A 57,671-nucleotide genomic window follows, 5' to 3' on the forward strand; every position below is an offset into this window, starting at 1 on the left:
CACAAACGCCAACGTTTGCGTCTATTGCGCACATAACAATAGTGACCAGTGGGTCACCTTTTTATCACTTTCTCTCCTACACTCGGTTTTCGGCCCGCCAATTGCTCAGTGGAAGAGTGACCCAAAAAAGTCGAACTTTCAGGAAACCCGGCGGGTCATCAACATAAGCAGGCCAGACGCATCGGGCTATTCCCGATCCTGAGCCCGCACACCCCAAACAGTCCAATCGCCTTCGGCCGGAATGCCGATCGCGCTGTGCCTGCGCGCACGACCCTGGGGCATGGAACGCACTAAGCAGTTTCGAATTAGAGAGAACCAACACGTAATATCTTAACGGGTGCCAGCACCCGGCCAAGCATAGGGACGGAGAGAAGTATGATCAGTGCCGCTGTCGAGCCTCACGTAGATTCATTCAAACCGGACAACCGCGAGCCGCTCACCCCGGATTTCGCCACGACAGGCAAGGCACCCGGCGCCCAGCGCCAGCACAACCCGAACATGCGCAAGATTCTTTTCGTCACTTCGGAGATTGCAGACCTGGTAAAGACCGGCGGCCTGGGCGACGTGTCCGCCGCCCTGCCCCGTGCCTTGGCACACCTGCATGATGTACGGGTGCTGATCCCTGGTTACCGCCAGGTAATGGAAAGTGACAACCCGATCCACATCGTGGGCGAACTGGGCGGCCACGCGGCCCTGCCGCCCTGCAAGATCGGGCGCATGGACATGGCCGACGGCCTGGTCATCTATGTACTGATCTGCCCCGAGCTGTACCAGCGCGACGGCACCCCCTATGGTGCCAACAACGGCCGTGACTGGCCCGACAACCACATCCGCTTCGCCCGCCTGGGCCTGGCGGCTGCCGAAATCGCGGCTGGCGAAGGCAAGATCCACTGGAAACCGGAAGTGGTTCACGCACATGACTGGCCCGCTGGCCTGGCGCCTGCCTACATGCATTGGCGCGGGCTGAACACGCCTACCCTGTTCACCATCCACAACCTGGCGTACCAGGGCGTTTACAGCCGTGGTTGCAGCCCGGAGCTGGCGATTCCCGACCACGCCATGCAGCAGGAAGGCATGGAGTTCTACGGCAAGCTGTCGTTCCTCAAGGCTGGCCTGGCTTACTCCAGCCATATCACCACGGTCAGCGCCACCTATGCCCGGGAAATCACCACCCCGGAATTCGGCTGCGGCCTGGACGGTTTTCTCGCCAGCAAAGCCCAGCAAGGCCTGCTCGGCGGCATCCCCAACGGCATCGACGAAAGCTGGGACTCGGCCACCGACAAGCACCTGCAGCACAACTTCAGCATCAACGACTGGGAAGGCAAGGCGCGCAACACCCATGAAGTGCGCGAGTTGTTCGGCCTGGAAGCCAGCGAAGGCCCGTTGTTTGCCGTGGTGTCACGGCTGGTCTACCAGAAGGGCCTGGACCTGACCTTGGGCGTGGCCGACTACATCGTCGAACAAGGCGGGCAGATTGCGATCATCGGCCGTGGCGAGCCGGAAGAAGAACAGGCCATGCGCGAGCTTGCGCTGCGCCACCCCGGCCGCATTGGCGTGCGCATCGGCTTCAACGAAACCGACGCCCGGCGCATGTTCGCCGGCAGCGACTTCTTGCTGATGCCGTCGCGCTACGAGCCCTGCGGCCTCAGCCAGATGTACGCGCAACGCTTCGGCTCGCTGCCGGTAGCGCGCAACACCGGCGGCCTGGCCGACACCATCGAGTGCGGCGTCACGGGCTTCCTGTTCAACGAGTCGACGGTCGAGAGCTACCGCGAGGCGCTCAGCCGTGCCTTCTATGTGTACGGCAAGAAGGACTTGCTGAACGCCATGCGCTGCCTGTCGATGACCCAGCCGTTCAACTGGTGCCAGGCGGTTGAACCCTACGCCCGCCTGTACGAGGACCTGGTCAAGCAGGCACAACTGAGCCACTACTGAGCGAGGGTCAGAAGATGCACAGGCATGGCGCACACTTGATGGACGCCACGTCGGCGCGCTTCGCCCTCTGGGCGCCGGATGCGCGCAGCGTGAGCGTGGAACTGGAGCAGCAGCCGCCCGTTGCGCTGCTGCCCGATGAGGATGGCTGGTTCACTGGCGTTGCCCCGTGCAAGGCTGGGGACCTTTATCATTACCGTATCGACGGTGAACTCCAGGTGGCGGACCCGGCTTCCCGCTATCAGCCCCAAGGCGTAAAGGGGCCAAGCCAGGTGGTGGATGTGGCCGGTTACCAGTGGCAACACCCTTGGCAAGGCCGGCCTTGGCACGAAGCGGTGATCCAGGAGCTGCATGTCGGTTTGCTCGATGGCTACGCCGGGGTTGCCCGGCAGCTGCCGCGCCTGGCCGAGCTGGGCGTCAGTGCCGTCGAGCTGATGCCGCTGGGGCAGTTCCCAGGCGAGCGCAACTGGGGCTACGACGGCGTGCTGCCCTACGCACCACAAAACACCTACGGCAGCCCAGAGCAGTTGTGCGCGCTGGTCGACCAGGCCCACGGCGAAGGGCTGATGGTGCTGGTGGATGTGGTCTACAACCACTTCGGCCCCGACGGCAATTACCTGCACCAGTATGCCGGCCCGTTCTTCCGCGAAGACCGGCAGACGCCATGGGGCGCGGCCATCGATTTCCGCCGCCCGCAAGTGCGCGAGTACTTCATCCAGAACGCCCTGATGTGGCTGTGCGACTACCGCTGCGACGGCTTGCGCCTGGATGCCGTGCATGCCATTGATCAGCCCGATTTCCTGATCGAGCTGGCCCAGCGGGTGCGTGCCGCCGTAGAGCCGGGCCGGCATGTGTGGCTGGTGTTGGAGAACGAGCACAACCAGGCTGGCCTGCTGGAACAGGGCTTTGACGCCCAATGGAACGACGACGGCCACAATGCCCTGCATGTGCTGCTGACCGGCGAAACCGAAGGCTACTACGCCGACTACCAAAAACGCCCCATCGACCAGCTGGCACGCTGCCTTTCCGAAGGCTTTGTGTTTCAGGGCCAGGCAAACCGCCACGGCACGCCCCGCGGTGAACCCAGCGGGCACCTGGAACCCAGCGCCTTTGTGTTGTTCTTGCAGAACCACGACCAGGTCGGCAACCGCGCGCTTGGCGAGCGCCTGACCCGCCTGTGCCCGCCGCCAGCCCTGCGTGCGGCCACCGGCCTACTGCTGTTGGCCCCCATGATTCCGCTGCTGTTCATGGGCGACGACGACGGCAGTTGTCGGCCGTTCCTGTTCTTTACCGACTTCCATGACGAATTGGCCGACGCGGTGCGCGAAGGCCGCCGTGGTGAGTTCGCCCACTTCACCGCGTTCGCCGACCCCGAACAGCGCGAGCACATTCCCGACCCCAACGCCCAGCAGACCTTCGAGTCTTCACGCCCGCAAAACAAGGAGGTGATCGCCGGCTGGCACGGCCTTTATCAACAACTGCTGGCGCTGCGCCGCCGCCACGTCATCCCGCACCTGCCCGGTAGCCGCTCACTGGGCGCCGAGGTGCACGGCGACAAAGCGCTGACCGCACGCTGGCGGCTGGGCAATGGCAATACCCTGCGCATCGACCTGAACCTGGCGCCCACTGCGCAGGCGGTCGAACTGCCCGCTGCCGCCACTCGGCTGTTCGACACCAGCGACACCCAACACCCTGATAGCCAACTGGCCGCGTACAGCTGCGTGGTCAGCCTGCTTCCCCCTGACCAGGAGCGCCCATGAGCGAAACCGCCCTGCATCGCTTGGCAAACCGCGTCGGGCTAAGCCGCGACTGGATCGACGCCAATGCCCGGCCACAGCGCGTCAGCGACGAGGTGCTGCGCAACCTGCTCGCAGGCCTTGGCCACCCGGCCAGCGATGACACTGCCATTGCCGCCAGCCTGCGCGCGGTGGAAGCCGCCGAAGACAGCGAACACCTGCCGCCATTGCTGACCGCCGACCAAGGCCAGCCACTGGCCCTGGCACGCTACTTCAGCGCCGCCAGCGTCGCCCGCTGCACACTGGAAGACCAAACTTCGCTTGCCCTCACCCTGGACGAGCAGGCACGCCTGCCCGGTGACCTGCCCATTGGTTATCACCAGGTGGAAATAGACAGCCGCCGCTTCACCGTGGCCGTGGCCCCGCCACGCTGCCACAGCCTTGCAGACAACGTGCAGCCTCCACCACGCTGCTGGGGCCTGGCGGTGCAGCTGTACAGCCTGCGCCGCCCAGGCGACGGCGGCTACGGCGACTGCCTGGCGCTGGAGCAGTTGGCCCGCTCGGCCGCCGAGCGCGGAGCCGATGCCTTGGCCATCAGCCCGATTCACGCACTGTCGGCCATCGACCAGGAGCACTACAGCCCCTACTCACCTTCCAGCCGCCTGCTGCTCAACACCCTGTACGCCAGCCCCGCCGCCCTGCTAGGCGAACGGGAGGTGCGCATGGCCATCGAAGCCTGCGGGCTGGAGCAACAACTGGAAGAGCTGGAGCAACGGCCACTGGTCGACTGGCCACGTGCCGCCAGCGCCCGCCTGCGCCTGCTTGAAGCGCTGTACCAGGGGTTCAGCCATGGCGACCACCCGCTGCGCAAGGATTTCGACAGCTTCCGCGCAGCCGGCGGCCAGGCACTGGACCACCACTGCCGCTTCGAGGTGTTGCAAGCACAGGCTGTGGAACGCGGGCTGGGTGCCGACTGGCGCAACTGGCCCAAGGCCTGGCACGACCCCTACCACCCGGAAGTGGAGGCGTTCGCCACTGCCTACCCGGCCAAGGTCGAGTTCCACGCCTTTTGCCAATGGCTGACCGAACGCGGCCTGCAACGTGCCCAGGAGGCGGCCCGCGGCAACGGCATGGCAGTGGGCCTGATCGCCGACCTGGCGGTGGGTGCCGACGGTGCCGGTAGCCAGGCGTGGAGCCGCCAGGATGAACTGCTGGCCGGCCTGAACGTGGGTGCGCCGCCCGACATCCTCAACCGCGCCGGGCAGGATTGGGGCATTTGCGCCTTCTCGCCCGAGGGCCTCAAGCGTAATGGCTACCGCGCCTTCATCGAGATGCTGCGAGCCAACCTGGCCCATGCCGGCGGCCTGCGCATCGACCATGTGATGGGCCTGCGCCGGCTGTGGTTGATCCCGCAGGGGGCCAAGCCCAGCGAAGGCGCTTACCTCAATTACCCGGTGGACGACCTGTTGCGCCTGCTGGCGCTGGAGTCGGTGCGCCACCAGGCGGTCATCCTTGGCGAAGACCTGGGCACGGTGCCCGACGGGCTGCGCGAAACACTGGCCGAGAAGGCCGTGCTGGGCATGCGCGTGCTGCCGTTCGAGCAAACCCAGCCAGGCCAGTTCAAGCCGATTCTGGACTGGCCGGACAACGCTCTGGCCACCACCGGCACCCACGACCTGGCGCCGCTGGCCGGCTGGCTGGAAAACCGCGACATCGACTGGAGCCACCGCTTGCAACTGATCGACGCTGCCACCGAACTGCACTGGCGCCAGGGCCGCCAGATAGAACGCGACGGCCTGCGCCGTACCCTGGAGACCAACTACGGTGAACTGAAGGACAACGACGCAGTGATCGATGCGGCCATCCGCTTCGTTGGCCACACCCGTGCGCCCTTGGTGCTGATACCGCTCGAAGACCTGCTGGGCTGCGACGAGCAGCCCAACCTGCCGGGCACCACCAGCGGGCACCCCAACTGGCGGCGGCGCTTCACCCGGCCGGTGACAGAACTGCTCGATGACGAAGATGCCGCACGGCGCCTGGAGCTACTGGCTCAAGCCCGCGAACAGGCGTGGGAGCGTGACCGATGAAGCCGCTGACTGCCACCCTGCGCCTGCAGTTTCACAGTGATTTCACCCTCGACCACGCCGTGCCGCTGGTGCCGTACTTCGCCCAGCTGGGCATCAGCCACCTGTATGCCTCGCCCATCCTCAAGGCCCGCGCCGGCTCCCGCCACGGCTACGATGTGGTCGACCCCACCTGCGTCAACCCCGAACTGGGCGGCGAGGCGGCACTGGAGCGGCTGGTCGCCGCCCTGCGCCAGCACGGCATGGGGCTGATTCTCGACACCGTGTCCAACCACATGGCCGTGGGCGGGGCCGATAACCCCTGGTGGCAAAGCCTGCTGGCCTGGGGCCGGCGCAGCCCGTATGCCGAGTTCTTCGACATCCAGTGGCACTCCAGCGACCCGCTGCTGGCCGGGCAACTGTTGTTGCCGTTCCTTGGCAGCGACTATGGCGTGGCGCTGAAGAATGGCGAGATACCGCTTGAATTCGACAAGCAGCACGGCACGCTGCAAATCGCCCATTACGATCACCGCTTCCCGGTTTGCCCGGTCGACTATGGCTGGATTCTCGCCCTCAGCCCGGAGCCGGCGCTCAAGACGCTGGCCGAGCACTTCACGGCATTGGCCGAATCGACCACCCCGCTGGTCGATGCCCTGCCGCTGCACACCGAACTGGCACGCCTGGTGCGCGAAGGTGCCGACCTGGAATCGGCGCTGGTGGCATTCGACAGCCGCGCCGAAAATGGCCTCAAGCGCCTGCACCTGCTGCTGGAGCGCCAGACCTACCGCCTGGCCAGTTGGCGAACCGCTGCCGACGACATCAACTGGCGGCGCTTCTTCGACATCAACGAGCTGGGTGGCCTGAGGGTAGAGCGCGCCGTGGTGTTCGAGGCCACCCACGCCAAGCTGTTCGAGCTGATCGAACGCGGCCTGGTGGACGGCCTGCGCATCGACCATATCGACGGCCTGGCCGACCCGCGTGGTTACTGCCGCAAGCTGCGCCGTCGGGTCGATGGCCTGTTGGCGCAGCGGCCTTTGCAGGCGGCCGTGGAGCACTTCCCGATCTACGTGGAAAAAATCCTCGGCGCAGGCGAGCACCTGCACCGCGACTGGCTCACCGACGGCACCACCGGCTACGAGTTCATGAACCAAGTCTCGCTGCTGCAGCACGACCCAGCCGGCGAAACACCGCTGACTGAACTGTGGGCGAACGTCACCGAACGGCCGGGCTTCCCTGAAGAAGTGCGCCTGGCGCGGCATCTTGTGCTCAATGCCAGCCTGGCCGGTGACTGCGAATCGGTAGCCCAGGCCCTGCTGCAGGTTGCGCGCAACGACCTGATGACCCGCGACCTTACCCTGGGCGCGATACGCCGGGCGTTGCAGGCACTGGTGGCGCATTACCCGGTGTACCGCACCTACTTCAACGCCTGCGGGCGCCCGGCTGAGGACGAAGGGTTTTTCCAGCAGGCGCTGACCGGTGCCCGACACGACCTCGGCGAAGCCGATTGGCCGTTACTGGACCACCTTGAACAATGGCTGGGTGGGCAAGCCTGGCGGCAGTTGCCACCGGGCCGCCCCCGCAAGCAACTGCGCCACGCCTGCGTGCGCTTCCAGCAACTGACCGCGCCCAGCGCCGCCAAAGCCGTGGAAGACACCGCCTTCTACCGCAGTGCCCGGCTGCTGTCGCGCAACGACGTGGGCTTCGAGGCCGAGCACTTCAGCGCCCCGCCCATGCACTTCCATAACGAAGCCCAGCGGCGCCTGCGCGACTTCCCCGACAACCTGCTGGCCACCGCCACCCATGATCACAAGCGCGGCGAGGATACCCGTGCACGCCTGGCCGTGCTCAGTGAACGCGGCCCGTGGCTGGCCAGCCGAGTGGAACATTGGCGTGAGCTGGCAGAGCCGCTGCGCGCACAGCTGGACGACGGCCTGGCACCTAGCCCCGGCGACGAGTTGATGCTGCTGCAAACCCTGCTTGGCAGTTGGCCGCTAGCGCTCGACCTGCACGACGAGAACGCCCTGCGCCAGTACGCAGAGCGTATCCGCCAGTGGCAGCAGAAGGCGCTGCGCGAAGCCAAGTTGCGCAGCAGCTGGAGCGCGCCGAACGAGGCCTACGAAGGTGCCTGTGCCCGCTACATCGATGGCCTGCTGCTGGACAGCGAAAACCAGCAGCTGCGCAAATCCGTGGCAGATGCCGCGCAATTGCTGGCCTGCCCCGGCGCCCTCAACAGCCTGGTCCAGACCCTGCTGCGCATGACCACACCCGGTGTGCCCGACCTGTACCAGGGCAACGAGTACTGGGACTTCAGCCTGGTCGACCCGGACAACCGCCGCCCCGTGGACTACGCTTTGAGGCGTCGCACCCTGGACGACGCCACGCCGGTAGCCGAGCTGCTGGCGCACTGGCGCGATGGCCGCGTCAAGCAGGCCTTGATCGCCCGGGTGCTGGACTGCCGCCAGGCCCACGCCGAGCTGTTCCGCCGTGGCGCCTACCTGCCACTGACCGTGCAGGGCCGGCATGCAGACAAGGTGATTGCCTTTGCCCGCCTGGGTGAAGGCGAGCATGCCGTCGTCGTCGCCCCGCGCCTGGCCAGCGGCCTGCTCGGTGGTGCTGTTACACCGTTGATCCCGGCACAGAACTGGGACGACACCCGGCTGGTTCTGCCGTTTGCCTTGTCGCCTGCCAACTCGACGGGACTTTTCGCCTGCACGGCGGTCAGCTCTTCCAAGGAGTTGATGTTGAGCACCGTGCTGGCGGAGTTTCCGGTCAACGTGTTGATACAACAATCTTGAGCATCAGGAGCGTCATGATGAGTGTCGATGAAAAGCGTATTCGCGAATTTGCCTACCAGATCTGGGAATCTGAAGGTAAGCCCGTAGGGGAGGAAGAACGCCACTGGGATATGGCCCGCAAGCTGGCCGAGGCTGAGGCCTTGGCCCCCAAGGCAGAGCCACGCAAGCGGGCGCCGGCCAAGCCCAAGGCAGCCGCTGAGCCCAAGGCGCCTGCCGAGCCGAAGGTAGCTGCCCTGCCCGGGGTTAAACCCGCTGCGGCGAAAAAGCCTCGGGCGGTGAAAAAGCCTACTGCCGGGTAAGCCTGTACCGGCCATTCGCGGGCTTGCCCGCTCCCACAGGATCTCCACAGGGCTGACGTGTGGTGTTCTAACTGTGGGAGCGGGCAAGCCCGCGAAGGGGCCAATGCAGGACAGCACAATTCCCCTTACGTCACGGCCATTTGAGGATCGTCATGAGTCCCCGCACCCCAAAGAAAACCCGCTCAGTCGCACCATCGCGCATCCGCGAAGGCATGCCCTTCCCCCTCGGCGCCACCTGGGATGGCCTTGGGGTCAACTTCGCCTTGTTCTCGGCCAACGCCACCAAGGTCGAGCTGTGCCTGTTCGACTCCACCGGCGAGCAGGAACTCGAGCGCATAGAACTGCCCGAATACACCGACGAGATCTACCACGGCTACCTGCCCGACGCTCACCCCGGCCTGGTCTATGGCTACCGGGTGTACGGCCCCTACGAGCCGGAAAACGGTCACCGCTTCAACCCTAACAAACTGCTGATCGACCCCTATGCCAAGCAACTGGTCGGCAGCCTGGAGTGGTCAGAGGCACTGTTCGGCTACACCATCGGCCACCCCGATGGCGACCTGTCATTCGATGAGCGCGACAGCGCGCCCTTCGTGCCCAAATGCAAGGTGATCGACCCGGCCTTCACCTGGGGCCGCGACCAGCGCGTGTCGGTCCCCTGGGAACGCACCATCATCTATGAAGCACACACCCGCGGCATCAGCATGCGCCACCCGGCAGTGCCGGAAAAACTGCGCGGCACCTTTGCCGGCCTGGCCAACGACGAGCTGCTCAAGCACATCAAGGAGCTGGGCGTCTCCAGCATCGAGCTGCTGCCGATTCACGCCTTCGTCAACGACCAGCACCTGCTGGACAAAGGCCTGAACAACTACTGGGGTTACAACAGCATCGCCTTTTTCGCCCCGCACCCGCGCTACCTGGCCAGCGGCAAGATTGCCGAGTTCAAGGAAATGGTCGCCCACCTGCACGACGCCGGGCTGGAGGTCATCCTCGACGTGGTCTATAACCACACCGCCGAAGGCAACGAGCGTGGCCCGACCCTGTCGATGCGCGGCATCGACAACGCCTCGTACTACCGCTTGATGCCGGACGACAAGCGTTACTACATCAACGATTCCGGCACCGGCAACACCTTGGACCTGAGCCACCCCTGCGTGCTGCAGCTGGTCACCGACTCACTGCGCTACTGGGCCGGCGAAATGCACGTGGACGGCTTTCGCTTCGACCTGGCGACCATTCTTGGCCGCTACCACGAAGGGTACAACGAGCGCCACGGCTTCCTCGTCGCTTGCCGCCAAGACCCCATGCTGAGCCAGGTCAAGCTGATTGCCGAACCTTGGGACTGCGGGCCCGGTGGCTACCAAGTGGGCAACTTCGCCCCCGGCTGGGCCGAATGGAACGACCGCTTCCGCGATACCGCACGGGCCTTCTGGAAAGGCGACGAAGGCCAGTTGGCCGACTTCGCCGCACGCTTGACCGCATCGGGCGACATGTTCAACAACCGCGGGCGCCGGCCGTATTCCTCGGTCAACTTCATCACCGCCCACGATGGTTTCACCCTGCGCGACCTGGTGTCGTACAACCACAAGCACAACGAAGACAACGACGAGAACAACCAGGACGGCACCGACAACAACCTGTCGTGGAACTGCGGTGCCGAGGGGCCGACCGACGACCCGGACATCAACGCCCTGCGCATGCGCCAGATGCGCAACTACTTCGCCACCCTGCTGCTGGCCCAGGGCACGCCGATGATCGTCGCCGGCGACGAGTTCAGCCGCACCCAGCATGGCAACAACAACGCCTACTGCCAGGACAGCGAAATCGGCTGGGTGAACTGGGACCTCGACCAGGAGGGCAAAGAGCTGCTGGCCTTCGTCAAACGCCTGACCCGCCTGCGCCTGGCCTACCCGGTGCTGCGCCGCTCGCGCTTTCTGGTGGGCGATTACAATGAGGCGATCGGGGTCAAGGACGTGACCTGGCTGGCACCGGATGGTAACGAAATGAGCGTGGCGCAGTGGGAAGACCCGCATGGGCGCTGCCTGGGCATGCTGATCGATGGCCGCGCGCAGGTCAGCGGCATCGCCCGGCCGGGTGCCGAGGCCACGGTCCTGTTGATCGTCAATGCCCATCATGATGTTGTGCCATTCAAGTTGCCGGCGGTACCTGAAGGTGATTACTGGAGCTGCCTGATCGATACCGACCGGCCAGAGTTGCGCAAGGGGCAACACCTGCAGTTCGACAGCACGTTCGAGGTCAAAGGCCGGTCGGTGCTGCTGATGGTGTTGCAGCACGAGGAGGAGTGAACCCGGGGTGGCCGCGCCTGTCCGACTGTGTATTGGTTGGCTGCACCGGCCCTATCGCCGGCAAGCCAGCTCCCACAGGTAAGGCGCAGGCCATCAGGCGGTGCAGAACCTGTGGGAGCTGGCTTGCCGGCGATAGGGCCGGTAGATGCAACACACATGCACCTGCGATCGAGGAGGAATTGTGAACCCCGAAGCCGGCGGTAAAGGTTTCGCCAGCGTCAACCAGGGCCCGGCCGTGAAGCGGCTGCGGGTACTGACGGTGAACACCCACAAGGGCTTCACCGCCTTCAACCGGCGCTTCATTCTGCCGGAACTGCGCGAGGCGGTGCGCAGCACCCAGGCCGATATCGTCTTCCTCCAGGAAGTGCTCGGCAGCCACGACCGTCACGCCGCGCGTTACCCCGGCTGGCCGCAGACCTCGCAGTACGAATTCCTCGCCGACAGCATGTGGAGCGATTTTGCCTACGGCCGCAACGCGGTGTATCCCGACGGCCACCACGGCAATGCGCTGCTGTCCAAATACCCGATCATCGAGCACCGCAACCTTGACGTTTCGATCACTGGCCCCGAACGCCGTGGTCTGTTGCACTGCATCCTGGATGTGCCGGGGCAAGGCCCGGTTCATGCAGTCTGCGTGCACCTGTCGTTGCTGGAGAGCCACCGGCAACAGCAGCTGCAGCTGCTTCGTAAATTGCTCGACTCCCTGCCTGCCGATGCCCCGGTGATCATCGCTGGGGATTTCAATGACTGGAAAAGCCGCGGTAACCGTACCCTTAGCCTGCAACTCGACCTGCACGAGGCTTTCGAGCGCCACCATGGCCACCTCGCCCGCACCTACCCTGCCCGCCTGCCACTGCTGCGCCTGGACCGCATCTACCTGCGTAATGCCGAAAGCCACGGGCCGCGGATTCTGGGGCACAAACCTTGGTCGCACCTGTCAGATCACCTGCCGTTGGCGGTGGAAGTGCGGCTTTAGCAATCATTCTTCATAGCCGTGGCACGGCAAATAGCGAACCCCGCTATACCCCACTGTTTTGCTCTTCAAAACAATGGCTTAAGCATCACCATGCAACGTGAACACTTCCTTCACGCTTTCTTGACGCAAGCGGTGTCCTCTCCTTAGCTGAACATTATCAAGCAGTAAAGATCTCGCGCCGAGCCTCTAGCTCGCGCCTTCGTGCGCGCTTGCGAAGGGTGGCGTGCTGGTTTGGGTCGCCCACTGTTTTTGCCGTACAGCTCGTGACAACAGGCCAGGTCCTCGGCTGTACCCCACAAAAACAAAGGAGATCCGCCATGAAAAGCACCTCGAAACCCTTGCGCTTCGACAGCATTTTCTACGCGGTTTCCACGTCGCTGCTTCTGGCAACCCCGGTGGAAACTTTCGCGTACGAACTGCAAGGTGACCCCACCTCGCCTGGCTTTCTGCAACAGCCCGCGATGCCGCAGATGTCGCTTGACCCGGTGAGCGCCAGTGGCTTGAGCATCGGCACCCTCACTGCGTTTTCGCAAACGATGAGCGCCCGCCACGGGCAGGCGGCGCCGGACATGATCGCCAGCCAGTGGGCACAGTTTTTCCCGACCACCGCGCGCAATGGTGCACAACCCCCAGACCAGCTGGAGGCACCCAGCCAACAACTGGTGATCGGCCCGGACCTGTTCGTGCGTGAAACTGCAGCGGGCAATGTGCACCGCGCTGGGGTTTTCGTGGGGCACAACAACCTGCAAAGCACCTTCAACGGCATGCGCCCGCTGCTGGGCGACAAGCAGCGCAATGCGGTGAACCTGAGCGGGGAAAGCCTGGGCGTGTACTGGAGCATGACCCATGAGCAGGGCTGGCACCTGGATGCCGTGGCCATGGGTTCGCGGATCGATGTACTGGGCCGTGGCGAAAACGGCCAGCGCCTGGACGACAGCGGCCATGCGATGACCTTCTCGGTGGAAGGCGGCTACCCGATCCGCCTGGGCGGCAACTGGGTGATCGAACCCCAGGCCCAGTTGATCAACCAGCAGTTCTTCCCCGGCAACCAGGTGCAAGAAGAAACCCTGCAAGCCTTCGACAGCCAGCCGAGCTGGAGCGGCCGGGTCGGTGCCAGATTGTCCGGGCGCTACGAAGTGCACGGCATGCCCATCGAACCCTATGTGCGGACCAACGTGTGGTACGACTTCAGCAATGCCGACGAAGTGAAGCTGGACCAGGTCGACAAGATCTCCAGCTCGCGTTACTCCACCACGGTGGAATTGGGCTTGGGGCTGGTGGCGCGGGTGACGCCTTCTGTGGCCTTGTTTGTCAGCGCCGATTACAGCAGTGATGTGGATGACAATGACCTGAACGGGTTGATTGGCAGCCTTGGTGTGCGGATGCGGTGGTAAAACGCCTGCTTAAGTTGTCAGGCGCGCTCATGCGCCTGACAACCTGGTTTGCCCGCCCATCAATCGAAGTTTGAACATGTTTAGCAATGTTAAGCGACAGGCCGTGTCCACAGATGTCTAGACATTACCCAGCGCTGCGTCCTGCCTGATAGATCCAACGTAGGCATAGATGTCGGGATCGTTGAACATTGTCCAATTTGCATATTGGAAGCCCGAATTCAAAAGATCCCGATGAGACTCGGGGGCTGACGACAGAGTCGCTAGCTCAGACTGAGTTATCTGGGATGGAGGTGCGACTGCGGGCAATGTGGATGACGCAGGTGACCCAGCAGAGGGACTTGACCGCCTTGGAGGCGTGCCAGTTTTACCCACATAGAAGTACGTATTGCTCTCAGGATGACGATAGCCTGTCAAGTCAGTGGGCAGACCGACTTCTGGATGTGTCTTCACTGCATAGTTATCGCCCACGAGCTTGAGTGTAAAGGCAGTTCCGGCATTTCCCTTACTATTCATGATAAAACCCTTCACCCGTAAATCTCCATTCTCTGGCAGGCGCAGGCCGTTCATAAAACTTTCCGTCCTCTTGAGGTCCTTGAACAAGGCACTGATTTTCGGATGCCAAACAGGTGCCCTGCCTGTCGGATCGGATTTGTTGACGGGGTCACCCTGGCAGTAGGCATAGCAATTCAGCCCGCCTTGCGCAAATGGGCTCCAGTCGTCAGGGCTAAGAAAGCGCATGAGCATTGGGCTGTAGACTCTTTTTCCATTCCCAAGCAAGTAGTTAGCGATGATAGGGTCTTTGCGTTCGCCGTTAAAGCCCAGTTGCATTTGTGCACACACGGGTCGGTGCCCGTACGGAGAATAGGCAATAGTGTGCAGATGTTGATCCCCAAGCACCGATCCGGGCACGTCAGTTTTATACAAGCTCGTCGAGATTTCTTGCGGGCCTTCCGTACGACAAGACAAAGCAATAGGCCCATGTCGCAGGATACGACTGGGCCCGTTTCCGACTGGATCAGTTGATACCACTAGCCGCCCCTGTAGGTAAAAAAAACGTCTGCATGCTGACATGGTTCTGCCCCTCTACAGATGAGATCAGGAATGATGAGAAGCAAGATCTCATTCGGGATCCCAGAAGCACAACTAGCAGAAATACCAGCGCTTCTTCCCCGGCAACCAGGTGCAAGAAGAAACCCTGCAAGCCTTCGACAGCCAGCCGAGCTGGAGCGGCCGGGTCGGGGCCAGATTGTCCGGGCGCTACGAAGTGCACGGCATGCCCATCGAACCCTATGTGCGGACCAACGTATGGTACGACTCCAGCAATGCCGACGAAGTGAAGCTGGACCAGGTCGACAAGATCTCCAGCTCGCGTTACTCCACCACGGTGGAATTGGGCTTGGGGCTGGTGGCGCGGGTGACGCCTTCTGTGGCCTTGTTCGTCAGCGCCGATTACAGCAGCGATGTGGATGACAATGACCTGAACGGGCTGATTGGCAGCCTTGGGGTGCGGATGAGGTGGTAGGCAGGCCCGGCCCTTTCGCGGGCGCGCCCGCTCCCACAGCGACAGCACAGGGACTGAACATTGTGCAATCCCTGTGGGAGCGGGCATGCCCGCGAAGAGGCCAGTGCAGGCAAAACGTCAGGCCGGTTTCATTATCAAAACGCCAAGGGGCGGCAAATTTAGCGCCAGCGACAATGGCTGCCCATGGCTGGCCACTGCCTCACTGGCCACTGCCCCCAAATTGCCTACGTTAGACCCTGCATACAGCTCGGCATCGCTGTTCAGCAATTCCTGCCAGCGCTCGCCAAACGGCACGCCAATACGGTAGCCCTCACGCGGTACCGGGGTGAAGTTGGCCACCACCAGCACCGGCTCGCCGCTGCTGCTCCAGCGCAGCCAGGCGTATACGCTGTTCTGCGCGTCGTCACCAATCAGCCACTGGAAGCCCTGCGGCTGGCAATCCTGCTCGTGCAGCGACGGCTCTTCGCGGTAAAGGCGGTTGAGGTCGCCCACCAGGCGCTGCACGCCTTGGTGCTCGGGGTACTGCAACAGGTACCAGTCCAGTTCGCTGTCATGGTCCCACTCACGCCACTGGCCGAACTCGCAGCCCATGAACAGCAACTTCTTGCCAGGGTGCGCCCACATGAAGGTGAGGTAGGCGCGCAGGTTGGCAAACTTCTGCCAGCGGTCGCCGGGCATCTTGTCGATCAGCGAGTGTTTGCCATGCACCACTTCGTCATGGGAGATGGGCAGGATGAAATGCTCGGAATAGGCGTAGATCAGCCCGAAGCTCATCTCGTTGTGGTGGTGGGTGCGGTGCACCGGGTCGTTCTGGATGTAATGCAGGGTGTCGTGCATCCAGCCCATGTTCCACTTGTAGGCAAAGCCCAGGCCGCCCTGCTGGGTCGGCTGGCTGACGCCGGGCCAGGCGGTGGATTCTTCGGCAATGATCAGCGCACCCGGGGCCTCGACGGCAGCCACGCCGTTTAGGTGGCGAATGAAGTCGATAGCCTCCAGGTTCTCTCGCCCGCCGTAGCGGTTGGGCACCCATTCGCCGGCTTTGCGCGAATAGTCGCGGTACAGCATCGAGGCCACCGCATCCACGCGCAGGCCGTCGATGTGGAAGTGCTTCAGCCAGTGCAGCGCCGAGGCCATCATGAAGCCGCGCACTTCGTTGCGGCCAAGGTTGTAGATCAGCGTGTTCCAGTCCTGGTGGTAGCCCTCCAGGGGGTTGTCGTATTCGTACAGGGCGGTGCCGTCGAAACGCGCCAGGCCGTGTTCGTCAGTGGGGAAATGCGCCGGCACCCAATCCAGCAGCACGCCAATGCCGCCTTGGTGGCAGGCATCGATGAACGCGGCAAAGTCCTCGGCAGTGCCGTAACGCGAGGTGGGCGCGAACATCGACAGTGGCTGGTAGCCCCAGGAGCCGCCGAACGGGTGCTCCATGATCGGCAGCAATTCGATATGGGTAAAGCCCAGCTCCTGCACATAGGGCACCAGCCGCTCGGCCAGTTCGCGCCAATTGTAGTAGCGGCCGACTTCGCCTGCCTCGTCCAGTTCGCAGCGCCATGACCCTGGGTGCAGTTCGTAGATCGACAAGGGCGCATTGTAGGCATGGCGCTGGGCCCGTTGTGCCATCCAGTCGTGGTCCTGCCACGCATGGCTGAGCTCACCGGCCACCTTGGACGCGGTGCTCGGCGGCAATTCGGTAGCGCGGGCCAGCGGGTCTGCTTTGAGTGGCAGTATCCCGTCCTTGCCCAGCACCTCGAACTTGTAGGTTTCGCCCACGCCCAGGCGCGGCACGAACAGCTCCCACACCCCGGCGCTGTGGCGCAGGCGCATGGGGTGGCGGCGGCCGTCCCAGTTGTTGAAATCCCCTACCACCGACACCCGCCGGGCATTCGGCGCCCATACCGAGAAACACACGCCGTCGATGCCCTCTACCTGGATCGGCTGGGCCCCGAAGCGCCCGGACAAGTCGCGGTGGTTGCCTTCGGCGAACAGGTGCAAGTCCATGTCGCCCAATTGCGGGCCAAAGCTGTAGGGGTCTTCGGTGACTTGCTCGCCACCGGCCCAGCCGATTTGCAGCAGATAGGCTTGTGCATCATCAAGGTGCGCGGTGAACAACCCCGGCACTGCGCCTTGCACCATTTCGGCCAGCACGCGCCCATCATCGCGCGCCAGCACCCGGGCATTCAGCGCATTGGGCAGAAAGGCGCGGATAAACACACCGCCCTTGCCGTCGCCATGGGGGCCAAGTACTGCAAAAGGATCGGCGTGTTCGGCGCGGGCCAGGGCGTCCAGGTCCCGTTGCCGAAGGCCGCCGTTTTCACGCGTGGTTGCATTCATCTATGACTCTCCCCAGGTACTGATCAGTCCATGCAAGCCATGCAAAGGCACGGCCAGCCAGCTCGGACGGTTTTCGGCTTCATATGTGATCTCGTAGGCGGCTTTTTCCAGGCAGAACAATTCCAGTGCGGCGCGCTCGCCTTCGGCCATTTTCCAGGCATGGGGCATGGCGGCGGTGGCCAGGCCATAGGCTTCGACAAAGGCGTGGCGCGACTGATGCAGGTACTGCCGGGCGACCCGCTGACGAGCCTGCTGCGCCGGGCCGGAAAGGTCGACCGCAGACGCGCTGCGCAGGATCATCGCAGCAGCATAGTCGAAGGAGCGCAACACGCCGCTGACATCCTTGTACGGGCTGTGTTTTGCCCGGCGCTCTTGCAGTGGACGGGACGGTTCGCCCTCGAAATCGATCAGGTAGGCATCGCCCTGCACTACCAGCACCTGGCCCAGGTGCAGGTCGCCGTGCACCCGCATCAGCAGGCCACCCTCGGCCTGCTCCGCCAGGCTGGCGATGTGCTGGGCCAGGCCATCGCGCTGCTGTTGCAGGTCGTCGACCAGGGCCTGGCTGTCGGGGTCGAGGGCGTCACGGTGCTGGGCCAGCAGGTCAAGGGCGTGGTTCAGTTCGGCGCTGATCTGGGTACCCCAGCGCTGGCTGTCGTCAGCATCGCTGGGGCGTGGGCGGAAGGCCTCATCGTCGGTCGGCGCGGCCAGCAGCAGGTGCATCTCGCCCAGGCGTTGGCCGAGCAAGGCGGCAAAGCCGGTGAGCTCCTCCAAGGCATCGGTGTGTCCCTCGGCCTCGCCGCCAGCCGGCGCCATCTGGTCGCGGATGGCCCGCTCCAGGGTGTTCTGGGTCCAGGCCCAGGCATCGCCCTGGTTGCTCAGGTAGCCCTGGGCGATCATCAGCAGGTGCGGGGCATTCTGCTCGTCCACCCGACTGACCCAGGCCAGCAATGGCGAGATATTGGCAAAACCGGCGGCGGTCAGGTAGGCACTCATTTCCAGCTCTGGATGAATGCCCGGGTTGACCCGGCGGATCAGCTTGAGCACCACGCTGTCGCCGATCACCACCGAGCTGTTGGACTGCTCGGCGCTGAGGTAGCGCACTGCACTTTCATCGTTCAACCCAAGGGCCGCCAGCAGGCCGGTGCACTCGAAACGCAGCTCGCCAGCGCCACTGCCACAGGGCAGGCGCAGGCCATTCTGGCAGCCGTGCAGCACCGCGCGGATAAACGGTTCGAGCACGAAGGCATCGGTAATCAGGCCTACCTGATGGGCACGGCGCACCCGCGACAAGGCCAGCTGCTGCGGCAGCGCTGTGTTGATCTGATCTTCGGGCAGCAGGCCAAACGGTAGCTGGTAGTGGTTGGCCACACCCCCGCTGAGCACTTCGATTTCGCTGAGCAGCACGGGCGTGGTGGCGGTAGCGAAGCGCACGCCGTAGCGCAGGCGCACCTCGTCTATAGGCCCTTCCTTGCCGGCGAACCAGCGCCGCTTGGGCAGGTACTGCGGCAGGATGGTGGTTTGCAGGGTGTCGCGGGCGGGTGCTTCCAGCAGTTCTTCCATGCGCTTGCGCAATACCAGTGTAGTCAATTCGGGTAACCCCTCGGTGGCCTGGATGTGCCAGCTGGGCATACGGTCGTGGGAGGCCAGCAGGAACCAGTAGAAGGCATAGGGTGGCAGGGTCAGCAGGAACGGCAGTTGCCCGATGGGCGGGAAGGCGCTGCCGCCGAGCATCTCCACCGGTACTTTGTCGGCGTATTGTGACAATTCCAGTTCGGCAGCCTGGGCGGCGCGGGATACGTTGGCCACGCACAGGATGACCTCGGTGTTGCCATCGGCATCGGTGTACTCGCGGATGTACGCGAGGATGCGCCGGTTGCTGGGCGTAAGGGTTCGCAAGCTGCCGCGGCCAAAGGCCTTCTGCTGCTTGCGCACGGCCAGCATACGCCGGGTCCAGTTCAGCAATGAGTGCGGGTCGTGGCTCTGCGCTTCTACGTTGACGGTCTGGTAGCCGTATAGCGGGTCCATGATCGGCGGCAGCACCAGGCGCTGCGGGTCGGCACGGGAGAAACCCCCGTTGCGGTCCGGCGACCACTGCATGGGCGTACGCACCCCGTCTCGGTCACCGAGGTAGATGTTGTCGCCCATGCCCAGCTCGTCACCGTAGTACAGGGTTGGCGTGCCCGGCATCGACAGCAGCAAACTGGTGAGCAGCTCTATGCGCCGGCGGTCACGCTGCAGCAGCGGTGCCAGGCGCCGCCGAATGCCCAGGTTGATGCGCGCGCGGCGGTCTTCGGCGTAGTAGTTCCACAGGTAGTCGCGCTCGCGGTCGGTGACCATTTCCAGGGTCAGCTCATCGTGGTTGCGCAGAAAGATTGCCCATTGGCAGTTGGCCGGAATTTCCGGCGTCTGGCGCAGGATGTCGGTGATCGGGAAGCGGTCTTCCATCGCCAGGGCCATGTACATGCGCGGCATCAACGGAAAGTGGAAGGCCATGTGGCACTCGTCGCCATCACCTTCGCCAAAGTAAGGGCGGGTATCTTCCGGCCACTGATTGGCCTCGGCCAGCAACATGCGGTCGGGGTAGTTGGCGTCGATTTCAGCGCGGATGGCCTTGAGCACATCGTGGGTTTCGGCGAGGTTCTCGTTGTTGGTGCCGTCGCGTTCGATCAGGTAAGGGATCGCGTCCAGGCGCAGGCCATCGACACCCAGGTCCAGCCAAAAGCGCATCACCCCGATCACCGCCTTGAGCACCAGCGGGTTGTCAAAGTTGAGGTCTGGCTGGTGCGAGTAGAAGCGGTGCCAGAAGTACTGGCCGGCGACCGGGTCCCAGGTCCAGTTGGACTTTTCGGTGTCGAGGAAGATGATCCGCGTGCCGTCGTATTTCTGGTCGTCGTCCGACCACACGTAGAAGTCGCGCGTCTTGCTGCCGCGCTTGGCGTGGCGCGCACGCTGAAACCAAGGGTGCTGATCGCTGGTGTGGTTGATCACCAGTTCGGTGATCACGCGCAAGCCACGCTTGTGTGCCTCGCTGATGAAACGGCGGGCATCGGCCATGCTGCCGTAGTCGGGGTGCACGGCCTTGTATTCGGCAATGTCGTAGCCGTCGTCGCGCCGTGGCGAAGGGTAGAAAGGCAACAGCCAAAGGGTGTTGACGCCCAGTTCGGCAATGTAGTCCAGCTTGCTGATCAGGCCGGCGAAATCACCGATGCCGTCGTTGTTCGCGTCGAAGAACGACTTGATGTGCAACTGGTAGATGACGGCGTCCTTGTACCACAGCGGGTCATCGATGAAGGCTGCCGGGCGTGAACGCTTGGCCATGGGTGACTCCTTTCAATTGCATGCACAGACATCCGAGCTTGCTAGATCCCTGTGGGAGCGGGTTTACCCGCGAAGATGACACCGCGGTGCATGGCACCGGCTTCGCCGGTGTTCGCGGGTAAACCCGCTCCTACAGGGGCACAGTCTTAGCCTTGTTAACGGGCTTTTTCGATGCGCCAGATCCCGAATGGCTGGTGCCAGGGCTCGATACGCATCCACTGGGTCTTGCCATGCCAGGTCCAGCGGTGGCCGTTCATCAGGTCTTCGCCCAAGGTGTCGGCGTCGTCGTCCAGGCCCAGCTCCCACAGCGGCAGCTCGAAATGCGCCTCCTGGGCGTTGTGCGGGTCCAGGCTGATCGCCACCAGGATGAAGTTGTCACGCTCTGGCGTACGCTTGGCGAAGTACAGGATGTTGTCGTTCCAGCAGTTGAAAAACGCCACTCCCAGGTGGGTTTGCAAGGCGCGGTTCTGCCGGCGAATACGGTTGAGCTGGGCGATCTCGGCGATGATGTTGCCGGGCTGGGTGAAGTCGCGCGGGCGGATTTGGTATTTCTCCGAATCCAGGTATTCCTCTTTGCCCGGCAACGGCGCGCTCTCGCAAAGCTCAAAGCCCGAATACATGCCCCACAGCCCCGAACCCATGGTCGCCAACGCGGCGCGGATCAAAAAGCCCGCGCGCCCCGAGGTGTGCAGGAAGAACGGGTTGATATCCGGCGTGTTGACGAAAAAATTCGGCCGGTAGCACTGGCTCCACGGCGACTGGTTGAGCTGCTCGTAGAATTCGCGCAGCTCCTGCTTGGTGTTCCGCCAGGTGAAGTAGGTATAGCTTTGCGCGTAGCCGACCTTGCCCAGGCGCGCCATCATCGCGGGCTTGGTGAATGCCTCGGCAAGGAAGATCACATCCGGGTAGCGGGCGCGCACATCGGCGATCATCCATTGCCAGAACGGCAGTGGTTTGGTGTGCGGGTTGTCGACGCGGAAGGTTTTCACGCCCTCCTCTACCCAGCCGACCACCACGTCGCGCAGCGCCAGCCACAGCGACGGGACGGCATCCGGGGCGTAGAAATCGACGTTGACGATGTCCTGGTACTTTTTCGGCGGGTTCTCGGCGTAGCGAATGGTGCCGTCCGGGCGCCAGCTGAACCAGCCGGGGTGCTCTTTGAGCCAAGGGTGGTCCTGCGAGCACTGGATAGCGAAATCCAGGGCGATTTCCAGGCCATGCTCGGCGGCAGCGGCAACCAGCCGACGGAAGTCTTCCCGCGTGCCCAGCTGCGGATGGATGGCGTCATGGCCGCCTTCGGCACTGCCGATAGCATAGGGGCTGCCAGGGTCGCCGGGCTCGGCCTTGAGGGCGTTGTTGCGGCCCTTGCGGTGCTGCGTGCCGATGGGGTGGATGGGCGGGAAGTACAGCACGTCGAAGCCCATGTCACGGATCATCGGCAGGCGCTGGTGCACGTCATTGAAGGTGCCGTGGCGCTGTGGGTCGTCGGTGATCGAGCGCGGGAACAGCTCGTACCAACTGGCGAACTGCGCGGCCGGGCGGTCGACATCGATGGGGAATTCGCGGCTGCGGGCCAGGTAACTGCGGTGCCCCGCTTCGCTCATCAGGTGCGCGACGTTCGGGCCCAGCAACAGTGCCACCTGCCCGTCGGTATCCAGCTCCGCCAGGCGCTGCTGCAGTGCTTCGAGCTCATCGCGCACGGCACCGCTGCACAGCTCGATGCCTTTGCCCAGGATCAAGCGGCCCTCTTCCAGTTCCAGTTTTACCTCGACACCGGCGTTGTACTTTTTCTCCAGGTCATGGCTATAGGTGGCGAACGGATCGACCCAGGCCTCGATGCTGAACAGGTGCGGGCCAAGTTCGGTGGGGGTGAACTCGGCCAGCCACAGGTCGTTGCCCGCCGATTGCATCGGCAGGCAATGCCAGCGCCGGCTGTGCGCCTGGCGCCAGTTGAGCATCACCGCCAGGCGGTCGTGGCCATCGCTGTAGACCTTGCTGCTGACCGCCACCGGCTGGCCGCTTATGGCCTTGGCGGCAAAGGTGCCGGCTTCGAGCACGGGTTCGGTGTCTTCGATCACGATACGCGGCGCCAGCAGCGCCTGGGACAGGCTGATGGCCTGCTCGGGGTGATCATTCGCCATGGGCACACTTTCAAAGGGCTCGTTACGTGACATCGACCTTGCTCCCTCAGGCTGGTGGCGGTAAGGGTTCAGAGCCGGGTACAGGCGCGGGGTTCAAAAAAATTGAGCGAACGGCAGCTGCCAGCGGTCAGAGCCTGCAGCACCTCTTCATTCCACCCACGCGAGGTCAGGCCATGAACATTCCCATTCCACCGGAAACCCCCGATCCCAACATCGACGACCCCAGCTTGCCGCCGCCCGTGCCGGAAGAAGAGCCGGACGAGCTGCCGATCAAGCCAACCATGCCGCCAACGGTGGGCGACCCGCCGAGCCAGGAGCCACCGGTGAAGGCTTAAGGGTAGACCACGCCACCTGATATTTTTGCCAGTAGCGGTGCCGATGGGTTGTGCTGAAGATTGAGGCTCCCGATATCAAGCCAGGAGCCTCCTTCATCGTGGATACCGCAACCCGCCGGCAGCGTGAGGAATACGAGCGACAAGTGGTCGATATGCTTCAGGATGCAGGTGTGGTCGATGCAGGGCCAGGTACCTTGCTGGCACATCTGGACAGGGACAAATGCGAATTTGCGTTGATGCAGCTGGAAGCGCGTTACAGCGTTCGTTTGCGCCGTGACTACCTGAGCGTTGCCGAGGTTGCCGGCGAACTCTACAAGGCGCTGAATGTGCATTAACCAATGCGGCCCTTTCGCGGGTAAACCCGCTCCCACAGGTACTGCGCCGACCTATGATGCGGCGCCGTACCTGTGGGAGCGGATTTACCCGCGAAAGGGCCAGTTGACCCAACCCATCAACCCGCAGATACCGCCGAGATCTCCGCCACACTGATCTCCCGCATGCGGAACTTCTGCACCTTGCCCGTCACCGTCATCGGGTATTCGTCAACAAAGCGGATATGCCGCGGCACCTTGAAGTGTGCGATGCGTGCCTTGCACCAACCCTGCAGTTCCTCGACCGTGGCGTGGTGCCCTGGGTGCAGCTTGATCCAGGCCACGATCTCCTCGCCATAGCGGCTGCACGGAATGCCGATCACCTGCGCATCGGCGACCGCCGGGTGGCTATAGAAGAACTCCTCAAGCTCACGTGGGTAAATGTTCTCGCCACCGCGAATGATCATGTCCTTGTTGCGCCCGACAATGCGCACGTGGCCGTGCTCGTCCATCACTGCCAGGTCGCCCGAATGCATCCACCCGGCCGGGTCGATGGCATCTGCCGTGGCTTGGGGGTTGTCCCAGTAACCCAGCATCACGCTGTAGCCGCGGGTGCACAGCTCGCCAATCTCACCGCGCGCGACGATGCAGCCGTCGGCGTCCACCAGTTTGTTTTCAAGCTGCGGCTGGGTGCGGCCAACGGTGGTCACGCGCAGCTCCAGGTCATCGTCCGGGCCGGTCTGCAGCGACACCGGGCTGGTTTCGGTCATGCCGTAGGCGATCTGCACGTCAGCCATGTGCAACTGGTCGATGACCCGGCGCATCACCTCGATCGGGCAGGTGGCACCGGCCATGATGCCGCTGCGCAGGGTCGACAGGTCCATGCCTTGGCGGGCCGGGTGGTCGAGCATTGCAATGAACATGGTCGGCACGCCGTACAGGATGCTGGCACGCTCCTCGGCCACGGCGCGCAGGGTGAGCTCGGCGTCGAAGGCGTCGTTGGGGTAGATCATGGTGCTGCCATGGGTGATGCAGCCGAGGTTGGCCATGACCATGCCGAAACAGTGGTACAGCGGCACCGGGATCACCATGCGGTCATGTGCGGTCAGGCCCAGGCTCTCGCCGACCATGAAGCCATTATTGAGAATGTTGTAGTGGCTGAGCGTGGCCCCCTTGGGCGCCCCGGTGGTGCCGGAGGTGTACTGGATGTTCACCGGCTGGTCGAATTGCAGGCTTTGCTGGCGGGCAGTGCAGGCATCGCTCGAGGTCTGCCCTGCCCGCTCGGCCAATGCGTGCCAGGGCAGAAAGCCGGCAGGCGGGTTGGCGGCCAGGCTGATCACGCCGCGCAAGTCCGGCAGGCCCTCACTGACCAGTTCACCTGGCGTAGCGCAGGCCAATTCTGGCACCAGTTCCTGGACCATGGCGTGGTAGTCAGATGTCTTGAAGGCATCGGCACACACCAACCAGCGGCAGCCGGACTGACGCAACACATAGTGCAGTTCGCCCACGCGGTAGGCCGGGTTGATGTTGACCAGGATGGCGCCGACCTTGGCACTGGCCAGCTGCAAAATGCACCATTGGGCGCAGTTGGGCGCCCAGATGCCGACACGGTCGCCGGTGTTCACGCCCAGGGTCATAAGCGCACGGGCATGCACTTCGACCTGTTCGGCCAACTGCCGCCAGCTGTAGCGCACGCCCTGATGGCGCGACACCAGCGCCTCGCTATTGGCACAGCGGGCCACCGTGGCATCGAAGGCCTGGCCAATGGTCTGGGTCAGCAAGGCTTGGTCCTGGCGACCGCGGGTATAGCTCGGTTGACTCATGGGTGTCCCTTCTTGTGGTTGTTCTGGGCACGACTGAAGCAAGCGGGAATACTCTGGCGCAGATTTACGTTTACGTAAAGGTGATGAGTGGATTGACAGTGACCCCATGCAGGTTTACGTTAACGTAAAGGTGATGAACGATACCGGGTTCATCGGCACGGCACCGACCCTGTGGGAGCGGGTTCACCCGCGAATGCGATCAGTCAGGCAATGACGGCGACCCTGCTGACGCATTCGCGGGTAAACCCGCTCCCACAGGGTCGGCGCAAAGCCCTTGAGCCACGGTGCAACCCCATTTCAAGAACAAGAAGGTGCCCCAGCATGCATTACCCCTCCCTGAACTTCGCCTTGGGCGAAACCATCGACATGCTCCGCGACCAGGTGCGCACTTTTGTGGCCGCCGAGCTGGCACCCCGCGCCGCGCAAATCGACCACGACAACCTGTTCCCCGCCGACATGTGGCGCAAGTTCGGCGACATGGGCCTGCTGGGCATCACGGTGTCGGAAGAGTACGGCGGCGCCGGCCTGGGCTATCTGGCCCACGTGGTGTCGATGGAAGAAATCAGCCGCGGTTCGGCCTCGGTGGCACTGTCCTATGGCGCCCACTCCAACCTGTGCGTCAACCAGATCAACCGCAACGGCACCCATGAACAGAAGCTCAAGTACCTGCCCAAGCTGATCAGTGGCGAGCACATCGGTGCGCTGGCCATGAGCGAGCCCAATGCCGGCTCCGACGTGGTGTCGATGAAACTGCGCGCCGAAAAGCGCGGCGACCATTACGTGCTGAACGGTAGCAAGACCTGGATCACCAACGGGCCCGACGCCAACACCTACGTGATCTACGCCAAGACCGACCTGGACAAGGGTGCGCACGGCATTACCGCGTTCATCGTCGAGCGGGACTGGAAAGGCTTCAGCCGCAGCAACAAATTCGACAAGCTGGGCATGCGCGGGTCCAACACCTGCGAGCTGTTCTTCGATGACGTTGAAGTGCCGGCAGAAAACATACTCGGCCAGCTCAACGGCGGCGTGCGCGTGCTGATGAGCGGCCTGGACTACGAGCGCGTGGTGCTGTCCGGCGGCCCGACCGGCATCATGCAAAGCTGTATGGACCTGGTGGTGCCGTACATTCACGACCGCAAGCAGTTCGGCCAGAGCATCGGCGAGTTCCAGCTGATTCAGGGCAAGATCGCCGACATGTACACCCAACTGAACGCCAGCCGCGCCTACCTGTACGCCGTGGCCCAGGCCTGCGACCGTGGCGAGACCACCCGCAAGGACGCTGCCGGGGTCATCCTGTACACCGCCGAACGCGCCACGCAAATGGCCCTGGAGGCGATCCAGATTCTCGGTGGCAACGGCTACATCAACGAATTCCCGGCGGGCCGCCTGCTGCGCGATGCCAAGCTGTACGAAATCGGTGCCGGCACCAGCGAAATCCGCCGGATGCTGATTGGCCGCGAGCTGTTCAACGAAACCCGCTGAGCATAAAGGACGGGCGCACATGGCTACCTTGCACACCCAGATCAACCCGCGTTCGGCGGAGTTCGCCGGCAACAGCGCGGCCATGCTCGAACAGGTCCAGGCCCTGCGCGGCCTGCTCGCCCAGGTGGCCCAGGGCGGCGGGCCCAAAGCCCAGGAACGACACACGTCGCGTGGCAAGCTGCTGCCGCGCGAGCGCATCGACCGCCTGCTGGACCCGGGCTCGCCATTCCTCGAAATCGGCCAGCTGGCTGCCCATGAGGTCTACGGCGAAGACGTGCCCGCCGCTGGCGTTATCGCCGGCATCGGCCGCGTCGAAGGCGTGGAATGCATGATCGTGGCCAACGACGCCACGGTGAAAGGGGGGTCGTACTACCCACTGACGGTCAAGAAACACCTGCGTGCGCAAACCATCGCTCAGCAGAACCGCCTGCCGTGCATCTACCTGGTGGATTCGGGCGGCGCCAACCTGCCGCGCCAGGACGAAGTGTTCCCCGACCGCGAGCATTTCGGGCGGATCTTTTTCAACCAGGCCAACATGAGCGCGCAGGGCATCCCGCAGATTGCCGTGGTGATGGGCTCGTGCACGGCTGGCGGCGCCTACGTACCGGCCATGGCCGACGAAGCGATCATGGTGCGCCAGCAGGCGACGATCTTCCTCGCCGGCCCTCCGCTGGTAAAAGCCGCCACAGGTGAAGTGGTCAGCGCCGAAGACCTGGGTGGCGCCGATGTGCATTGCCGCACCAGCGGCGTGGCCGACCACTATGCGGATAACGACGAGCACGCCCTGGCCATCGCCCGGCGCAGTGTGGCCAACCTCAACTGGCACAAGCTGGGCAAGCTGCAGCGCCTGGCCCCGGTGGCGCCACTGTATGCCACCGACGAGTTATATGGCGTGGTACCGGCGGATGCCAAGCAACCGTTCGACGTGCGCGAGGTCATTGCGCGGCTGGTCGATGGCTCGGTGTTCGATGAGTTCAAAGCCCTGTTCGGCACCACCCTGGTGTGCGGCTTCGCCCACCTGCACGGCTACCCGGTGGCGATCCTGGCCAACAACGGCATCCTCTTTGCCGAAGCCGCGCAAAAAGGCGCGCACTTCATCGAGTTGGCCTGCCAGCGTGGCATCCCACTGCTGTTCCTGCAGAACATCACCGGCTTCATGGTAGGCAAGAAATACGAAGAAGGCGGCATTGCCAAGCACGGCGCCAAGCTGGTCACCGCCGTGGCCTGCGCCCAGGTGCCGAAGTTCACGGTGATCATCGGTGGCAGCTTTGGTGCCGGCAACTACGGCATGTGCGGCCGTGCCTACGACCCGCGCTTTTTGTGGATGTGGCCCAACGCACGCATTGGCGTGATGGGCGCCGAACAGGCCGCTGGCGTGCTGGCGCAGGTCAAGCGCGAGCAAAGCGAGCGCAGCGGCCAGCCCTTCAGCGCCGACGACGAGGCCAGGCTCAAGCAACCGATCCTCGACCAGTACGAGCACCAGGGCCACCCCTACTATTCCAGCGCCCGCCTGTGGGACGACGGCGTCATCGACCCGGCACAAACCCGCGATGTACTTGGCCTGGCGTTGTCTGCCGCGCTGAACGCACCGATCGAACAGAGCCGCTTCGGCATTTTCCGGATGTGACCCATGAGCGATTTCAGCACCCTTGAAGTGATCCGCGACCCTCGCGGCTTCGCCACCCTGTGGCTGAGCCGCGAGGACAAGAACAACGCCTTCAACGCGCAGATGATCCGCGAGCTGATCGTGGCCATCGACCGCCTGGCCGAAGACGCCAGCCTGCGCTTTGTGCTGCTGCGCGGCCGTGGCCGGCACTTCAGCGCCGGTGCCGACCTGGCCTGGATGCAGCAGTCGGCGCAGCTGGACTTCAACACCAACCTGGATGACGCCCACGAACTGGGCGAACTGATGTACGCCCTGCACCGCCTCAAGGCGCCTACCCTGGCCGTGGTACAAGGTGCCGCCTTTGGCGGCGCGCTGGGCCTGATCAGCTGCTGCGACATGGCCATCGGCGCCGAAGACGCTCAGCTCTGCCTGTCGGAAGTACGGATTGGTCTGGCCCCGGCGGTCATCAGCCCGTTTGTGGTCAAGGCCATTGGCGAGCGTGCTGCGCGCCGCTATGCCCTCACCGCCGAGCGTTTCAGCGGCATACGGGCCCGCGAGCTGGGGCTGCTGGCCGAGGTGTACCCGGCCAGTGAGCTGGACGCCCAGGTGGAAGCGTGGGTGAACAACCTGCTGCAGAACAGCCCGCAAGCGTTGCGCGCCACCAAGGACTTGCTGCGCGAAGTGGACGACGGCGAACTCAGCCCGGCGCTGCGGCGCTACTGCGAGAACACCATTGCCCGCATCCGCGTAAGCGCCGAAGGCCAGGAGGGCCTGCGCGCCTTCCTGGAAAAACGCCGCCCCGCCTGGCAAACCGATGACAAGAAGGAACCGCGCCCATGAGCCGCCCCGCTTTGACCACCCTGCTGGTCGCCAACCGTGGCGAAATCGCCTGCCGGATAATGCGCACTGCCAAGGCCATGGGCCTGACCACTGTCGCCGTGCACAGCGCCACCGACCGTGACGCCCGGCACAGCCGCGAAGCGGATATCCGCGTTGACCTGGGCGGCACCAAGGCCGCCGAAAGCTACCTGCTGGTCGACAAGCTGCTGGCCGCTGCCAAGGCCAGCGGTGCCCAGGCCATTCACCCGGGCTATGGTTTTCTGTCCGAGAACGCAGGCTTCGCCCGTGCTATCGAACAGGCCGGGCTGATCTTCCTCGGCCCACCGGCCAGCGCCATCGACGCCATGGGCAGCAAGTCGGCGGCCAAGGCGCTGATGGACGCCGCTGGCGTGCCGCTGGTGCCGGGCTACCACGGCGAAGCCCAGGACCTGGACACCTTCCGCGCCGCCGCCGAACGCATCGGCTACCCGGTGCTGCTCAAGGCCAGCGCTGGCGGCGGCGGCAAGGGCATGAAAGTGGTCGAGGAAGAAAGCCAGCTGGCCGACGCCCTGGCCTCCGCCCAGCGTGAGGCGCAGTCGTCGTTCGGCGATGCGCGCATGCTGGTGGAAAAGTATGTGCTCAAGCCGCGCCATGTGGAAATTCAGGTGTTTGCCGACCAGCACGGCAACTGCCTGTACCTCAACGAGCGCGACTGCTCGATTCAGCGCCGCCACCAGAAAGTGGTCGAAGAAGCCCCTGCCCCCGGCCTGTCGCCCGAACTGCGCCGGGCCATGGGCGAAGCGGCGGTGCGTGCGGCCCAGGCGATCGGCTATGTGGGTGCCGGCACCGTGGAGTTCCTGCTCGATGCCCGTGGCGAGTTCTTCTTCATGGAGATGAACACCCGCCTGCAAGTGGAACACCCGGTCACCGAGGCCATCACCGGCCTGGACCTGGTGGCCTGGCAGATTCGCGTGGCCTGCGGCGAGCAACTGCCGATCACCCAGGAACAGGTGCCGCTGATTGGCCATGCCATCGAAGTGCGGTTGTATGCCGAAGACCCGGCCAACGAGTTTTTACCTGCCACCGGCACGCTGGCGCTGTACCGTGAGTCGGCGCCAGGCGAAGGCCGGCGGGTGGACAGCGGGGTCAGTGAAGGCGACGTGGTGTCGCCCTTCTACGACCCGATGCTCGGCAAGCTGATTGCCTGGGGTGAAAACCGCGAACAGGCGCACCTGCGCTTGCTGGCCATGCTCGACGAGTTCGCCATTGGCGGAGTTAAGACCAACATTGCCTTCCTGCGCCGCATTCTCGCCCACCCTGCGTTTGCCGCGGCAGAGCTGGACACCGGCTTCATTCCGCGCCACCAGGATGTGTTGCTGCCGGCGCCCCATGCGCTGCCGGCGGGCTTCTGGGAAGCGGCAGCCGAAGCCTGGCTGCAGGGGCTGCCCGGGCATCAGCGCGATGACGACCGCAGTTCGCCATGGGGTGCGCGCAACGGCCTGCGCTTGGGCCTGCCGGCACGCAGCAGCCTGCATCTGGTAAGCGCCGGGCAGGACCAGGCGGTTGCCCTGGAGCGCAGCGCTGCGTCCACCTGGCAGCTGGCGGGTGAGCAATTGGTGCACGATCAGGCAGGTGTGCGTCGCCAGTACTTGACCATGCGCCGCGGTAGCACGCTGTACCTGAACTGGGATGGCGAGATGCACGCCATTCAGGCCTTCGACCCGATTGCCGAAGCCGAGGCCAGCCATGGCCATCAAGGCGGCCTGGGCGCGCCCATGAACGGCAGCATCGTGCGGGTGCTGGTAGAGCCGGGGCAGGTGGTTGAAGCCGGTACAGCGCTGGTAGTGCTGGAGGCCATGAAGATGGAACACAGCATTCGTGCGCCGCATGGCGGGACGGTGAAGGCGTTGTTCTGCCAGGAAGGGGATATGGTCAGCGAAGGGACGGTGCTGGTCGAACTGGTTGAGTGAGGTAAGCGGGGCAACTGCCTTGCTCAGACTTTGAAGGTTTGCGCGATCACTGTGGGAGCGGGCATGCCCGCGAACACCGGCGAAGCCGGTGCCATACACCGCGTTGGGGCATTCGCGGGCGCGCCCGCTCCCACAAGTGATGCGCCAACTTCAGCGCAACGCTGTACCTGTGGGAGCGGCTTTAGCCGCGAACACCGGCAAAGCCGGTGCCATACACCGCGTTGAATTCTTCGCGGGTGAACCCGCTCCCACAGAGCCAGCGCAATGCTTGAGGTCGGCACCGTACTTGTGGGAGCCCGGCTTGCCGGCGATGGGCTGCACAGCAGCCCCAGCAATCTAGAACGCGCCGTGCACCCGCACGACTACTCCCAGGATCTCGCAACCTTCTTCGCATAGTAGCGCCGGGTAGCTGCCGTTCAGTGCCTTCAAATAACGCTGCCCACCTTCCTCGGCCAACTCGCGGAAAATCGCCGGTTTGCCCGGCTGACGAGCGATGACCAACCGCCCAGCCTCAGCCTCCACGCCCGGGTCGACCAGCATCCGCATGCCCTGTGGCACGCTCCGACCACTGACAGCGCTCATCGCGTCATTTTCAACCGTCAGCCAGAAAGCCTTGCCCTGGGCCAGGTAGTCCGTCTGCTCGAACACACCCGGCTCCTCACGCTCTTCAACACCTAGCTCGCTCCAGGCCAACACTGGGTAGCGGAAACACACGATGTATTGCATTAGGTCCAGATCGTCATCGGCGTCATCCATCTGATAAACGCCACGCTCCTCGCCAACCTGCCCCTGAATGCGCAGCTGCAGGCTGACGTTGTAGTGAGGCATGCCAATCTCGACGAACGTGCGGTTCATCGACTCGATCTTCGGCTGACGCCGCTTGTTCACCCAGTGCCCTACGCTGCCTTGAGACACGCCAACGCGCTCGGCAAGCTGCTCTTGAGTGAGCCCAAGCTCCTCCATCCGGTCACGGACGAGGGCAATCCATTTATCCATATTCATCGCTGGCACGATACGGACTGCCTTTAACCGCTCAATAAACATTCAGTATTATTTATCAAAGGACATGAAAATACCCTAGGTATTATTATCGGTCGGACGCCTTCCCCTACTGGCTCTAGCAGGTATCAGGATGAAACCACCGAAAAACGACGAAACAGATCTCGACAGCGAAGCCGCCCGCCGCGCCCTCGACTACTACCTCAATCCCAAACCGCAGCGCCCTACCCTGGACAACAAAATCTGGACCCTGCACGACAGCGTCACGGGCGACCAGGCCCAGGAACACGCCATCGCCCTGCTGCGCTGCGCCGCCGCCACGGCGCAGGAAACCGCCAGTCACCAGCACGGCAGCCAGCGCGAGCTGACCTACGCGTTGATGCACATGATGGACATGGCTCGCGCTCTGCTGGAGCACAAGCGCGCCGCAGATCCGGATTTCTGAGTAAAAAGAAGGGAGAGAACCTGATGGACGGGAACGGCAGAGGCCCCGATTGCCGGGACAAGGAAGCGCATCGGTAAAACTTTTTTACCGAATTAGCGAAAATTCATTTGACTGGCAAATGATAACGATTATTATTGCACTCAGCTGATCGCGAGATCTGCTGGATAACCTGGAGCTTAGGTCGCTCTCAGATTATCTCCTCATCAGGCTAATCACGGTTTTTGACCCGGCTTTTTGCCGGGTCTTTTTTTTGGCTCTTCAGGCTAATGAAGATCGTGATGGCGCGCATGATAGCAAAGGTGTTTCAGGGCGTGAACGCTCATTACAAAACTTTGCGGAATCAGCACTTGAGAATCAATCTCGTTTCGCCTACGCTGGTCTCGCATCAAGGAAGATGCCCCCACCCCTCCCCCTTCAAGCAAGGAGCTGTCCATGACCCGTCTGCTACTGCCGCTTGAACACCCAACGCCTGTTGCCGAACACGATGCCGACCATGCCCTGCTGCATGCCCTGAAGCGGCTGCCCCGGCGCGTGCAGCAAGTATTCCTGCTCAACCGCCTCGACCAACTGGACTTCGCCACCATCGCCGCCCGCCTCGACCTGCCCCTGGCGAGCATCGAGCGGAACATGGACCAGGCGCTGCAGGCCGGTCGCTCGCGCCGTGATGTACTGTCGAGTGTGGCCGGGCAGTGGTATGTCCGCTTGCAAAGCCCCCAGGTGACAGCTTGCGAACGGATCGACTTTCGTCGCTGGCTGGATGCGGATACGGCAAACCTGCACGCGTTTCACGAAACCGAACTGCGCTGGCGCAGCCTGTTGGCGCCGGCACGGCAACTGGGCCATGACGGCTGGTACCGGCAAGGCCGGGCGGCGCTGTCGCTGGGTGGGTGCTCGATTGCGGTCGGGCTTGGAGTGGTGGCGTTGGTAGTGTTTGGTCTCTGGGCCTGATCACACGTTGGCAAGCGGGTCAAAAGCGCTCCGCCGGGTCTGTGGTCATGAGCATCTGCTGGAACCGCTCCAGAAAGATCGACTCTGCTTGGGTAAACTTCTGTTCGCGGTTCCACAGCAGATACACGTTCACATCGATCACCCCTTCCCACGGCGGCAGACGCCACAGCTCATTGGCCTGTACATCCGCCGCGACGATGTGCTCCGGCAGGCAGCCGATGCCGTAGCCGGCCCCCACCAACCGCAGGATTTCATCCAGGCTCGGTGACGATGCCACTATACGCCCGGTAAATCCCTGCTGATCGCGAAACACCGTCAACGGCGACAGGTTGCCGCCCATCTGGTCACTGGTGAAGCTCACGAAATTCTCGCCCTGCAGATCCGCCACAGTAAGGTTCTTGCGACCAAACAAGCGATGGCGCTTGCCGCAAAAAAACGCGTAGCGCTGTTCGAGCAGCACCCGTTGCTCCAGGCGGGGCTGGGGCGTGCGGCACAGGCTCAGGCCGAACGAGGCAGTCTTCTGCAACAAGCCACTGGCCACATCCGAACTGCGCAGCACATCGATCTCCAGCTCCACCTGGGGGTAGTCACTGTGGAATTGTGCAAGGAAGTCGTCGTAGGCGCGGGACTGAATACGGCTGATGCTCAGCAGGCGGATCTTGCCCGTCACTGTCTCGGCCGGGCTGTCCAGCGCAGGCCCCAGGCGCGAGACCGTGCCGTACAGCTCGGCAGCAATCTGCATCACCTCCTCCCCCGCCTGCGACAGGTTGATGCGTGGCCCGCGACGTATCACCAAGGCACTGTCCAGCTGCTCCTCCAAACGCCTCAGCGCCTGGCTGACGGCCGGCTGGCTCAGGTGCAGGCGTGCCGCAGCCCGGCTGATGCTGCCCTCTTGGCCGATTACCAGAAAGGTCCGCAACAGGTTCCAGTCGAGGCGGTCGTTGAGGAAACGCTTGGCTTCGGGGTCTCTTGCCAGGGTCGTTGTCGTCGGGGTCATTATTTGTTGATCTTATACTTGAGTATTTAAATTAGAAGCTTTTCCTAGCATAGGACTTGGCTCAACATCTAGCAACGCACCGCCAGAGTGCCTTTGTCCTGCCCGTGCAGGGCCCTCCTTCTCCTGCCTATAACAATGACGCCCAGGAGCCTCAGATGAAGAGCAATACCCCCACCCCGCGTCGTGCCGCGGCGGCTGCCTTTATTGGCACCACCATCGAATTCTATGATTTCTACATCTACGCCTTCGCCGCAGCCCTGGTGCTCGGGCAGCTGTTCTTCCCCAGCGAAAACCCGATGCTCAGCACCATGGCCGCGTTCGGCAGCTTTGCCGTGGGCTTTATCGCCCGGCCGTTCGCTGGCATGGTGTTCGGCCACCTGGGCGACCGCCTGGGGCGCAAGAAAATGCTGCTGGTCACGATTGTGCTGATGGGCGTGGCCACCACCTGCATCGGCCTGCTGCCGACCTACGCACAGGCCGGTATCTGGGCCCCCATCGGCCTGATCTTCCTGCGCCTGCTGCAGGGTATTTCAGTCGGTGGCGAATGGGGCGGCGCGGTGCTGATGGCCAGCGAGCATGCGCCCAAGGGCCGCAAGGTGTTCTTCGCCTCGTTCGCCCAGTGGGGCAGCCCGGCGGGCCTGCTGCTGGCGCTGATCGCCTTCCGCTTCATCACGGCAATGGAAACGGAAGACCTGATGAGCTGGGGCTGGCGCATTCCGTTCCTGATGAGCGGGCTGCTGATGATCGTCGGCCTGCTGATCCGCTTCGGCGTGCCGGAGTCGCCAGAGTTTGCCGAGGTCAAGGACAGTGACCAGACCAGCGACAACCCGGTGCGCGAAGTGCTGCGCAACCACTGGCGCAACATCGTCTTCGCAGCCCTGGCCGTGACCATCGGCTCTGGCGGGTTCTTCTTCACCAACACTTTCATGATCACTTACGTTACCCAGTATCAGGGCATCGCCAAGACCACCATTCTCGATTGCCTGTTCGTGGTCACCATCCTGCAGTTTCTCTCGCAGCCCTGCTCGGCCATGCTTGCCGAGCGCCTGGGTGAAGGGCGCTTCCTGAAGTGGGTCGCGGCGCTGTGCATGGTGGTGCCGTACCCGATGTTCCTGCTGGTACAAACCGGCAATGTGATCTACATGACCGCTGGCATCGCCCTGGCCGTGGTCATGCTCTCGGCGCTGTATGCCGTGATTGCCGGCTACATGGCCGAAGCCTTCCCGGCCCGGGTGCGTTACTCGGGCATTTCGATCGCCTACCAGCTGGGCAGTGGCCTGACCGGTGGCCTCACGCCGATGCTGGGCACTTTCGTTGCCGGCCAGTTCGCCGGGCAATGGGTACCGCTGGCGCTGTTCTTCAGCGTGCTGGCCTTGATGTCGCTGGCCGGCGTGCTGGGGCTGTCCCACCTGCGTAACGCCAGCGCCAGGCCGGCCGCCCTCTCCACTTCGCAAGGAATCGCCTGATGAGCAAGCCTTACAACATGTCAGAAACCGAATGGCAATCGCGCTGCGAGCTGGCTGCGCTGTACCGCCTGATCGCCTACTACCGCATGACCGACCTGATCGATACGCACATCACCCTGCGTGTACCGGGCCCCGACCGGCACTTTCTGATCAACCGCTACGGCGTGGCGTTCGAGAAGATGCGCGCCAGCGACCTGGTGCTGATCGACCTGGACGGCAACGTGGTCGACAGCCATTTCAACGGCGGCAAGGTGAATGCGGCCGGCTTCGTCATCCACTCGGCAATCCACGAGGCGCGCCCGGACCTGCACTGCATCATCCACACCCACACGGCAGCGGGCATGGCGGTGGCAGCACAACGTGACGGCCTGCTGCCGCTGACCCAGCACGCGTTGAAGTTTTACGGCAACCTGGCGTATCACACCTACGAAGGCATCGCGCTGTCACTGGAGGAGCGCGAACGGCTGGTCTCCGACCTTGGTACGCACAAGGCGATGATCCTGCGCAACCATGGGCTTTTGGCCGCTGGCAACAGCGTGGCTGCAGCGTTCCACGAGATCTACTTCCTCGAACGCGCCTGCCAGGCGCAAATCCAGGCGATGTCTGCCGGCGTGGCGTTGAACATCCCCAGCGAGGAAGTGTGCCGGCACACCGCCGCCCAGTTCGGGCGCGATGGCATAGACGGTATCATCGACATGGCCTGGCAGGCAGCGCTCAGCCTGATCGACGCGCAGCGCAGCGAGTGGTGCAGCTGACATGGCCAGCCTCGTATTGCTTTGCCAGAACCCGGCGCTGACTGACTGGCTGGCCGCGCTGTTCGCCGAGCACGCCCCGCAGCTGAACGTATTGCGCCCGGAAGATGCCGGCGCAAGGCATGCCGAAGTGGCCGTGTGCTGGTTCCCGCCCGAAGGTAGCCTGGGCCGCTTGCCGAACCTGCGCCTGGTGCACTCGATCGGCTCGGGCATCGATCATCTGGCCCAGGACAGCTCACGCGATGCGTCGCTGCCCGTGTGCCGGGTGGTCGACCCTGACCACACCCAAGGCATGAGCGAGTACGTGCATTGGGGCGTGCTGCACTTTCACCGGGGCTTCGACCGGGTGATCGCCGGCAATGCCAGCCAGCACTGGCAGCGCCCGGTGCAGCGCAAGGCGGGGGACTTCCGCGTTGGCGTGATGGGCCTGGGCGCGATTGGCGCACCGGTGGCGCAGCGGCTGGCGGCGGCGGGTTATGACGTGCGCGGCTGGGCCCGCACGCCGCGCCAGCTCAATGGCGTAACAACCTTTGAAGGCGCAGGTTCGCTGCATGACTTCCTCGCCGGGCTGGACGTGCTGGTCAACCTGCTGCCCCTCACCACCAGCACGCATGGCCTGCTGAACCATGCCGTTTTCCAGCACATGGCCGAAGGCAGCGCCCTGATCAACTGTGGTCGTGGCCAGCACCTCAACCCGGAGGACCTGCGCCAGGCGCTGGCCAGCGGGCAGCTGCGCGGCGCCTTGCTCGATGTGTTCGAACAGGAGCCGTTGCCTGCCGATTCGCCGCTGTGGCACACGCCCGGCGTGTGGGTGACACCGCACATGGCCTCTGCCGCTTCCGACCTGTGCATCGCCCGGCAAGTGGCCGACAACGTGTCGCGCCTGAGTGCCGGGCTGGAACTGAACAATCTGGTCGACCCCGAACTGGGCTATTGACCGCACGCGTTACCAAGAGGTGATCCATGAAAACGTTTTTCCATCCTGCCCAACGCCTGCACCACCCCCGCTCCTACCTGTCGCGCGGCCAGATGCGCCAGCCGCAGGAAGTGCCGGCACGCATCGACCCGCTACTGGCAGTAGTCGAAAAGCTCGGCTACCCGCTGTTCGAACCCGCCGACCACGGCCTGGCCCCGCTGGCGGCCGTGCATGGCCAGGCGTACCTGGACTACCTGGGCAGCGCCTACCAGCAGTGGCACGAAGTGCCGGAAGACTGGGGCGATGAGGTGATGTCCAACATCTATATCCGCGAAGGCAACCCCTTGCGCGGCATCCTCGGCAAGACCGCCCGCTACCTGGCCGATGGCAGCTGCCCGATCGGCGAGCACACCTGGCAGGCCGCCTACTGGTCTGCGCAAAGCGCGGTGGCCGCGGCACATGCGGTGATCGAAGGCGACCAGGCCGCTTATGCCCTGTGCCGGCCACCAGGGCACCATGCCCGCGCCGAAGCCGCAGGTGGGTTCTGCTTCCTGAACAACGCCGCAATCGCCGCCCAGGTGCTGCGTGGCAAGTTCGGCAAAGTGGCCGTGCTCGACACCGACATGCACCACGGCCAAGGCATCCAGGAAATCTTCTACGAACGGAACGATGTGTTGTACGTGTCGATCCATGGCGACCCGACCAACTTCTACCCGGTGGTCGCCGGCTTCGATGATGAGACCGGCGCTGGTGCAGGTGCTGGCTTCAACCTGAACCTCCCCATGGCCCATGGCGCCAGCGAAGCGGATTTCTTTGCCTGCATGGACCAGGCGGCAACCGCGCTGCGCGCCTTCCGTCCGGACGTACTGGTGCTGTCGCTGGGCTTTGACATCTACGAAAACGACCCGCAGTCCAAGGTACACGTCAGCCATGAAGGGTTCCGCCTGCTCGGGCAGCGGGTCAAGGCGCTGGGCCTGCCTTGCGTGGTGGTCCAGGAAGGTGGCTACGACATTGCAACCCTGGACGAAAATGCCTCGCGCTTCTTTGCCGGCATGACTGCCTGAGGCAAAACCCGATGTGTTCCGGGTTGCCTTGGGCAACCCGGCCTACCGAGCAATACAACAATAAAGAGCGCAACTTGCCGCACCTGCAAGTCAGCGATCAGGCCCCCGGCTGCCCGCCGCAGACGCAGGGGCAATAACAATAAATCTTCACGCTGCCGTTCTTGAATCTGGCAATAAGGAAGTCTTCATGTCGCTCAAAACTTTCACCTTGGGGATGGCAGGCGCGAGCGCCTGTCTGTTTGGCTCGATTGCCTGCGCGGCTGAATCGGACCATGGTTTCATTGAAGACAGTACCACCTCGGTCGGCTTGCGAAACTTCTACTGGAACGCCGACAACCGCAACGGCAGCTACCTCAACCCGGCCGGCGAGCGGCAAAGTTATCGCCAGGAATGGGCGCAAGGTTTGCTGGCCAAGTTCAATTCCGGCTATACCCAAGGGCGGGTAGGGTTCGGCCTCGACTTGCATTACATGGGCGCAATAAAGCTCGACGGCGGCAAGGGCCGGGTTGGCGACGGTGTCGGCAATGGCGGCATCGTCGCGCGCGACAACCAGGGCGACCCCAAGCATGAGTACGCCAAGGCCGGTGGCGCGGTAAAGATGCGGGTTGGCAGCACTGAACTGGCCTATGGCGACCTGTTCCCTGATTCACCCGTACTCAAATATGGTGATATCCGCCTGCTGCCGCAAACGCTGCGAGGCTGGAACGTCACCGATCATACCTTCGCCGGGCTGGCCCTCAATGCAGGGCGCTTCACCTCCAGCAGCGACCGGGCAGCCACCAATCACGGCGGCAAGCTGGGTACCGCGTACGGTGGCCGCCAGGCCGACAGTGACTTTGTCAGTTATTACGGCGGTATCTACACCGGCCTCGACAACGTCAAGGTCAAGCTGTTCGGGTCCGAACTGGACAATATCTGGAACCAGCAATTTGCATCCATCGACTACCGGGTGCCGTTGAAGGTGGGTGGCGTATTCAATACCGGCGCCAATTACTACCGCACGCGCGACACCGGCACCTCGCTGCTTGGCGACATACGCAACGATGCCTGGAGTGCCCGGGTGGGCTACGCACGGGGCGGGCACAAGTTCGAAGTTGCCTATACCCGCATCGATGGCGACCAGCCTTTCGACTATGTATGGAACAGTTTCGACATCGAACTGGATGCGGCTTCCCAGGGCAGCGACTTCAACAGCCCCAACGAAAGAGCCTGGAGCGCACGTTACGACCTGGACGCCGTCGTCTTTGGCGTCCCCGGGCTGAGCTTCACGGCACGTTACATACGCGGTAGCGATATCGATGGCCGCGATGCCGGCGGAGCTTATTCACGGTTCCAGGCGGTCAGTGACGGGTCGCAATGGGAACGGGACTTGTGGGTGAAATACGTGGTGCAGTCGGGGCCTGCGAAAAACCTGTCCGTGCGGCTGCTGCATGCGTCGATGCGCACGGGCGGCGATTACGGGGCAATCGCCAATGACCTGGACCAGACCCGGATCATTCTGGACTACCCACTGGACCTGAACTTTCTGAAATAGCCCGGCAACCCTGCGCGGGGCTATCGGAGCAACGGTCTTGCACCATCACTCAGGCTAACGCATCAACCTGTAGGAACAGCCTTGTGCTGCGAAGAGGCCGGTAAGGCTGAAGATTATCTTCGGCTGCAATGACCTCTTCGCAGCACAAGGCTGCTGCTACAGGGCTTGTGTTTGCCTTGAGAAAGGAGAACATCAATAAAATGCAGGCATAAAAAAAGAGGCCCTATGGCCTCTTCTTTCTTGATCCCAGCGACGCACTGAGGATCGAATTTGGAGCGGGAAACGAGACTCGAACTCGCGACCCCGACCTTGGCAAGGTCGTGCTCTACCAACTGAGCTATTCCCGCGTCGTGATGGGTGCCATTCTAGCGATTTCTAAAACAGCGTCAACCCCTTGATTCAAAAAAAGTTTATTTCTGCTCGGAGCCTTCGCGCAAGTGCGGCCAGGCGGCCAGCAGGTAGTGCACCATCGACCACAGCGTCAGCCCCGCCGCCACCAGCAGCAGCCCGTAGCCCAGAATCACCCAGAACGTTACCGCTGGCGGGTTGGCCAGCAGGATCACCAGCGCCAGCATCTGCGCCGCAGTCTTCCACTTGCCAAGGTTGGACACCGCCACATGCGCCCGCGCCCCTAGCTCGGCCATCCACTCGCGCAGGGCTGATACCACGATCTCACGGCCAATGATGACCGCCGCCGGCAGGGTCAGCCAGAAGTTGGCGTGGGTCTGTACCAGCAGCACCAGGGCCACGGCCACCATCAGCTTGTCGGCCACCGGGTCGAGGAAGGCACCGAACGGCGTGCTCTGCTGCAGGCGACGCGCCAGGTAGCCGTCCAGCCAGTCGGTGGCGGCGGCAACGGCAAACACGCTGCTGGCTGCCATGTAGCTCCAGTGATAGGGCATGTAGAACAGCAGAATGAAGCACGGAATGAGCAGGACGCGTAGAACGGTGAGCAGGTTTGGAATATTCATCGGTACGACTGGCTGCAAGTTGAGCCCGGCATTCTACTCGCTATGCAGGCTGGCATAAATCGACTCGGCAAGCTTTTTACTGATGCCGGGGGCTTTGGCGATTTCATCGACACTGGCGCGGTTGAGCTCCTGCAGGCCGCCGAAATGTTTCAGCAGGTCGCGCCGGCGTTTGGGCCCTACCCCGGCTACATCCTCCAGGCTGGACACCCGGCGGGCCTTGCCGCGCCGAGCGCGGTGGCCGGTAATGGCAAAACGGTGGGCTTCGTCGCGGATCTGCTGAATCAGGTGCAGGGCCGGTGAATCACCTTTCAGCGTGAACTCGTGGTGCACGTCGTTAAGGTACAGGGTTTCAAAACCGGCCTTGCGGGTTACGCCCTTGGCCACCCCGAGCAGGGTCAGGTCGGTGAAGCCAAGTTCCTGCATCACATCGCGGGCCATGTTCAGCTGCCCCTTGCCGCCGTCCACCAGCAACACGTCGGGCAGCTTGCCCTCACCGTCCTTGATGCGCCCGTAACGGCGGGTCAGGGCCTGATGCATGGCGGCGTAGTCGTCGCCGGCGGTGACGCCTTCGATGTTGAAGCGGCGATAGTCGGACTTCAGCGCGCCTTCTGGGCCGAATACCACGCAACTGGCCACGGTAGCTTCGCCACTGGAATGGCTGATGTCGTAGCATTCCAGCCGCTGCGGCACTTCGTCCAGGCCCAGCACTTCGGCCAAGGCTTCGAAGCGTGCAGCCATGTGCTGGCGGTTTGCCAGGCGCGCATTCAGCGCCTGCTCGGCATTGGTCACTGCCAGCTGCTGCCAGCGGGCGCGCGTGCCGCGTACCCGGTGGCTGATGGTCAGCTCGCGGCCACGCAGTGTGTGCAGCGCTTCGGTGATGGCATCGAAATCTTCGTGAACAACGTTGACGATCAACTCGCCGGGCAGTTCGCGTTCGGCGTTGCCCAGGTAGTACTGGGAAAGGAATGCGGCCATGACCTCGGCCACCTCCTCCTCGATGCCCACCTGCGGGAAGAAGTTCTTGCTGCCCAACACCCGGCCGCCGCGCACGCTGATCAGGTGCACACAGGCCCCACCCGGGTTGACGAAGGCGGCGATGACATCGACGTCACCACTGCCGCCCTCGATGTACTGCTGGTCCTGTACGCGGCGCAACAAGGCGATCTGGTCGCGCAGCTCGGCGGCCTTTTCGAAGTCGAGGGCCATGGCGGCCTTCTCCATCTCGGCATTCAGCTCGTTGCCCAGTTGCTGGCTACGGCCTTCAAGGAACATCACCGAGTGGCGCACGTCCTCGGCGTATTCTTCGGGGGTGACCAGATCGGTGCAGGGCCCTTTGCAGCGCTTGATCTGGTACTGCAGGCACGGCCGGGTGCGGTTGGCGTAGTAGCTGTCTTCGCACTGGCGCACCGAAAAGGCCTTTTGCAGCAGGCTGAGGCTTTCGCGGATGGCCCCGGCGCTGGGGTAAGGGCCAAAGTAGCGGCCCTTGGCCTTCTTCGCCCCACGGTGAATGCCCAACCGCGGGAACTCGCCGTCGGACAGGAACACGTAAGGGTAGGATTTGTCGTCGCGCAGCAGGATGTTGTACGGCGGCCGCCACTCCTTGATCAGGTTCTGCTCCAGCAGCAACGCCTCGGTTTCGTTGGCGGTGATGGTGGTTTCGACCTGCGCGATGCGCCCCACCAGCGCGGCGGTCTTGGGCGCCAGGCCGGTCTTGCGGAAATAGCTGGCCAGGCGTTTCTTGAGGTTCTTGGCCTTGCCCACGTAAAGCAACCGGGCATCGGCGTCGAACATTCGGTAAACGCCCGGGCGACCACTGCAGGTGGCCAGGAATGCGCTGGCATCAAACACTTGGGACATGAGGTTTTACAGGCTTGCGTCGACCATACCGTGGCGAACGGCCAGCAAGGTCAGTTCGACGTCGCTGGTGACCGAGAGTTTTTCAAAGATCCGATAACGGTAAGTATTGACGGTCTTGGGCGAGAGGCACAACTTGTCAGAGATGATCTGCACTTTCTGGCAGCCGACGATCATCAGGGCAATCTGGATTTCCCGCTCCGACAGCGTGTCGAACGGTGAGCCCTGCGGCTGGAACGGTTTCAGCGCCAGCTGCTGGGCGATCTGCGGGCTGATGTAGCGCTGGCCGGCAAATGCCAGGCGGATGGCCTGGACCATTTCGTCAAGGCCTGCGCCCTTGGTCAGGTAACCGGCGGCACCGGCTTGCAACAGGCGGGTGGGGAACGGGTCTTCCTCGCACACGGTCACGGCCACTACCTTGATGTCCGGGTGGCTGCGCAGCAGTTTGCGGGTGGCCTCAAGGCCGCCGATGCCGGGCATTTTCACGTCCATCAGCACCACGTCAGGCTTCAGCTCGCGGGCCAGCTTGAGCGCGGATTCGCCCGAGTCACCCTCACCCACCACCTGCAGGCCATCGATGTCGGCCAGCATGCGGGTAATACCGGTTCGTACCAGATCGTGATCGTCGACCACTAAGACCCTAATCAAGCACACACCTCGTCAGCAGGGCGATTGGATCCCGCCACCTTAACAAAATTTTTCCAAGCGGGTCTAACGCATTGCTTCTGTAAGAAACGCCTGACGCTCAACAGTGACAGGCCTCACGGTTTGCCGGGGCTTTCTATCGCTGCTCAAGCGGCCCAGCAGGTGCCAGATGGCCGCCTGGTCGTCGATCGGCAATTGCCTGAAGGCGCCCAGCAACCCCGACTCATCCGTACTCAAGCCCTCTAGCGGGGCCGGCGTGCGCATGCCGCTAAGCACGTAAAGTGCATCCACCCCCCTGGCCGCCAGCGCTGCAAGGTAATCGACCCGCGGCGTACGCTCACCGCTTTCATACTTGCCCTGGGCATTGGGCTCGACCCCACCGATATCGCCAAACACGCGCTGGGTCATGCCCAGGCGCTCACGCTCTTCCCGCAGCCGCGGACCAATCCCGTTCATTGTGGGCTTCTCCTTATCCCTGATCACGCTCATCCTCTGCCGCCCCGTCTGCGGGCGACCGTGAGCGCCTGGGTTCACTATGCCGCTGCGCTTCGGTGGAGACAAGCCATCATTGCGCCACTAGCCAATCGTACGTTGCATGCGCACAAAGCACCCGTCCTCACCCATTTCGACAAAACCGTGGCGCTGGTACAACAGGCGCGCCGGGTTGCTGCGAAACACCATCAGCCTCAGCAATGGCAGGCGCCGCTGGCCGGCCCACAGCGCCAGCTCTTCCAATACCCAGCTGCCGACACCGCGCCCGCGGTGCTCGGGCAACAGGTGCAACTCGCGGATAAACAACGCCTGGCGGTCCTGGCTGAGGCTGCAGAAACCCAACGGGCTGTCGCCTTCGCTGATCAGCCACTGCTCGCGCCACCCCCACGCCTGGTCGAAGGCTTCCTCGATCCAAAGCAGGTCAAATTCACGGTAGTACGGCAGCATGGCGCGCCGCGTGAGGTCGCGGGCAAACGAACGGTGATTGTCGTTGGCGGGAATCAAATGTAGCGGCATCGCACAATGGGCTCTGGAGTTTGGCAGGGCCGGCCTCATCGCCGGCAAGCCAGCTCCCACAGGCACAGCGATAGCCTTGAAGCCAGTGTTGTACCTGTAGGAGCTGGCTTGCCGGCGATGAGGCCGGTGCAGCAAATATCACTCATTGGGCATAGCATACCGGTGAACTGCCCGGCCCATGACGGTCCAGTTCGCTTTCCAGCCATTCGGCCAGCACCCGCGCATTGTTGTGCTCGGTGTCCTTGCCTGCATACAGCAGGGTTAGTGGGCCCTTTCCGGCCAGGTCCAGCAAGGGGTACCAATGCTCGGGGTGGGCAGCCAGCTCTTGCTGGTAGCGCTGGGTAAAACCGGTAAAGTCGACCGCGCCCTGGTGAAATGCCCTGCGCAAATCATGCGAGGGCGCCACTTCGCGCAACCACTGCCCGTGCAGGTCTTCCTTGCGCAGGTTGCGCGGCCACAGGCGGTCTACCAGCACACGCTGGCCATCGTCGGCGGTGACCGCGTTGTAGACACGCTTGCAGCGGATCATGGCGTTCTCCTGCATTTACCGTCCGTCTTGAGCCTAGATAATTCATTGATCGAGGTCACGGTCGGGTTTCGAATTGTTTCTATGCTCAAGGCCTTCGGCAACTTGCCCAATGCCAACCGGAGCCATCATGGCAACCCCGTTACTGGCCAGCCAGCCGCACCTGGCCCAACGCGACCCCCGCCCGCAGCTTGCCCACAAGCCTGGGCGCGCCACCCTCGTGTTGTTCTTCGGCCTGCTGCTGGCCGGTATCGCCTACACCGCCTGGAGCCTGAAACAGGATGTGAGCGCCAGCGGCACGGTGATCACCACGGTCACGCCGTTTCTGCTGCTGGGCCTGGCACTGTTGATTGCCCTGGGCTTCGAATTCGTCAACGGCTTCCACGACACCGCCAATGCGGTGGCCACCGTGATCTACACCAATGCGCTGCCGGCACCGGTCGCGGTGGTGTGGTCCGGCCTGTGCAACTTCCTGGGCGTGCTGCTTTCCAGTGGCGCGGTCGCATTCGGCATCATTGCCCTGCTGCCGGTGGAGCTGATTCTACAGGTAGGCTCCTCGGCCGGCTTCGCGATGGTTTTTGCCCTGCTGTTGGCGGCGATCATCTGGAACCTGGGCACCTGGTGGCTGGGGCTGCCGGCATCATCCTCGCACACCCTGATCGGCTCGATCATCGGTGTGGGTGTGGCCAATGCGCTGATGCATGGGCGTGACGGCACCAGCGGCGTGGACTGGGCCCAGGCCAGCAAGGTGGGCTACGCCCTGCTGTTCTCCCCCCTGATCGGCTTTGCCTGCGCCGCCTTGTTGCTGCTCGCCCTTCGAGCACTGGTGAAGCGTCAAGCGCTATACCAGGCGCCGCAAGGCCAGACACCGCCGCCATGGTGGATTCGTGGCGTACTGATCCTGACGTGCACCGGGGTGTCCTTCGCCCATGGTTCCAACGATGGCCAGAAAGGCATGGGCCTGATCATGCTGATTCTGGTCGGCACCCTGCCAATGGCGTATGCGCTGAACAAGACCATGCCCAATGAGCAGGCCCTGCAGTTTTCCGCCGTCGCCGAGTTGACCCGCCAGGCGCTGGCGCGCCACGACCCGCAAGCGGCCCCGGCCGACCCGCGCCAGACCCTGACCGCCTTCATCGGCGAGCCCAAGGCCAGCCCGCAGCTGGTACCGGCGCTGGCGGCGCTGACCGGGATGATTGGCGAAGAGGTCAAAGGCTACGGCTCGCTCAAGCGCATACCCGCCGAAGCCATGGCCAATGTGCGCAATGACATGTACCTGACCAGCGAAGCCATTCGCCTGATCGAGAAAAACCGTTTGGTGGCATTCGACGCCGACACCCGCAGCCATGTCCAACTGTTCAAGACCCAACTGGACGACGCCACCCGCTACATTCCGCTGTGGGTCAAAGTGGCCGTGGCCATCGCGCTGGGGCTGGGGACCATGGTTGGCTGGCGGCGCATCGTGGTGACCGTGGGCGAGAAGATCGGCAAGACCCACCTGAGCTATGCCCAAGGCGCCTCGGCAGAGGTGGTTGCCATGTGCACCATTGGCGCAGCGGACATGTTCGGGTTGCCGGTCTCGACCACCCACGTGCTGAGTTCGGGGGTGGCCGGGACCATGGTGGCCAATGGCTCAGGGATTCAGAAGCGCACGTTATTCAACTTGCTGATGGCCTGGGTGCTGACCCTGCCGGCAGCGATGCTGTTGGCTGGCAGCCTGTACTGGTTGCTGAGCCACATCTTCTGAACCCGTAATCCGTCCTACAGGGACCGGTGTACACGACGGGTTCTGCGTTATCAGCCCGGGATTTTCAGGCCGCGCTGCACCGCCGGCCGTTCGAGGAACGTGGCCAGCACCCGCTGCACTTGTTTGAACTGGTCAAAGCCCACCAACTCCCGGGCGTTGTAGCGCTCCACCAGGTTGCGCACCCAAGGGAAGATGGCTATGTCGGCAATGCTGTACTCGTCCACCATCCACTCCCGGCCTTTCAAGTGCCGGTCCAGCACACCCAGCAGCCGCTTCGACTCGTTGACATAACGGTCACGCGGGCGCTTGTCTTCATAGTCCTTGCCAGCAAAGAAATGGAAGAACCCGACCTGGCCGAACATCGGCCCGATACCGCCCATCTGGAACATCAGCCATTGCAGCGTCTGGTAACGCTGGGCAGGGTCCTGGCTGAGCAGTTGCCCACTTTTTTCCGCCAGGTACTGCAAGATCGCCCCTGATTCGAACAGCGGCAACGGCTGGCCGCCCGGGCCGTCCGGGTCCAGGATGGCCGGGATCTTGTTGTTGGCGCTAAGCGAGATGAACTCGGGGCTCAACTGGTCATCGTTGTCGAAGCTGACCTTGTGCGACTCATAGGCCAGGCCGATTTCTTCGAGCATGATCGACACCTTGACGCCATTGGGCGTCGGCAGCGAATACAGCTGCAGGCGTTCGGGGTGTTTGGCGGGCCACTTGCGGGTAATAGGGAAAGCACTGAGATCGGTCATGATCAACCTTGCCTGGGGAATGAGCCTGTCACTCTAGAGACATCCCCGGCCGCTGACCATCACCGAGCACACATCAGCGCTGACTACTCAGGCCTGGCCGTGGGCCTTGAGCTTGAGCTTTTCGGTATCGACACGGACGAACACCGAGTCGGCGGTCACAGTCAGCACATCCTCGGCCCAGACTTCGCAAATCACCCGGCTCTTGCGCCCCACTTCCCCTTCCACTCGGGCCTTGAGCAAAAGCTCGACGCCCATGGGCGTAGGTTTGTGGTAGGTCAGGTTGAGTGTGCCGGTAACGCAGTCGATACGCGGCAGGCTGCCCGGCTCGCGGCCTTCGTTGCGGTAGTGGTAAGCCATGGCCGTCCAGTTGGAATGGCAATCGACCAGCATCGCCAGCAGGCCGCCGTAGACCAGGCCGGGCCAGCCGATGAAGGTGCTGTCGGGTGCGTGCCGGCACAGCAGGTGGATACCGTCGGCGTCCCAGTGACTTTGCAGGTGCAGGCCACTGGGGTGGGCACAGCCGCAGCCGTAGCAGGTGCCTTCCGGCGCCGCGAGGGCCTGAAGGGAAAGTGGGTGGTCGTTCATACGCTTCCTGTGCTTGTTGGAATGGGGGCGCGCAACGCCCCCATTAAAGCAGATACATCAGGCCGTCTGGGCAACTACCTTGGCATGCCGCTGGGTCAGCGAAACCAGCAGGATGAACGCGGTCACCCCAGCGGTCATCAGGGTTTCATAGCGGTAGGCATCGCTGAACAGCATGTAGCCCAGCACCATGACGATGGTACCGATCACCAGCCAGGTCAACCATGGGAACAGCCACATCTTCAGCTCCAGCGGGCGCCCTTCACGGTCGGCGCGGGCACGCATGCGCAGCTGCGACACGGCAATCACCAGATACACCAGCAAGGCGATGGCGCCGGTGGTGGACAGCAAGAAGCCGAAGACCTTACCCGGGAACACATAGTTGACCAGGCACCCGGCAAAACCAGCCAGCGTCGAGAAGATGACCGCCACGGTCGGCACGCCCGAACCGGAGATACGCTTGGTCATGCTCAGTGCCTGGCCACGGGCGCCCAGCGAATAGAGCATGCGTGATGCGGTATACAAGCCCGAGTTCATGCAACTGGTCACCGCCACCAGTACCACCAGGTCGACCAGCAGCTTGGCGCCCGGCACGTTCAGCACTTCCAGCACGCGCTGGAACGAACCGACTGCCTTGAGCGCAGGGTCGTTCCAGGCTACCAGCGACACCACCAGGAAGATCGACGCCAGGTAGAAGATGGCGATGCGGTAGACCACCAGGTTGGTGGCACGGCGGATCTTGTCTTTCGGATTGGCGGTTTCGTCAGCGGCAATGGTGACGATTTCAGCGCCGAAGAACGAGAAGATGGTGATCAGCACGCCACCGAGCACAGTGCCAAACCCATTGGGCATGAAGCCGCCGTTTTCCCACAGCCGGCTGACCCCGGACACCTCGGCCAGCGGCCAGAAGCCGAATACCGCCAGGCTGCAGACCACGATGAAGGCAATGATCGCCACCACCTTGACCAGCGCGAACCAGTACTCGAAGGCGCCAAAGTTCTTCACGCTGATCAGGTTGGTACCCGACAGCACCAGCATGATCAGGAAGGCGAACAACCAGGACGGTACGCCTGGGAAGTAAGCATGCAGGATGTCGGCGCCTGCGATGGCCTCCACCGGAATGATCAGCACCCAGAACCACCAGTACAACCAGCCGATGGTAAAGCCCGCCCAAGGGCCGATGGCCTCAGAGGCGTAGGTGGAGAACGAGCCGCTGTTAGGGTTGGCGATGGCCATTTCGCCCAGCATGCGCATCACTAGCAATACCAGCAGGCCGGTCATGGCGTAGGAAATGAGAATGGCCGGGCCGGCCGTGGCGATGGCGTTTGAGGAACCAATGAACAAGCCAGCGCCGATGATACCGGCAATGGAGATCATGGAAACCTGACGGGAGGTCAGGCCGTGCTGCAGGGAACGCTGTTTCTTGTTGTCTTGCGAAGCCATGAAGAACCCTCGAATGGGTCGGCCGCGACAAAGCGGCTGAAGGTCGGAGCAGAATTCTTGTAAATTTCTGATAGTCGTTTTTGTTGTTTTGCAGATGCCGGAAGCGGGTACTGACCTCCTCTTCACATGACCGGTTGTAATCGTTGATCCAGGTCAGTATTAATCTATAGGCCGGGGTCAACAAACGACCTTTTCGAACCACATGATTCCGCTTTGGAATGAACTCCTTCCTTTTTTGCTCGGTATTTGCCTGTCATGTCCAAACGCCTGATGCCTTCGACCACCGCCCTTCAGTGCTTCGAAGCGGCCGCCCGCCACCTCAGCTTCACCCGCGCGGCCCAGGAACTGCACCTGACCCAGAGCGCCGTCAGCAAGCAGGTGGCGCAGCTCGAAGACATGCTGTCGCACTCGCTGTTCCAGCGCATTCGCCGGCGCCTGCACCTGACCCCGGCCGGCGCGCTGTACCTCACCGAAGTGAACAAGATCCTCACCCAGATCGATATTTCCAGCCGCTACATCCTCAGCTACGGCGACGAAACCGAAGTGTTGCGCATTGCCACCCAGCCTACTTTCGGTGCACGCTGGCTGGTGCCCAAACTCAAGGGTTTCGGCGATAGCTACCCACGTATTCACCTGGATGTGCGCAACGAACTGGAGCCATTCGACCTGGTGCAAGCCAAGGCCGACGTGGCCTTTTTCTTCGGCCAGGGCACCTGGCCTGGGGCAACCTGCATCGAGCTGTTCAGCGAAGAAGTGGTACCGGTGTGCAGCCCGCAGTTGCTGGCCAACCACCCCTTTGAAAGCGCCCAGGCACTGACCGAGCACCGCTTGTTGCAGTGCGTGTCGCGGCCGGAGGCCTGGCATGAATGGTTCCTGGGGTTGGGGCTACACAGCCAGAACAGCTACCACGGGCCGCGTTTCGACACGTTCTACCTGTGCATCCGCGCGGCGATTGCCGGCTGCGGTATCGCCCTGATTCCGCGCTACCTGGTGGCCGAGGAACTGAGCGAGGGCAAGCTGGTGGTGGCCTGGGACCACCCGGTGGCGAGCAACGGCAAGCACTTTATCGCGCATGCCGAGCATGCGGCCGAAGTGCCCAAGATCAGGGCCTTTGTGCAGTGGATTCGGGAGCGGGTGGCTGAGGGGGACTGATTTGACCTGTGCTGGCCTCTTCGCGGGCTTGCCCGCTCCCACAGGATCACCACAGGTTCGAACAATGTGCTTAACCTGTGGGAGCGGGCAAGCCCGCGAAGAGGCCCGCACAGGCAACACACATTCCGGCCAGATCACGAATTCAGGGAATGACCGCAATCGAATAATTCGTTTGCGGAATAACCTCCCGACACGCTTGGATAATAAGAAACTTGAACAAAGGTCCCGCGTGCCCATGAACCAGGAAAGTATCAGCCAATCCATCGCCATCGTTCACCCGATCACACTTTCCCATGGCCGCAATGCCGAAGTCTGGGACACCGACGGCAAACGTTACATCGACTTTGTCGGCGGTATCGGCGTGCTCAACCTGGGCCACTGCAACCCCGCCGTGGTCGAAGCGATCCAGGCCCAAGCCAGCCGCCTGACCCACTATGCCTTCAACGCCGCGCCCCATGGCCCGTACCTGGCGCTGATGGAACAGCTGAGCCAGTTCGTACCGGTCAGCTACCCGTTGGCCGGCATGCTCACCAACAGCGGTGCGGAAGCTGCAGAAAACGCCCTCAAAGTAGCCCGCGGTGCTACAGGCAAGCGCGCCATCATCGCCTTCGACGGCGGCTTCCACGGCCGCACCCTGGCCACCCTTAACCTCAACGGCAAGGTGGCACCGTACAAGCAACGGGTCGGCGAGCTGCCCGGGCCGGTGTACCACCTGCCCTACCCTGGCGCCGATACCGGGGTTACCTGCGAGCAGGCGCTCAAGGCCATGGAGCGCCTGTTCAGCGTGGAACTGGCCGTGGAAGACGTGGCAGCGTTCATCCTCGAACCGGTACAGGGCGAAGGCGGTTTCCTCGCCCTCGACCCGGCTTTCGCCCAGGCCCTGCGCCGCTTCTGCGACGAACACGGGATCCTGATCATCATCGACGAGATCCAGTCCGGCTTCGGCCGCACCGGCCAGCGCTTCGCTTTCCCGCGCCTTGGCATCGAGCCCGACCTGCTGCTGCTGGCCAAGAGCATCGCCGGCGGCATGCCGCTGGGGGCGGTGGTCGGGCGCAAGCAATTGATGGCAGCACTGCCCAAGGGCGGCCTCGGTGGCACCTATTCGGGCAACCCGATTGCCTGTGCGGCGGCGTTGGCCAGCCTGGCGCAGATGACCGACGAGAACATCGCCACCTGGGGTGAGCGCCAGGAGCAGGCCATCGTCAGCCGCCACCAGCGCTGGAAGGCTTCGGGCCTGAGCCCGTACATCGGCCGACTGACGGGCGTGGGCGCCATGCGCGGCATCGAATTCGTCAATGCCGACGGCAGCCCGGCGCCGGCGCAGCTGGCCAAGGTGATGGAGTCGGCGCGGGCCAAAGGCTTACTGCTGATGCCCAGCGGCAAGGCGCGGCACATCATTCGCCTGTTGGCACCGCTGACCATCGAGGCCGAGGTGCTCGAGGAAGGGCTGGATATCCTCGAGCAGTGCCTGGTGGAGCTGAACTGAGGTTTACAGGCCCAGTTCTTCCGGGGTAAGCATGTCGGATTCGAAGGCGATCCAGCCGCCTTCGAGTTCGGCGTGGCCGTTGACGATCGGGCCGTAGTAGGTCAGGCCGTTCTCCAGGGTCACGCAGATGTGCGTGGCCTGTTTTTCAGGGGCCGCGAGCGTACCGACGAAATGCACCTTCTTCAGGGTTTCGGTCACCGCTTCCAGACCCACGCGCATGCTGGGGTTTTCCGAAGCCTCGATATCTCCGCCACGGTCTTCAGCGCTGATGGTCACGGTGGCGGTGTACGGGTACTTGGTGCTCAAACGGGGATACCTCAGTGGGTGTGTAGGCGTAAGGGCGCGTAGAGTACGGCAGGCGGTCTCTGTTGTCTCTACAGGTGATCTGAATGCCCCGATCTGTTAGGGTGCCCGCCGATGCACGCCACACCACACGAGGATCCCGAGTGAGCGCCGAAGAACCCCTGATCGCCGACCTGTTCGATGTCGACAAACGCCTGTCCCTCAAGCCCGTCGTGGACTTCAACAGCTACCTGCGCAACGCCTTCGGCGAAGGCCCTTGCCGCTGCCACCGCTGCACTGAAGGTGGCGACGAAAGCACCTACAGCCACGCCCACACCTTCACCTTCGACAGCGGCCAGTGGCACCGCCGCTTCGCCAGCACCTCGGGCAGCGATGTCGCCCAGGTACTGAAAAAGGCCTGGCTGTCGTATACCAAGGCCGACCTCAACCTGGTCGGCACACTGGACCTGGCCACCCTCAAGACCTTCACCGAAGCCGACCTGCACCCGCGCCTGCTGGCCCTGCTGGCGGCCAGCGGCCTGGCCCGTGAAGTGAATGGCCAGTGGATGCTGCAAGCCCAGGCCGACTGACGGCCCGGCGGCAGGGCAGGATTCCACCGGTCTGCTAACGTGGTGGAATCCGCCCATTCGCAGGTAGTCCGCCATGGCCCGCACAACGCCCATCGAGCTGTACCGCAATATCGGCATCGTCGCCCACGTGGACGCCGGCAAGACCACCACTACCGAGCGGATCCTGTTCTACACCGGGGTCAACCACAAGATGGGCGAGGTGCACGATGGCGCGGCGACCATGGACTGGATGGCCCAGGAGCAGGAACGCGGCATCACCATCACCTCGGCGGCGACCACGGCGTTCTGGCAAGGCTCGACCAAGCAGTTTGAGCACAAGTACCGCTTCAACATCATCGACACCCCTGGCCACGTCGACTTCACCATCGAGGTGGAGCGCTCGTTGCGCGTGCTCGATGGCGCAGTGGTGGTATTCAGCGGTGCTGACGGGGTAGAGCCACAGTCCGAGACGGTCTGGCGCCAAGCCAACAAATACCATGTGCCACGCCTGGCCTACATCAACAAGATGGACCGCCAGGGTGCCGACTTCCTGCGTGTGGTCAAGCAGATCGACCAGCGCCTGGGGCACCACCCGGTACCGATCCAGCTGGCCATCGGCAGCGAGGAGAACTTCATCGGCCAGATCGACCTGGTGAAGATGAAGGCCATCTACTGGAACGACGCTGACCACGGCACCAGCTACCGCGAAGAAGACATACCCGCCGAACTGCAGACGCTCGCCGACGAATGGCGCGCGCACATGATAGAAGCAGCCGCCGAGGCCAATGACGAACTGCTCAACAAGTTTCTTGAAGGCGAAGAGCTGAGCATCGAAGAGATCAAGGCCGGATTGCGCAAACGCACCATCGCCAACGAAATCGTGCCGACCATCCTCGGCTCCTCTTTCAAGAACAAGGGCGTACCGCTGATGCTCGATGCGGTAATCGACTACCTGCCCGCCCCGTCGGAAATCCCTGCCATTCGCGGCACAGACCCGGACGATGAAGACAAGCACCTGGAACGGCACGCCGACGACAAAGAGCCGTTCTCGGCCCTGGCTTTCAAGATTGCCACCGACCCGTTCGTCGGCACACTCACCTTTGCCCGCGTTTACTCCGGCGTGCTCAGCTCGGGCAACGCGGTACTCAACTCGGTCAAAGGCAAGAAGGAACGCATCGGCCGTATGGTGCAAATGCATGCCAACCAGCGTGCCGAAATCAAGGACGTGTGCGCCGGCGACATCGCCGCGCTGATCGGCATGAAGGACGTGACCACCGGCGACACCCTGTGCGACATGGACAAACCGATCATCCTCGAGCGCATGGACTTCCCTGACCCGGTGATTTCCGTGGCCGTGGAGCCCAAGACCAAGGCCGACCAGGAAAAAATGGGCATCGCCCTGGGCAAGCTGGCCCAGGAAGACCCATCGTTTCGCGTACGTACCGATGAGGAAACCGGCCAGACCATCATCTCGGGCATGGGCGAATTGCACCTGGACATCATCGTCGACCGCATGCGCCGCGAGTTCAACGTCGAAGCCAACATCGGCAAGCCGCAGGTGGCCTACCGGGAAAAAATCCGCAACACCTGCGAGATCGAGGGGCGTTTTGTGCGCCAGTCCGGCGGACGTGGCCAGTATGGCCATTGCTGGATCCGTTTCGCCCCCGGCGACGAAGGCAAGGAAGGCCTCGAGTTCATCAACGAGATCGTTGGCGGCGTGGTACCGCGCGAGTACATCCCGGCGATCCAGAAGGGTATCGAGGAGCAGATGAAGAACGGCGTGCTTGCCGGCTATCCGCTGATCAGCCTCAAGGCCGCCGTGTTCGACGGTTCGTACCACGATGTCGACTCCAACGAAATGGCCTACAAGATCGCGGCTTCAATGGCCACCAAGCAGCTGTCGCAGAAAGGCGGCGCGGTGTTGCTGGAACCGGTGATGAAAGTGGAGGTGGTGACGCCGGAGGAATACCAGGGTGACATTCTGGGCGACCTCAGCCGGCGCCGCGGGATGATCCAGGACGGTGACGAAACACCGGCCGGCAAGGTGATCCGTGCCGAGGTGCCGTTGGGCGAAATGTTCGGCTACGCCACCTCGATGCGTTCGATGACCCAGGGCCGGGCCAGCTTCTCGATGGAGTTCACCCGCTATGCCGAGGCACCGGCGAGCATCGCCGATGGCATCGTCAAGAAGAACCGCGGGGAGTAAGCGGCTCCCCTGTACCGGCCCCTTCGCGGCTAAAGCCGCTCTCACAAGGGATCGCATACCCCTGTGGGAGCGGCTTTAGCCGCGAAGGGGCCGGTACAGGCCACAATCAGGCTCAGTGCTGCTCACCTGCCCGCTTCAATAGCTTCTTGCACCGCTCTGACAAATGCACCACGCGCAAATGCTTGCCCGCCTTCGCATACCGCTCTCGCAAGGTCTTGAGCGCCGCAACCGCCGAATAGTCGACAAAGCTCAAATGCTGGCAATCCAGCGTGACCTGGGTCGGGTCCTGGGCCGGGTCAAACTGGTTGAGGAACGAGGCGGTCGAGGCGAAGAACAGCGTGCCATGCACCTGATAACGTTTGCCGCCCTCGGCGTCCTCATGGCTGTCGGCGTACAGCTCCCGCGCATGCTGCCAGGCAAAGTTGAGCGCCGCGATGATGATGCCGAACAGCACTGCCATGGCCAAGTCGGTAAACACCGTCACAACGGTCACCGCAATGATCGCCAGCACATCGTTCACCGGCACCTTGTGCAGCACGCGCAGCGACGCCCAGGCGAAGGTCTGCTGGGCCACCACGAACATCACCCCGACCAGCGCCGCCAGCGGAATACGCTCGATCAGCGGCGACAGGAACAGCACGAACAGCAAGATCATCACCCCGGCCACCACCCCCGACAACCGGCCACGGCCATTGGAGCTAAGGTTGATCACCGTCTGCCCGATCATCGCGCAACCGCCCATGCCACCGCACAGGCCCGAAACCATGTTTGCCGCCCCCAGCGCCACGCACTCGCGGTCCGGGAAGCCACGGCTCTCGGTCACTTCATCGGTCAGGTTGAGGGTGAGCAAGGTCTCCAGCAGGCCGACCATGGCCATCAGTACGGCGTAGGGGGCGATGATCTTCAGGGTTTCCAGGTTCCAGGGCACATCCGGTAGCGCCAGCCCCGGCAGGCCACCGGCGATGTGCGCCATGTCGCCCAGGGTGCGGGTAGGCAGGTCGAGCAGGTACACCAGCAGGCCAACGCCCAGGATCGCCACCAGCGCTGGCGGCACCGCACGGGTCAGTTTCGGCAGCACGTAGACCACGGCCATGGTCAGTGCCACCAGGCCGATCATCAGGTACAGCGGCGCGCCACTGAGCCAGTGCTCACCGTCCTTGAAATGCTCCAGCTGCGCCATGGCAATGACGATGGCCAAGCCGTTGACGAAGCCGAGCATGACCGGGTACGGCACCAGGCGCACCAGCTTGCCCAGGCGCAACAGGCCGAACAGGATCATCACCACGCCACCCAGCAGCACCGTGGCCAGCAGATACTGCGCGCCGTGCTGCACCACCAGCGCAACGATCACCACCGCCATCGAGCCGGCAGCGCCGGAAATCATCCCCGGTCGTCCGCCAAACAGCGCCGTGAGGGTACAGATGATGAAAGCGCCATACAGGCCCATCAGCGGGTTGAGGTGAGCCACCAGGGCAAAGGCGATGCACTCGGGCACCAGGGCGAACGAGGTGGTCAAGCCGGCGAGCAGGTCGGCGCGTAATCGGGCGGGCTTCATGGGCTTCCTGTGGGGCAGTGCGGGCGGACGTTACAAAAACGAGGGCCGCGATGTTACGGAATTTGTCTGACAGCGGCCACCGTTCAGCGCACCCGCTCCCGGCTCTGCACTGCCAGGTCCAGCGCGCGCTGCATGTCCAGGCGCGCCGAACGCCCCAGGTCGGGGTGGTTCAGGCGCCCACCACGCTCCGAAGGCAAGATCGGCGCCGTCAGGTCTTCGGCATCCATCGCCTCGAAATCCTGCTCGGTGCCCAGGGTCAGGGCACTGCGCCGCAACAGCATGCGCACCTCTTCCGGGGTGAGGGCCGGGTTGATCGACAGCATCGCTGCCACGGTGGCAGTCACCAGGGGTGTTGCGTACGATGTGCCGCAATGCGCAGCCGCGGCAGCCGCCGGGCGTATGCAGGCAGCAGCACTGACATCCACGCGCATGTCGATGTTGGAACTGTGGCGCTTGCGCACATGGTCGGGGGCTTCTACCGCCGTCGCCTTGTCGCTGCGCTGGTGCCCGCCCACCACCAGCAGTTGTTCGGTGATGAACGACGACGGCAGGCGGTATTCATCGGTACCTGACCACGACGCACCGTTGCCCGCCGAATTCACCACCACCACATCCGGGT

General features: G+C 63.2%; 45 protein-coding genes, 1 tRNA gene and 1 pseudogene (1 of these 47 only partly in view). 27 read left to right on the forward strand and 20 right to left on the reverse strand.

What is annotated here, in order from left to right; all coding sequences use genetic code 11:
- Positions 1 to 375 precede the first annotated feature (375 nt).
- The 8 genes from glgA to JOY50_RS06745 all read left to right on the forward strand — a co-directional run bounded on the left by glgA (position 376) and on the right by JOY50_RS06745 (position 13,501).
- Positions 376 to 1,935 (forward strand): glycogen synthase GlgA, encoded by a 1,560-nt coding sequence (gene glgA, locus JOY50_RS06710; RefSeq protein ID WP_019470136.1) that lies wholly within the window; start codon positions 376 to 378, stop codon positions 1,933 to 1,935.
- Positions 1,936 to 1,949: 14 nt separating this feature from the next.
- A complete protein-coding gene (gene treZ / locus JOY50_RS06715) occupies positions 1,950 to 3,692 on the forward strand; it encodes a malto-oligosyltrehalose trehalohydrolase (protein WP_132841834.1) in 1,743 nt (580 codons plus the stop codon).
- Complete coding sequence (gene malQ, locus JOY50_RS06720; protein WP_132841836.1) at positions 3,689 to 5,755, forward strand: 4-alpha-glucanotransferase; 2,067 nt, start codon at positions 3,689 to 3,691, stop codon at positions 5,753 to 5,755. Before treZ ends, malQ begins: the two co-directional genes overlap by 4 nt.
- Positions 5,752 to 8,526 (forward strand): malto-oligosyltrehalose synthase, encoded by a 2,775-nt coding sequence (locus JOY50_RS06725; RefSeq protein ID WP_132841839.1) that lies wholly within the window; start codon positions 5,752 to 5,754, stop codon positions 8,524 to 8,526. Before malQ ends, JOY50_RS06725 begins: the two co-directional genes overlap by 4 nt.
- A 14-nt stretch (positions 8,527 to 8,540) precedes the next feature.
- Complete coding sequence (locus JOY50_RS06730) at positions 8,541 to 8,825, forward strand: DUF2934 domain-containing protein (RefSeq protein WP_019470132.1); 285 nt, start codon at positions 8,541 to 8,543, stop codon at positions 8,823 to 8,825.
- A gap of 152 nt (positions 8,826 to 8,977) precedes the next feature.
- Entirely contained in the window at positions 8,978 to 11,131 is a 2,154-nt protein-coding gene (glgX, locus tag JOY50_RS06735; protein WP_132841842.1) for a glycogen debranching protein GlgX, read from the forward strand.
- A 181-nt stretch (positions 11,132 to 11,312) separates the two neighbouring features.
- A complete protein-coding gene (locus JOY50_RS06740; RefSeq protein WP_132841845.1) occupies positions 11,313 to 12,107 on the forward strand; it encodes an endonuclease/exonuclease/phosphatase family protein in 795 nt (264 codons plus the stop codon).
- 317 nt (positions 12,108 to 12,424) lie between these two features.
- Positions 12,425 to 13,501 (forward strand): autotransporter outer membrane beta-barrel domain-containing protein, encoded by a 1,077-nt coding sequence (locus JOY50_RS06745; protein WP_019470129.1) that lies wholly within the window; start codon positions 12,425 to 12,427, stop codon positions 13,499 to 13,501.
- A 117-nt stretch (positions 13,502 to 13,618) separates the two neighbouring features.
- Here the strand turns inward: JOY50_RS06745 and JOY50_RS29215 are convergent, their stop codons facing one another.
- Entirely contained in the window at positions 13,619 to 14,572 is a 954-nt protein-coding gene (locus JOY50_RS29215) for an RHS repeat-associated core domain-containing protein (RefSeq protein WP_138736033.1), read from the reverse strand.
- Positions 14,573 to 14,657: 85 nt separating this feature from the next.
- Between JOY50_RS29215 and JOY50_RS06755 the strand changes: the two are divergent.
- Positions 14,658 to 15,023 (forward strand): annotated as a pseudogene (locus tag JOY50_RS06755) (autotransporter domain-containing protein); the annotation flags it as partial.
- 117 nt (positions 15,024 to 15,140) lie between these two features.
- On the opposite strand, the gene glgB reads toward JOY50_RS06755, so the two are convergent.
- From glgB to JOY50_RS06770, 3 genes are all read right to left on the reverse strand, one after another.
- Positions 15,141 to 17,351 (reverse strand): 1,4-alpha-glucan branching protein GlgB, encoded by a 2,211-nt coding sequence (gene glgB, locus JOY50_RS06760; protein WP_243054968.1) that lies wholly within the window; start codon positions 17,349 to 17,351, stop codon positions 15,141 to 15,143.
- Positions 17,352 to 20,669 (reverse strand): maltose alpha-D-glucosyltransferase, encoded by a 3,318-nt coding sequence (gene treS, locus JOY50_RS06765; RefSeq protein ID WP_243054969.1) that lies wholly within the window; start codon positions 20,667 to 20,669, stop codon positions 17,352 to 17,354.
- A gap of 155 nt (positions 20,670 to 20,824) precedes the next feature.
- Complete coding sequence (locus JOY50_RS06770; RefSeq protein WP_243054970.1) at positions 20,825 to 22,843, reverse strand: alpha-1,4-glucan--maltose-1-phosphate maltosyltransferase; 2,019 nt, start codon at positions 22,841 to 22,843, stop codon at positions 20,825 to 20,827.
- Positions 22,844 to 22,983: 140 nt separating this feature from the next.
- Here JOY50_RS06770 and JOY50_RS06775 point away from each other — a divergent pair, with 140 nt between their 5' ends.
- Positions 22,984 to 23,145, forward strand: a complete 162-nt coding sequence (locus JOY50_RS06775; protein WP_012273262.1) for a hypothetical protein — start codon at positions 22,984 to 22,986, stop codon at positions 23,143 to 23,145.
- A gap of 98 nt (positions 23,146 to 23,243) precedes the next feature.
- Positions 23,244 to 23,480 carry a hypothetical protein gene (locus JOY50_RS06780; protein WP_238342573.1) on the forward strand — a complete coding sequence of 79 codons (237 nt, stop codon included), beginning with the start codon at positions 23,244 to 23,246 and terminating at the stop codon, positions 23,478 to 23,480.
- Positions 23,481 to 23,596: 116 nt separating this feature from the next.
- On the opposite strand, the gene JOY50_RS06785 is transcribed toward JOY50_RS06780, so the two are convergent.
- On the reverse strand, positions 23,597 to 25,279 hold the full coding sequence (locus JOY50_RS06785; RefSeq protein ID WP_243054971.1) for an AMP-binding protein: 1,683 nt from the start codon (positions 25,277 to 25,279) through the stop codon (positions 23,597 to 23,599).
- A 321-nt stretch (positions 25,280 to 25,600) separates the two neighbouring features.
- Between JOY50_RS06785 and JOY50_RS06790 the strand changes: the two genes are divergently transcribed.
- Genes JOY50_RS06790 through JOY50_RS06805 form a run of 4 tightly spaced genes read left to right on the forward strand, consistent with a single transcriptional unit; the run spans position 25,601 to position 31,159 of the window.
- Positions 25,601 to 26,764 (forward strand): isovaleryl-CoA dehydrogenase, encoded by a 1,164-nt coding sequence (locus JOY50_RS06790; RefSeq protein WP_056803169.1) that lies wholly within the window; start codon positions 25,601 to 25,603, stop codon positions 26,762 to 26,764.
- Between the two features lie 19 nt (positions 26,765 to 26,783).
- Entirely contained in the window at positions 26,784 to 28,391 is a 1,608-nt protein-coding gene (locus tag JOY50_RS06795; RefSeq protein WP_243054972.1) for a carboxyl transferase domain-containing protein, read from the forward strand.
- A gap of 3 nt (positions 28,392 to 28,394) precedes the next feature.
- The gene (locus tag JOY50_RS06800; RefSeq protein ID WP_049278012.1) at positions 28,395 to 29,210 is read left to right on the forward strand and encodes a gamma-carboxygeranoyl-CoA hydratase; all 816 of its coding nucleotides are present in this window, start codon (positions 28,395 to 28,397) and stop codon (positions 29,208 to 29,210) included.
- Positions 29,207 to 31,159 carry an acetyl/propionyl/methylcrotonyl-CoA carboxylase subunit alpha gene (locus JOY50_RS06805; RefSeq protein WP_138737816.1) on the forward strand — a complete coding sequence of 651 codons (1,953 nt, stop codon included), beginning with the start codon at positions 29,207 to 29,209 and terminating at the stop codon, positions 31,157 to 31,159. Before JOY50_RS06800 ends, JOY50_RS06805 begins: the two co-directional genes overlap by 4 nt.
- A 336-nt stretch (positions 31,160 to 31,495) precedes the next feature.
- Here the strand turns inward: JOY50_RS06805 and JOY50_RS06810 are convergent, their stop codons facing one another.
- The gene (locus JOY50_RS06810; protein WP_243054973.1) at positions 31,496 to 32,203 is read right to left on the reverse strand and encodes a LexA family transcriptional regulator; all 708 of its coding nucleotides are present in this window, start codon (positions 32,201 to 32,203) and stop codon (positions 31,496 to 31,498) included.
- Between the two features lie 88 nt (positions 32,204 to 32,291).
- On the opposite strand from JOY50_RS06810, the gene JOY50_RS06815 reads away from it, so the two are divergent.
- Together JOY50_RS06815 and JOY50_RS06820 are read left to right on the forward strand one after the other, a co-directional pair.
- A complete protein-coding gene (locus JOY50_RS06815) occupies positions 32,292 to 32,603 on the forward strand; it encodes a DUF6124 family protein (RefSeq protein WP_019473641.1) in 312 nt (103 codons plus the stop codon).
- A gap of 432 nt (positions 32,604 to 33,035) precedes the next feature.
- Complete coding sequence (locus JOY50_RS06820) at positions 33,036 to 33,551, forward strand: DUF4880 domain-containing protein (RefSeq protein ID WP_132841872.1); 516 nt, start codon at positions 33,036 to 33,038, stop codon at positions 33,549 to 33,551.
- 19 nt (positions 33,552 to 33,570) lie between these two features.
- On the opposite strand, the gene JOY50_RS06825 is transcribed toward JOY50_RS06820, so the two are convergent.
- A complete protein-coding gene (locus JOY50_RS06825; RefSeq protein ID WP_132841874.1) occupies positions 33,571 to 34,548 on the reverse strand; it encodes a LysR family transcriptional regulator in 978 nt (325 codons plus the stop codon).
- Positions 34,549 to 34,703: 155 nt separating this feature from the next.
- Between JOY50_RS06825 and JOY50_RS06830 the strand changes: the two genes are divergently transcribed.
- From JOY50_RS06830 to JOY50_RS06850, 5 genes are all read left to right on the forward strand, one after another.
- Entirely contained in the window at positions 34,704 to 36,014 is a 1,311-nt protein-coding gene (locus JOY50_RS06830) for an MFS transporter (RefSeq protein WP_132841876.1), read from the forward strand.
- Positions 36,014 to 36,769: a class II aldolase/adducin family protein gene (locus JOY50_RS06835; RefSeq protein WP_132841878.1), complete on the forward strand. Its 756-nt coding sequence runs from the start codon at positions 36,014 to 36,016 to the stop codon at positions 36,767 to 36,769. The genes JOY50_RS06830 and JOY50_RS06835 overlap by 1 nt, the downstream gene beginning before the upstream one ends.
- A 1-nt stretch (position 36,770) precedes the next feature.
- Entirely contained in the window at positions 36,771 to 37,703 is a 933-nt protein-coding gene (locus JOY50_RS06840; protein ID WP_243054974.1) for a glyoxylate/hydroxypyruvate reductase A, read from the forward strand.
- A 26-nt stretch (positions 37,704 to 37,729) separates the two neighbouring features.
- Complete coding sequence (locus JOY50_RS06845; protein ID WP_132841883.1) at positions 37,730 to 38,746, forward strand: histone deacetylase family protein; 1,017 nt, start codon at positions 37,730 to 37,732, stop codon at positions 38,744 to 38,746.
- A 187-nt stretch (positions 38,747 to 38,933) separates the two neighbouring features.
- A complete protein-coding gene (locus JOY50_RS06850) occupies positions 38,934 to 40,280 on the forward strand; it encodes an OprD family porin (protein WP_243054975.1) in 1,347 nt (448 codons plus the stop codon).
- A gap of 271 nt (positions 40,281 to 40,551) precedes the next feature.
- On the opposite strand, the gene JOY50_RS06855 is transcribed toward JOY50_RS06850, so the two are convergent.
- The 7 genes from JOY50_RS06855 to JOY50_RS06885 form a co-directional block, all read right to left on the reverse strand.
- Positions 40,552 to 40,627 (reverse strand) — tRNA-Gly (locus JOY50_RS06855).
- Between the two features lie 63 nt (positions 40,628 to 40,690).
- Entirely contained in the window at positions 40,691 to 41,251 is a 561-nt protein-coding gene (gene pgsA, locus JOY50_RS06860) for a CDP-diacylglycerol--glycerol-3-phosphate 3-phosphatidyltransferase (RefSeq protein WP_016498771.1), read from the reverse strand.
- A 33-nt stretch (positions 41,252 to 41,284) separates the two neighbouring features.
- Complete coding sequence (uvrC, locus tag JOY50_RS06865; protein ID WP_138737516.1) at positions 41,285 to 43,108, reverse strand: excinuclease ABC subunit UvrC; 1,824 nt, start codon at positions 43,106 to 43,108, stop codon at positions 41,285 to 41,287.
- 6 nt (positions 43,109 to 43,114) lie between these two features.
- Positions 43,115 to 43,753 carry a UvrY/SirA/GacA family response regulator transcription factor gene (gene uvrY / locus JOY50_RS06870; protein ID WP_023047491.1) on the reverse strand — a complete coding sequence of 213 codons (639 nt, stop codon included), beginning with the start codon at positions 43,751 to 43,753 and terminating at the stop codon, positions 43,115 to 43,117.
- Between the two features lie 63 nt (positions 43,754 to 43,816).
- A complete protein-coding gene (locus JOY50_RS06875; protein ID WP_026034360.1) occupies positions 43,817 to 44,206 on the reverse strand; it encodes a helix-turn-helix domain-containing protein in 390 nt (129 codons plus the stop codon).
- Between the two features lie 120 nt (positions 44,207 to 44,326).
- A complete protein-coding gene (locus JOY50_RS06880; protein WP_138737517.1) occupies positions 44,327 to 44,758 on the reverse strand; it encodes a GNAT family N-acetyltransferase in 432 nt (143 codons plus the stop codon).
- A gap of 142 nt (positions 44,759 to 44,900) precedes the next feature.
- Positions 44,901 to 45,287 carry a DUF488 domain-containing protein gene (locus JOY50_RS06885; protein WP_138737518.1) on the reverse strand — a complete coding sequence of 129 codons (387 nt, stop codon included), beginning with the start codon at positions 45,285 to 45,287 and terminating at the stop codon, positions 44,901 to 44,903.
- A gap of 127 nt (positions 45,288 to 45,414) precedes the next feature.
- Here JOY50_RS06885 and JOY50_RS06890 point away from each other — a divergent pair, with 127 nt between their 5' ends.
- Positions 45,415 to 47,031, forward strand: a complete 1,617-nt coding sequence (locus JOY50_RS06890; protein WP_138737519.1) for an inorganic phosphate transporter — start codon at positions 45,415 to 45,417, stop codon at positions 47,029 to 47,031.
- Positions 47,032 to 47,081: 50 nt separating this feature from the next.
- Here the strand turns inward: JOY50_RS06890 and JOY50_RS06895 are convergent, their stop codons facing one another.
- From JOY50_RS06895 to JOY50_RS06905, 3 genes are all read right to left on the reverse strand, one after another.
- The gene (locus JOY50_RS06895) at positions 47,082 to 47,777 is read right to left on the reverse strand and encodes a glutathione S-transferase N-terminal domain-containing protein (protein ID WP_243054976.1); all 696 of its coding nucleotides are present in this window, start codon (positions 47,775 to 47,777) and stop codon (positions 47,082 to 47,084) included.
- Between the two features lie 87 nt (positions 47,778 to 47,864).
- On the reverse strand, positions 47,865 to 48,362 hold the full coding sequence (locus JOY50_RS06900; protein ID WP_132841935.1) for a PaaI family thioesterase: 498 nt from the start codon (positions 48,360 to 48,362) through the stop codon (positions 47,865 to 47,867).
- A gap of 57 nt (positions 48,363 to 48,419) precedes the next feature.
- The gene (locus JOY50_RS06905) at positions 48,420 to 49,802 is read right to left on the reverse strand and encodes an amino acid permease (protein ID WP_016498761.1); all 1,383 of its coding nucleotides are present in this window, start codon (positions 49,800 to 49,802) and stop codon (positions 48,420 to 48,422) included.
- Positions 49,803 to 50,057: 255 nt separating this feature from the next.
- On the opposite strand from JOY50_RS06905, the gene gcvA reads away from it, so the two are divergent.
- On the forward strand, positions 50,058 to 50,954 hold the full coding sequence (gene gcvA / locus JOY50_RS06910; protein ID WP_132841937.1) for a transcriptional regulator GcvA: 897 nt from the start codon (positions 50,058 to 50,060) through the stop codon (positions 50,952 to 50,954).
- Between the two features lie 235 nt (positions 50,955 to 51,189).
- Positions 51,190 to 52,440, forward strand: a complete 1,251-nt coding sequence (locus JOY50_RS06915) for an aspartate aminotransferase family protein (protein ID WP_132841939.1) — start codon at positions 51,190 to 51,192, stop codon at positions 52,438 to 52,440.
- Between the two features lie 3 nt (positions 52,441 to 52,443).
- Here the strand turns inward: JOY50_RS06915 and JOY50_RS06920 are convergent, their stop codons facing one another.
- Complete coding sequence (locus JOY50_RS06920) at positions 52,444 to 52,746, reverse strand: hypothetical protein (protein WP_028613358.1); 303 nt, start codon at positions 52,744 to 52,746, stop codon at positions 52,444 to 52,446.
- Between the two features lie 140 nt (positions 52,747 to 52,886).
- Here JOY50_RS06920 and JOY50_RS06925 point away from each other — a divergent pair, with 140 nt between their 5' ends.
- Positions 52,887 to 53,312, forward strand: coding sequence for a hypothetical protein (locus tag JOY50_RS06925; protein ID WP_132841941.1), 426 nt, complete (start codon positions 52,887 to 52,889; stop codon positions 53,310 to 53,312).
- Between the two features lie 73 nt (positions 53,313 to 53,385).
- The gene (gene fusA / locus JOY50_RS06930) at positions 53,386 to 55,497 is read left to right on the forward strand and encodes an elongation factor G (RefSeq protein WP_132841943.1); all 2,112 of its coding nucleotides are present in this window, start codon (positions 53,386 to 53,388) and stop codon (positions 55,495 to 55,497) included.
- A 112-nt stretch (positions 55,498 to 55,609) separates the two neighbouring features.
- Here fusA and JOY50_RS06935 read toward each other — a convergent pair whose 3' ends face one another.
- Together JOY50_RS06935 and JOY50_RS06940 are read right to left on the reverse strand one after the other, a co-directional pair.
- Positions 55,610 to 57,052 (reverse strand): SulP family inorganic anion transporter, encoded by a 1,443-nt coding sequence (locus JOY50_RS06935; RefSeq protein ID WP_132841945.1) that lies wholly within the window; start codon positions 57,050 to 57,052, stop codon positions 55,610 to 55,612.
- An 83-nt stretch (positions 57,053 to 57,135) separates the two neighbouring features.
- Positions 57,136 to 57,671, reverse strand: partial view of a S8/S53 family peptidase gene (locus JOY50_RS06940; RefSeq protein WP_243054977.1) — the 3' end only. 1,174 nt of this gene lie beyond the right edge of the window; 536 of the gene's 1,710 nt are visible here — the last part of the coding sequence; its start codon lies beyond the right edge, outside the window; the stop codon is at positions 57,136 to 57,138.

It is taken from the genome of Pseudomonas sp. BP01 (assembly GCF_022760795.1).
Classification (GTDB): domain Bacteria; phylum Pseudomonadota; class Gammaproteobacteria; order Pseudomonadales; family Pseudomonadaceae; genus Aquipseudomonas; species Aquipseudomonas putida_Q.

Bases quoted from the DNA above. Each gene is read 5' to 3' on its own strand.
- JOY50_RS06815 (WP_019473641.1), top strand. From the start codon at position 32,292: ATGAAACCACCGAAAAACGACGAAACAGATCTCGACAGCGAAGCCGCC.
- JOY50_RS06935 (WP_132841945.1), bottom strand. From the start codon at position 57,052: ATGAAGCCCGCCCGATTACGCGCCGACCTGCTCGCCGGCTTGACCACC.
- JOY50_RS29215 (WP_138736033.1), bottom strand. From the start codon at position 14,572: ATGTCAGCATGCAGACGTTTTTTTTACCTACAGGGGCGGCTAGTGGTA.
- pgsA (WP_016498771.1), bottom strand. From the start codon at position 41,251: ATGAATATTCCAAACCTGCTCACCGTTCTACGCGTCCTGCTCATTCCG.
- JOY50_RS06885 (WP_138737518.1), bottom strand. From the start codon at position 45,287: ATGATCCGCTGCAAGCGTGTCTACAACGCGGTCACCGCCGACGATGGC.
- treZ (WP_132841834.1), top strand. From the start codon at position 1,950: ATGCACAGGCATGGCGCACACTTGATGGACGCCACGTCGGCGCGCTTC.
- JOY50_RS06840 (WP_243054974.1), top strand. From the start codon at position 36,771: ATGGCCAGCCTCGTATTGCTTTGCCAGAACCCGGCGCTGACTGACTGG.
- JOY50_RS06820 (WP_132841872.1), top strand. From the start codon at position 33,036: ATGACCCGTCTGCTACTGCCGCTTGAACACCCAACGCCTGTTGCCGAA.
- JOY50_RS06790 (WP_056803169.1), top strand. From the start codon at position 25,601: ATGCATTACCCCTCCCTGAACTTCGCCTTGGGCGAAACCATCGACATG.
- JOY50_RS06850 (WP_243054975.1), top strand. From the start codon at position 38,934: ATGTCGCTCAAAACTTTCACCTTGGGGATGGCAGGCGCGAGCGCCTGT.
- JOY50_RS06880 (WP_138737517.1), bottom strand. From the start codon at position 44,758: ATGCCGCTACATTTGATTCCCGCCAACGACAATCACCGTTCGTTTGCC.
- JOY50_RS06845 (WP_132841883.1), top strand. From the start codon at position 37,730: ATGAAAACGTTTTTCCATCCTGCCCAACGCCTGCACCACCCCCGCTCC.
- fusA (WP_132841943.1), top strand. From the start codon at position 53,386: ATGGCCCGCACAACGCCCATCGAGCTGTACCGCAATATCGGCATCGTC.
- JOY50_RS06805 (WP_138737816.1), top strand. From the start codon at position 29,207: ATGAGCCGCCCCGCTTTGACCACCCTGCTGGTCGCCAACCGTGGCGAA.
- uvrC (WP_138737516.1), bottom strand. From the start codon at position 43,108: ATGTCCCAAGTGTTTGATGCCAGCGCATTCCTGGCCACCTGCAGTGGT.
- JOY50_RS06795 (WP_243054972.1), top strand. From the start codon at position 26,784: ATGGCTACCTTGCACACCCAGATCAACCCGCGTTCGGCGGAGTTCGCC.
- JOY50_RS06835 (WP_132841878.1), top strand. From the start codon at position 36,014: ATGAGCAAGCCTTACAACATGTCAGAAACCGAATGGCAATCGCGCTGC.
- JOY50_RS06810 (WP_243054973.1), bottom strand. From the start codon at position 32,203: ATGTTTATTGAGCGGTTAAAGGCAGTCCGTATCGTGCCAGCGATGAAT.
- JOY50_RS06725 (WP_132841839.1), top strand. From the start codon at position 5,752: ATGAAGCCGCTGACTGCCACCCTGCGCCTGCAGTTTCACAGTGATTTC.
- JOY50_RS06825 (WP_132841874.1), bottom strand. From the start codon at position 34,548: ATGACCCCGACGACAACGACCCTGGCAAGAGACCCCGAAGCCAAGCGT.
- JOY50_RS06770 (WP_243054970.1), bottom strand. From the start codon at position 22,843: ATGTCACGTAACGAGCCCTTTGAAAGTGTGCCCATGGCGAATGATCAC.
- JOY50_RS06875 (WP_026034360.1), bottom strand. From the start codon at position 44,206: ATGAACGGGATTGGTCCGCGGCTGCGGGAAGAGCGTGAGCGCCTGGGC.
- JOY50_RS06900 (WP_132841935.1), bottom strand. From the start codon at position 48,362: ATGAACGACCACCCACTTTCCCTTCAGGCCCTCGCGGCGCCGGAAGGC.
- JOY50_RS06730 (WP_019470132.1), top strand. From the start codon at position 8,541: ATGATGAGTGTCGATGAAAAGCGTATTCGCGAATTTGCCTACCAGATC.
- glgA (WP_019470136.1), top strand. From the start codon at position 376: ATGATCAGTGCCGCTGTCGAGCCTCACGTAGATTCATTCAAACCGGAC.
- treS (WP_243054969.1), bottom strand. From the start codon at position 20,669: ATGGCCAAGCGTTCACGCCCGGCAGCCTTCATCGATGACCCGCTGTGG.
- JOY50_RS06830 (WP_132841876.1), top strand. From the start codon at position 34,704: ATGAAGAGCAATACCCCCACCCCGCGTCGTGCCGCGGCGGCTGCCTTT.
- glgX (WP_132841842.1), top strand. From the start codon at position 8,978: ATGAGTCCCCGCACCCCAAAGAAAACCCGCTCAGTCGCACCATCGCGC.
- JOY50_RS06785 (WP_243054971.1), bottom strand. From the start codon at position 25,279: ATGAGTCAACCGAGCTATACCCGCGGTCGCCAGGACCAAGCCTTGCTG.
- JOY50_RS06895 (WP_243054976.1), bottom strand. From the start codon at position 47,777: ATGACCGATCTCAGTGCTTTCCCTATTACCCGCAAGTGGCCCGCCAAA.
- JOY50_RS06745 (WP_019470129.1), top strand. From the start codon at position 12,425: ATGAAAAGCACCTCGAAACCCTTGCGCTTCGACAGCATTTTCTACGCG.
- glgB (WP_243054968.1), bottom strand. From the start codon at position 17,351: ATGAATGCAACCACGCGTGAAAACGGCGGCCTTCGGCAACGGGACCTG.
- JOY50_RS06775 (WP_012273262.1), top strand. From the start codon at position 22,984: ATGAACATTCCCATTCCACCGGAAACCCCCGATCCCAACATCGACGAC.
- JOY50_RS06915 (WP_132841939.1), top strand. From the start codon at position 51,190: ATGAACCAGGAAAGTATCAGCCAATCCATCGCCATCGTTCACCCGATC.
- JOY50_RS06800 (WP_049278012.1), top strand. From the start codon at position 28,395: ATGAGCGATTTCAGCACCCTTGAAGTGATCCGCGACCCTCGCGGCTTC.
- malQ (WP_132841836.1), top strand. From the start codon at position 3,689: ATGAGCGAAACCGCCCTGCATCGCTTGGCAAACCGCGTCGGGCTAAGC.
- gcvA (WP_132841937.1), top strand. From the start codon at position 50,058: ATGTCCAAACGCCTGATGCCTTCGACCACCGCCCTTCAGTGCTTCGAA.
- JOY50_RS06890 (WP_138737519.1), top strand. From the start codon at position 45,415: ATGGCAACCCCGTTACTGGCCAGCCAGCCGCACCTGGCCCAACGCGAC.
- JOY50_RS06905 (WP_016498761.1), bottom strand. From the start codon at position 49,802: ATGGCTTCGCAAGACAACAAGAAACAGCGTTCCCTGCAGCACGGCCTG.